Source organism: Mesorhizobium sp. M0848 (genome assembly GCF_040319805.1).
In the GTDB taxonomy this organism is placed as follows: Bacteria; Pseudomonadota; Alphaproteobacteria; order Rhizobiales; family Rhizobiaceae; genus Mesorhizobium.
The window spans coordinates 167,053-221,964 of record NZ_JAMYOM010000008.1 but is presented as its reverse complement, the minus strand read 5'-3'; the positions used below and the strand labels follow the sequence as shown (position 1 = coordinate 221,964).

Sequence of the window (54,912 nt, the reverse complement as noted above, 5' to 3'; positions counted from 1 at the left end):
CGCCGCTGGTGGTGCCGGCGCAGATCATGTTGCCGGTCAGCGGGTCGGTCATGTCGGCGGCGATCGCATTGGCGGCCGCGTCGATGCCTTTTTCCGAATAGCGCATACGGCGCGACAGATCGCCAAGTGCTGCCTTCAGATCACGCGCATAGATGGCCTTGATGCCGCTGTTGCAGGCCTGGTTCGGCTGCAGGTCGAGATCGGCGACCATCAGCGTGGTCGGAAAGGTGCCGTCCTGCATCTTGCCCCAGCCGGTGACGGTCGTCTTGCCGGTGTCGGGCGTTGCCTCATGGGCGACCTTGATGGTCGGCGCGTCGGCCGGTTCGGCAAGCCGAAGCAGCCCGAGGTCGTTGTCGAGGGTCTGCTCGCTGTAGCCTTCGTTGACGATGACCTCCACCACCTTGTGGCGCTTGCCTTCGCTGAGATCGGTTGCACCGGTCAGCACGGTGACGCTCTCGGGCGAAACCGGCTGGCCCTTGTCGTTGAGGCAGTGTGCTGCCGTCAGCACCCATTGCGGCGCGATCAGGCTGCCGCCGCAGAATTGGGCGTTGGCCTGCGATGCCGGATTCTCGTCCAGCCTGTCGGTGGTGAGCAGCGCGACCTGGAACGGGTAGACTCCCTTTTCGGCCTGGTTGCCGCCATAGACGCGGTCGGCCGCGTCGGGGTTCTCCGCCGCTGCAATCGCCCTGGCTTCCGTCACGCGCTTCATTGGCGAGACCGCTGCCTCCGGTCGGGCGACCGCTTCGTCGGCCTGGGTGAAATTGGCTGCCGCAAGGACGGCCGCGATGCCGAGCAGCGATGCGGCGGCGATCGGCCTGAACCGATGGATGATGTTCACCTGAAGCCCTCCTGAGACATGTACCCGAGCGGACCAGCCCCGGCACATGATCAACGAAACAAGCCTCAGCCTGGGGATCAGACCGCGCAGCACAGTTGTTGCGGCACGGCAGGAACACCAAGTCGGGCACCGCTTCGCGGATCGCGTTCCTGTGCAGACCTCGCTCAAAATCCTATAGCCCCCCACGGGCTATGTGGAAGCGATTTGTCATTCCAATGTTGTATTAATTTAGGCAATATATCCGCGCGAGTGCCTCTGGCGGGACCTCGACAGACTGTAGGGGTAATGATCAGGTCAGGCACCGGTAATCAAAAACTCCTTTTTTGGCCTCACCACGATCTCGACAATATTTCTGTATCTTGATCCAGTCCTTGCTGACTTTTGGGAGAGTCTCACCATGACAAAACTGACAAACGCACTTGTTGCGTCCACATTGCTTTCCACCGCAATGTGGGCGGTTCCAGCTTTCGCCGCCGATCCTGGCTCCGCCAGTGCCGGCAATGGCGAAAGCGCGCGCGACGCGACTTCAGGCGACTACAAGCCCGGGCGGGCAAAGCCAATCGCGCCACCGAAGCTGACCGACGAAGACAGCCGCGCCGCGCCGCTTGCCGACGAGGCAACGGCTGTCAAATCCTACGGCATCGTCGGACGGTCCGCCGATGGCAAGGAGATCAAGATCGAGCCGAGCGAAGCGCTGCGGGAGCTTATCATCAAGGAACTGAACGCTCCGGCCACTGGAAAAGACGGGGCTGAGCGCAAGACCGAGGATCCGGACCTCGGCGAAGGCGAAGCCGGCCGCCAGGTTTTCGGCACCGACGATCGCGAGCAGGTCAAGAACACCAAGACCTATCCGTTCTCGGCAATAGGCTATCTCGAAGCCAAATCGCCGAAGACGGGCAGCTTCGGCAGCTGTTCGGCAACGCTGATCGGTCCGCGAACCGTACTCACCGCCGCGCACTGCCTCTACAGTCATGAGGACAAGGATTGGCTCTCCGACTACCTGTTCGTGCCGGGCCTTAACGGCAGCACGGCCGACGACGCACCGTTCGGCGCCTTCGCCTTCGAAAGCGCCTATGTGCTGCAAGGCTTCATCGACAACTACCAGGGCTATTACGGGTCGGTCCTGCTGTGGGATCTCGGCATCGTCACGCTGAAGCAGGATGTCGGCACCAATCTCGGCTGGCTGGGCTATGCCAACTATGAGGATCTCGGCGATTTCACCGCCAATCTCGTCGGCTATCCCGGCGACAAGCCGATGGGCACGATGTGGAAGGCAAACTGCGAAGTGCACGCCGAAAACATCGCGCCGGAATATTTCCAGTATGACTGCGATACGTTCCCAGGGTCGAGCGGGAGCTCGGTCTATGCTTACGACAACAAGGCCAAGCAGCGCATCGTCACCGGTGTCAACGTGGCGGAAAGCCCCGACGCGAACACCGCCGTGCGCCTGAACGCTGCCAACGTCCAGTGGATCAACAGCCTGTATAAGTAATCGCTGCGCATTCGCGATGGAGACAAAGGCGGCGGCGCAATCCCGCCGCCTTTTTCGCCGCTATTTGGCTGCGGATGCAGGCGGGCCGTTGCGCACATAGTTCTCGATTGCCGAAGCGAAAGTGGGAGAACCCGCCTTGCGCTGCTTGTCTATGTAGCCGGCAAAATAGCTCCAGAAAGAGACGGCATAGTCACGGAAATAAGCATCGGTCACTTTGCGCGAACACAAATCGCCGTCGATGCAGAAGGACAGCCGGTTGAGGAAATAGACGATGCGATCGAAATTCTCGCTGAAATCGGCGAGCGGCATGTCGCCGCCGGAGGCAGTCATCGCCTCGATGCCGATGCGTTGCCGGAACACCTGCTCCTCGGTCGGCGATGGGTTGGCGCTGAGCAGATTGTCATATTTGGCGTTGAGCGCCGTCAGACGATCTTTCAGCGCACGCTGCGCCTGCTGGTAGTCCTTGTTTTCCCAGAGCTCGACAAGCGACATGGTCTGCTCGACGCGCTTCTGCTCCTGGTTGGCCAGGAACTGGTAGACCGAGAACATCAGGGTGAAGATGATGGCGAGGCGCACGGCCATGCCCGACCAGGCATAAACCAGCATGCGCCAGTCGCGGTCGGTGAACGGGTTGCCCTCCTTCTTGATCTCGTGGCTGCTCGGCCACGGAAAGCCTTCCGTGGTTTCCGGCAAGGTCTGTTTCGCCGTTGGCGCCTTTGCAGGCGCGGCAGCCGCTGTTTGCCTGGTGTTGCCCGCCGGCTTCTTCATCCGCAGGTGTCCAGTTCGATGGTGGCGGAGGGATCCAATACGATGCCTGGCGCCTCCAGCTTCTTTTTCAGGCATTCCAGCTGCAGGCGCGAAATCATGAACTGGACATCAGGGTCCGCCGCACCCTTGTTTGGTGACGGCAAGGCTTCGACGACGCCGCGCGAGGCGCAGTTGCTGAGATCGACGACAACCGCGTCGCTGCCGCTTTTGGCGAACTGGTCGTACTGATCGAGAAAACACGTCGCCAGTTCCGAGTTGGTGACGATCTGCTTGACGCACAGGCCGCAGGCATCGTCCGCCGAAGCGTTGGCGATCAGCAGCAGGCCGCCGGCAAGGCCGGCTACCGTTCCACGCCAGGAAAACACAGAATTCTTCACAATCGATCCTATCCGTTTCATCCGGCCGTCATGCGTCAGCGGCCGGGAATGTTCTCATATCGCGCCGATCGCGCAAGAGCCGGCAGAGCCATGCGGCGCCGGCATCCGCTCAGGCGCGCGGCACCGTCTCCATCGGGAAGATCATCACCGCGCCTTTCGGGCCACTCTTGTCGGCAAGCCGCATCACCGAGCGGGTTGCCGGCGCCATGCCGAGATCGGTCAGCATGTCGGAGAAGCCGGCGGAGCCCATTCCGCGTGTCGCCGAGGCGACGCCGTCCTGCGCCAGGAAGCTCAGATCCTGCTTCTCGCTCTCCGGCGGCGCCTCGGTCAAAACCGCGATCATCCGCTCCATGCCGAAACTGGTGTCGGTGAAAGCCAGCAGCCCCTCTTCTAGCATGGCTTGCGGGGCGAGGCGTTCGGCAACGATGTGGGTGATCGAGTAGTCGCTGCCGACATAGAGCACATTGATGTCGACCAGCAGATCCGAGCCGTTCTTGGCCAGCACATGCACTTCGTCGCCCGGCGACACGCGGGGCACAACCGAAGCCTGCAGCGGTTCGAGGCCGTCCTTGTCGCGACGTTTGACCTGAAACTGGACGTCGACGTCCTCGGGCTTGTAGTCCGAGGCCGCCGCCAGCCGCGAAAGCCCGGTGGCGCGGAAGATGGTGCGCAGGTTCCTGGCCATTGCATCGGCCAGTTTCTGGCGGTCGTGAATGATGATCAGCGGCGGTTTGCCGCCCTCCTTCAGGCTCACGTCGCCCGATGCCGGCAGGAACCACAGCGCCGGCTTGTCTGTCGCATCCTTGGGGGCACCGGGAACAGCATTCTCGCGCATCATCGCGAGGCGGAGGTCGGCGCTCTTGCCGGGCTCGACCAGCTCGATGTTGAAGCCGGTCTCCCTGGCTGTGGCCAGTTCGTCGAGAACCGAATTGACCAGACCGGTTTCCTTCTCAAGTCCCTTGGCTATGGCCGGCCGCGCCAACACGAGCTTGTAGTCGACGGCGATCTCCGCCACCCGCGCATAGGCGTTGGCCGGAATGTCGGCGACTTTGAGCGCCGGCTTCTTGTCGAACTCGACCGACTTGACGCGGCTTTCCAGGTTTTTTGCCGACTGCACTTCCAAAAATCCGACAGCGTCGGACAGCGGCGATAGCGCTGAAGGCAGGATGGCAAGCTTGCTGCCCGGAGTGAGGCGATGCAGCAGCCCGGCGCCGATCGTCGCTTCGCCGTCCTTGATGACGACAGGCCATTGCATGACCGCGTCGGTCTTGTCGGTGCCGAACACCCGTGCGTCCAACTCGCCCTCGAACAGCGGCGTCGGCCGGGTGCGGCTGTCGGCCGAATATTGCTGCAGCACGGCCTGACCGAGCTGGCGATAGGTGACGTTGGGGTTTTCGGCCAGTTTCGACAGGATGGTGAAGGTGAACAGGCCGAACCGGGGCGCATCCGGCGTGCCCTTCGGCAGCGGCATTTCCGGTGTCGTCTCCACCGTCTGCGCGGCATAGAAGGCGACCAGCTTGCCCTTGGCGATCGGTTCGCCGCCGGTAGGGCTCAGGCTGAAGGCAGGCTTGCGCGTGCCATTGTCGTCGATGCCGCGCGAGCCGGCGGACGAAATCACCTCGTCATAGGCCTTGATCGCGGCAGCCCGTTCGGCCTCGTTGCCGCCGACCAGGTCGGCGAACTCGACCTTGCGCTCCAGCTCGTCATTGACCTCGACGGCGCGTGTCGCGGTGCCGGAATGGCAGCAGTCGAACACGACCCAGACGAAAGCGCCCTTGTCGCGAATGGCGTCGAGTGCCGCGCCGATCTCGTTGTCGATCAGCGCATTGGGCACGCCGGCATCGCGGTTGATCCATTTGCCGATATCGACGGGCAGGAAGATCTCGTCGAGCCCGTCGGTTTCGTCGCCCTTGACCATCTGCGGCTGCTGGGCGCCATGCCCAGACAGATGCAGATAGACGAAGTCGTCGCGCTGAACCTTGGCGGCAAGGTCGGCCAATGCGGTTTTGATGGCCGCATGGGTCGGCAGGCCACTGGCGCTGGGGACATCCTTGGCGAGCAGCGTGACGTTCTCCGGCGCGAAGCGCACCGGGTCGGGCACATTCTTCAGGAGATAGTCGCGGATGAGGGCTGCATCGTTCTTCGGCCCGACCAGCCAGTTCCTCTGCGGCAGGTTGGGATATTCGGTGCAGGCGACCAGCAGCGCATGATAGGTGCGCGATGCGGCCATGGTCGGGAACGACACCATGCCGGCCATGGTCAAAGCGGACGTGCCGACCAGCAGCGTCCGCCGCGTCAATTTGATCATGATTGCTTCCCCAAGCCCGACCGAAATTCCAAGCGCGGCAATCCTCGCTGAAGATATTGTCAGTATTTTGAACGTTACATCGCAGAGCAACCTGCCTGTTGCCCCGCTCCGATCGATGTTCTCGACCGCCTTGCGGGCAGAATGCTGGAAACAGTAGCAAAAATGCCTGTTCGTCGCTATCTGGATGGGTACATGGATAGTTTGTGCGCGGCGCAAGCGACGGAAGGCGAGTTGGAAACAGGATCATGGCGGCAAGGGATGTGCTGACGAAGAACCAGCTGTGCGTGCTCGAGAAACTCGAGACCGCCAGCGGACCGCTCAGTGCCTATACCTTGCTCGACCAACTGCGCGAGCGCGGTTTTCGCGCGCCTCTGCAGGTCTATCGAGCGCTCGACACGCTGGTGAAGTCAGGTTTCGTGCACCGGCTCGAAAGCATCAATTCTTTCGTCGCCTGCGCCGAGCCGCACGACCACAGCCATTCGATGACCGCCTTCGCGATATGCGACACATGTGGGCAGGTGACCGAAATGTCCGACCACGATGTCGGCCACAGCTTGGACGAATGGGTGCGCTCGACAGGCTTCGCCGCCAAGAAGGCGGTGATCGAGTTTCGCGGGACGTGTGCCAAGTGTCTGGCCGAAGCGGCTTAGGATCAGGCCAGCCAATCTATTGATGTTGGAGGGGCAGCACCCCCCTCTGTCCTGCCGGACATCTCCCCCGCAAGGGGGGAGATTGGCAGCTTCGGCGCTCCGCTCATTTCTGCAACGTTGGCGATTGGCGAAACCAGAAGTGACATCCGATCTCCCCCTTGCGGGGGAGATGCCCGGCAGGGCAGAGGGGGGTGTGAAGGAACGCGATCTAGCCGGCCTGGGCGCACCCCACATCAGCCGCTAGTGCGCCTCGTCCCAATTGTTCGCCGCCCGCGCATCGACATGCAGCGGCACCGACATCGATACCGCTGGCATCGCCGCGTTTTCCATGACGTGACGCACGACCGGGATCGTCGCCTCGACTTCCGCCTCGACCGTCTCGAAAATCAGTTCGTCATGCACCTGCAGCAGCATGCGTGCCGAAAGGCCTGCATTTTCCAGCGCCTCCTCCATGCGGATCATGGCACGGCGGATGATGTCGGCGGCGGTGCCTTGCAGGCGGGCGTTGATCGAGGCGCGTTCGTTGAAGGCGCGGAGCGAGGGGTTGGACGATCTTATGTCGGGGTAATGGATGCGGCGGCCGAAGATCGTTTCGACAAAGCCATGCTCGCGGGCATAGGCCTTGGTCTCCTCGATATAGTCTCGGATGCCGGGGAAGCGCTCGAAATATTTCTTGATGTAGTTGCCGGCCTCCTCGCGCGGGATCGACAGCTGGTTGGCGAGGCCGAAGGCCGAGATGCCGTAGATAATGCCGAAATTGATCGCCTTGGCGCGGCGACGGACTTCCGAAGGCATGCCCTCGACCGGCACGTTGAACATCTCAGACGCGGTGATGGCGTGGATATCGGCGCCGTCGGCGAAAGCCTGCCGCAATTGCGGAATCTCGGCGACATGGGCGAGCACCCGCAATTCGATCTGGCTGTAGTCGGCCGAGACCAGCCGATGGCTCTTGTCGGTGATGAAGGCGGTCCTGATCTTGCGGCCTTCGGCGGTGCGCACCGGGATGTTCTGCAGGTTCGGATCGGAGGACGACAGGCGTCCCGTCGTCGTCGCGGCCAGCGCGTAGGACGTGTGGACGCGCTTGGTGTCGGGGTGGATGAAGCCGGGCAGCGCATCGGTATAGGTCGATTTCAGCTTGGTCAGCTGCCGCCAGTCGACGATCTTGCGCGGCAGTTCGTGACCTTCGGCGGCGAGATCTTCGAGAAGCTGCGCCGAGGTCGACCACTGGCCGGTCTTGGTCTTCGAACCGCCGGGCAGGCCCATGCGCCCGAACAATATGTCGCCGAGCTGCTTTGGCGAACCGATGTTGATGCGTTCGCCGATGAGCTGGTAGATTTCCTCTTCGAGGCGAGCGGCGCCCTGGGCCAGTTCGCCCGAGAGCCGCGACAGGATCTGCCGGTCGACCGAGATGCCGCGCTGTTCCATGCGCGCCAGCACCGGCACCAGCGGCCGCTCCAGCCGCTCATAGACCGACACTAGGCCTTTGGCGGCAAGCCGCGGTTTCAGCACCAGCCAGAGCCGCAGCGTCATATCGGCGTCTTCGGCGGCATGAGCGGTCGCCTTGTCGATGTCGACCTGATCGAAACCGACGGAGCTTTTGCCGGAGCCGGTGACGTCCTTGAGCAGGAGAGGGGTATGACCCAGCCATTTCTCGGCTAGCGAGTCCAGGCCGTGACCATGGGGCGTGCCGGCATCGAGCACGTAGGAGATCAGCATGGTGTCGTCGAACGGTGCGACATCGATGCCGTAGCGGCTCATGATGACAAGATCGTATTTCAGGTTCTGCGCGATCTTGAGAACCGATCTGTCTTCGAGCAGCGGTTTCAGCACAGCCAGCGCCTCGCGAAGCGGTATCTGGTTTTCGAGCGCGCCACCACCGAGCAGGTCGCCATTGCCGCTCATGTGGGCAAAGGGGATATAGGCGGCGCGGCCGGGCGCCGTGGCGATGGCCATGCCGATCAGTTCGGCCTGCATCGGATCAGCCGATGTTGCCCTGACATCGAAGGCGGCGATGCCCGCCTCCCGTGCCTCGGCCACCCAGGCTTTCAGGGTCGAGACATCGCGAATGCAATGATAGGCAGAAATATCGATCTTGCCGGTGGCCGCGCGCTCCAGCCGCAGTGCCGCGAGCAGGGAAGGGGTATCGCCTTGTTTTGACGTCTCCGCCGTCCCGCCGGCTTCGTCCGGTTCAGTGCCGGACGCGTTTCGGGCAACCGGCGGCAACCCGGCCCCGACATCTGGGCCATGAGCATGATCGGCGCGTTCGACGGTGACCGCGACGGCCTGGACATCGCCGGCCTCGGTGCTGGTCGCTTCCGCCACACGGCGGGTCAGTGACGTGAATTCCATGGTCTTCAAGAAACCGATCAGCTTCGGGCCGTCCGGCGCGTGCAGGACGAAATCGTCCAGTCCCTCGGCGACCGGCACATCGTTCATCAGCGTCACCAGCTGACGCGAAATGCGCGCCTTGTCGGCATTGGCGATGATCGATTCGCGCCTCTTGTCCTGCTTGATCTCGCCGGCCCGGGCCAGCAGCGTGTCGAGGTCACCGAACTGTTCGAGCAGTTGCGCCGCCGTCTTCGGCCCTATGCCGGGCACACCAGGCACATTGTCGACCGAATCGCCGGTCAGCGCCTGCAGATCGACCATCTTTTCCGGCGGCACGCCCCATTTCTCGATCACCTCCGGGATTCCGATCTGGCGGTCCTTCATCGGGTCGTACATGGCGACCGTGTCGCCGACCAGCTGCATCAGATCCTTGTCGGAGGAGATGATGGTGGTGTCGCCGCCAGCTTCGCAGGCCAGCCTCGCATAGGTGGCGATCAGATCGTCGGCCTCGTAGCCTTCGATCTCGACGCAGGGCAGGTTGAACGCCCTGGTCGCCTGGCGGATCAGGCCGAATTGCGGGATCAAATCTTCCGGCGGTGCCGAGCGGTTGGCCTTGTATTCGGGGTAGAGGTCGTTGCGGAAGGTTTTCGACGAATAGTCGAAAATGACGGCGAAATGCGTTGGCACAATGCCTACATCGGTGTTGCGGGCGTCGAGCATCAGCTTCCACAGCATGTTGCAGAAGCCGGAAACGGCGCCCACCGGCAGGCCGTCGGATTTGCGGGTCAGCGGCGGCAGCGCGTGATAGGCACGGAAGATGTAGCCGGAGCCGTCGACAAGGAAGAGATGATCGCCTTTTTTCATGTCGGCAGGGATAGCGCGGCGCGGCGGCTTGGTCCATGCCAAAGGCAGCCTCGACTATCGGTTCCGGCAACACCCTGACAGATCGCCGTCACCCCGCTCACGCCTATGTTACAAAACTGTAATTTTCGTGCCCTTGAATCGCCACGTTCAGAGACCCAAATACACGTCATCGGCAGTTTTCGCCGAGTCCGGAGCAAGGCCCGTCCCCCGCCTATCCCGGACACCTGCGGCAGCCTATCCCCCCTCTCCGGGCTGCCGCATCGTTTCGAGTAGAAGGCCGCCGTGGTTCCCCCTCCACCACGGCGGTCTTTTTTATCCCAGACAGACGTTTGCAGCCCGTGGTCCAATGATCGCGGGCTTTTCGTTTTGCTGTCCTGCCTTTACGGTTCGGGTTCTGAATCGAAAGGCTTCACATATGTCCGCAATTTCCCCCGTCCTCGACCGTCTCGACAACAATCTCGACCAGAGCCTCGAGCGCCTGTTCGGCTTGCTCAGGATCAAGTCGATCTCCACCGATCCGGCCTTTGCTGCCGATTGCCGCAAGGCGGCGGAATGGCTGGTGGCCGAACTCAAGCTGATCGGCTTCGACGCCAGCGTTCGCGACACATCAGGCCACCCGATGGTGGTTGCGCACCATGACGGCCCGGCCGGTTCGCAGCATGTGTTGTTTTACGGCCATTATGACGTTCAGCCGGTCGATCCGATCGAATTGTGGGAAAGCGATCCGTTCGCGCCTGCTGTCAAGGAGGTCGGGCCGGATCACAAGGTGATCACCGGACGCGGGTCGGCCGACGACAAGGGCCAGTTGATGACCTTCGTCGAGGCTTGCCGCGCCTGGAAACAGGTGCATGGCAATCTGCCTTGCCGCATCACCATCCTGTTCGAGGGCGAGGAGGAATCCGGCTCGCCCTCGTTGAAGCCGTTCCTCGAAGCCAATGCCGACGAACTCAAGGCCGATTTCGCGCTGGTCTGCGATACTGGCATGTGGGACCGCGACACGCCGTCGATCTGCGTCGGGCTGCGCGGGCTGGTCGGTGAGGAGATCACGGTGAAGGCGGCCGATCGCGACCTACATTCGGGCCTCTATGGGGGTGCCGCCGCCAACCCGATCCGCATCCTGGCCAAGGTGCTGGCCGATATCCACGACAAGGACGGTCACATCACCATTCCCGGCTTCTATGACGGCGTCGAGGAAACGCCGTCGCAGATCCTGAAATCTTGGGAGACGCTGGGCGAGACGGCCGAGACGTTCCTCGGGCCAGTCGGCCTGTCGATCCCGTCGGGCGAAGAGGGCCGCTCCGTGCTGGAGTTGACCTGGGCGCGGCCGACGGCCGAGTTCAACGGCATCATCGGCGGCTACACCGGCAAGGGCTTCAAGACGGTGATCGCGGCCGAAGCCTCGGCGAAGGTGTCGTTTCGCCTCGTACACAAGCAGGATCCCAAGAAAATCCGCGCGGCGTTCCAGAAATTCGTCAAGGAGCGGATTCCGGCCGACTGCTCGGTCGAATTCCATCCGCATGGCGGCTCGCCGGCAATCCAGCTTTCCTACGACTCGCCCTTCCTGGCCAAGGCCAAGGATGCGCTGTCCGACGAATGGCCGAAGCCGGCGGTGACGACGGGCAGCGGCGGGTCGATCCCGGTGGTCGGCGACTTCCAGACCTATCTCGGCATGGAATCGCTGCTGGTCGGGTTCGGCCTCGACGACGACCGCATCCACTCGCCCAACGAGAAATACGAGCTCAGCTCCTTCCACAAGGGCCAGCGCTCCTGGGCGCGGATTCTCGATGCGCTGACCCGCTGACGCGGCGTGAAAATCAACTTTCAGTTGATTTTTCAGCGGAACGCGGCGAGGACGGGCCACAAGACAAAGCGCTACAGCGTCCCTTGCGGGTCAAGGGACGCGCAAGGCTCGACCGGAGAAGACAATGGCCGATATCCGTTTCCACAAGCATGATCTGCCCGACCTCTCGCACTACAATGTCGGGGCAGTGGCCATCGACACCGAAACGCTGGGGCTCAATCCGCATCGCGACCGGCTGTGCGTGGTGCAGATTTCGCCTGGCGACGGCACGGCCGATGTGATCCAGATCGCGCCCGGCCAGAAGAAGGCGCCGAACCTCGTCAGCCTGCTGCGGAACCGCGGCGTAACCAAGCTGTTCCACTACGGACGCTTCGACCTCGCCGTGCTCTACAATGCGTTCGGCGTCATGCCCGAGCCGGTGTTCTGCACCAAGATCGCCTCGCGGCTGACCCGCACCTACACCGACCGCCACGGGCTGAAGGACATCTGCTTCGAGCTTCTTGGCGTCGGCCTCTCCAAGGCGCAGCAATCGTCGGACTGGGCGGCCGAGACGCTGTCGCCCGAACAGCTCGAATACGCAGCTTCCGATGTGCTCTATCTGCACCGGTTGCGCGATGTGCTTGCCGGACGGCTGGCGCGCGATGGGCGGATCAAGGAAGCCGATGCCTGCTTCCGCTTCCTGCCGACGCGTGCCAAGCTTGACCTGATGGGCTGGGACGAAGAGGATATCTTCGCCCATAGCTGACGGTCGTCGGCGCGCTCCGCGGCCGGTGAGCGTTTGGAACCGGATGCAGGCCGCCGCGTTCTGTCGGCTCAGTTTGTCGGTGCAATTGGGGGATGATGACATGGCGGACAGAAAGCCGATTGCGACCGCACCGACAGATGGCTCCAAGGTCTCCGTGACCTGGAAGGACAGCGACGGCGTCATCAACGAATCCATCGCGCAATATCGCGACGACGGCTGGTGGGTCTATATCGACAGTCACACGCAAAAGAAGGTCGAGCCGACCAGTTGGCGCCCTGCCGCAAGCGACGATGACGATCAATGATGGCGCCGCTGGTGAGGCCGGCCGCTTTCGAATAGCCTGAAGCTGTTGATATCGAGGCCGATTCGGAGCTTTCCGTTCCGCCGTCGTCCTCTTGCTCGGAGGAACTCTCTATGGGTGTCGAAAGCCTGCTCGTCTTCATCATCATCGGTGCCATCGCCGGCTGGCTCGCCGGTCTTATCGTTTCCGGCTTCGGCTTCGGTCTGATCGGCAACATCATTGTCGGTATCGTCGGCGCGTTCATCGCTGGCTGGCTGTTCCCGAGGATCGGATTTTCCATCGGCGGCGGCACTCTCGCCGCGATCATCCATGCCACAATCGGCGCCATCATCCTGCTGGTGCTGGTCAAGGTCCTGAAACGAGCCTGAGGCTCGACAACGCAAAGAGCGCGCCATGAAACAGAATACGCTCTATCTCGTCATTGGCGCGCTCGTCGTCGTGGTCATTGCGCTCGGCATCTACGTCTATCGCGAGCAGACCAAACCCAAAGGCGTCGAACTCAAGATCGACGACAAGGGCATTTCGATCCAGCAGAACTAAGCCATGCGGGAGCGCGACATGGTTGCTTCTGACGCCCCGGAAGGCGTCGATCAGCCTGGGTTTACCGTGGCGGAATGGGAGAGGCTGAACAGGCCGCCGAGGCGTGAGGCGCTGCTGCGCTATCATTGGCGGGTGTTTCGCTTTCTGAGGACATCCGCGCCGGTCAGCGAATTGCAGGGGCAAGAGCAGGTATTCCGTGATGCGGTCGTCGCCACCGTGGCCTTCAACCGGCCCGACGTGATCGAATGGCAGATCCACCTGGTGCGCCGATACCTTGCCGAGCACGAGAGCTACATCGTCTTCGACAACAGCAAGAAGGACGAGGCGAGGAAAGCGATCCGCGATCTCTGCCGTCGCCAGCATGTCCCCTATGTCGCATTGCCGAAGAACAGGCTGGTCGTCAGCAGATCGCACGGTCAAGCGCTCAACTGGATCGTGCGGAATTTCTTGCCTGGGTTCGGGCCGAAGCTTTTCGGCTTCATCGATCATGACATCTTTCCAACTGAACCATTTTCGATCCGCGACCGGATGAAGGGCAAGAGCCTCTACGGCAGCGTGCGGCGCGATACGCCGACACCAGGCGGCTGGTTCTTGTGGCCCGGCTTCTGTTTTTTCGATGGAAGCCTGTTGCGGCGGCGGCTGGATTTCGCCCCGAGCTACAAGTTCCATATGGATTCCGGCGGCGGCAACTGGCCGGTGCTCTACAGGTCGATCGACCCGGCGATGGTTCGGTTCGCTGAAAACAAATCGCTTCGCTTCGGCGCTGGACATGATCAATCCGAGGATTTTTTCATGGTGGTCGATGGCTGGCTGCACGTGACGAACGCCTCGAACTGGAGGCGACAGCCGGCTGACAGGGGCGAACACATTCTCGCGCTGTTGCGGCAAGCCGGCGGTCCCGACCAGCCGGATGTGAAGTTCGAGCCTATCTGAACGAGACATCGAACAGCGTGGTGGCAGTGGCCTGCAAAGAGCAGACGCTGGCCTTTTCGCTGCCCAACGCCAAGGCCGGCATTCGAACACGACTTAACCCGCCTTTAAACCGCCGCATCTACTCTTCAACCCGAACGCCATAGGCATCGGGGATATCAAGCACAGCGCATGGCGAACCGCAGGGACAGTCGCATCGAACCCAGTTTCGAGGGGCCGCCGCAGGCGCGGTCCTCGGCGGGTCTTTCGGTGAACGAGGAGGATCGCGTCGTGCCGAGCAATCGCAAAGCTTCCGCAAAACGCAAGCCGGCCAAAGGGAAATCGTCGCGGGTCAAGCGCGGCAGAAGCCGGCGCGGCCTGTTCGGCGTGCTCGGCCGGCTGTTCTACTGGTGCTTTGTGTTCGCCATCTGGGGCGGCATCGCGGTGGCCGGCATCGTCGTTTACTATGGCGCCAAGATGCCGGCGGCGACGACATGGTCGATTCCCGACCGCGCCCCCAACATCAAGATCGTCTCTGCTGACGGCCAATTGCTCGCCAATCGCGGCATGAGCGGCGGCGAGGCCGTCGGCCTGCATGAAATGTCGCCCTATATCCCGGAAGCCGTCATCGCCATCGAAGATCGGCGCTTCTACTCGCATTTCGGCATCGACCCGATCGGGCTTTCTCGCGCCATGGTCACCAATGTGCTTGGCGGGCATTTCTCGCAGGGTGGCTCGACGCTGACCCAGCAATTGGCCAAGAACCTGTTCCTGACGCCGGACCGCACGCTGGAGCGCAAGGTGCAGGAGGTGCTGCTGGCGCTGTGGCTGGAGCACAAGCACACCAAGGACCAGATTCTCGAAATGTACCTCAACCGGGTCTATTTCGGTTCCGGCGCCTATGGCGTCGAGGCCGCCTCGCGCCGCTATTTCGGCAAGAGCGCGCGTGACGTCACCCTGTCGGAAGCCGCATTGCTTGCCGGCCTGTTGAAGGCGCCGTCGCGGCTGTCGCCGGCACGCGATCCGAAGGCCGCCGAGGAACGCTCGCAACTGGTGCTTGCCGCCATGCGCGACGAGGGAAAGATCAGCGCCAAGGAACTGACCTCGGCAATGAGCGCGCCGGCAACGCGTGCGCCGTCCTACTGGACCGGCTCGGAGAATTACGTCGCCGACACCATCATGGAAGAATTGCCCGACCTGATCGGCGACGTGCGCGGCGACATCGTCATCGACAGCACCGTCGACCTGAACCTGCAAAAGCTCGCCGAACAGTCGATCCGCAGGCTGATCGACGACAGCGGCAAGAAGCTCAACGTCAGCCAGGGCGCCCTGGTGTCGATCGACGATTCCGGCGCGGTGCGCGCCATGGTCGGCGGCTACGACTATTCGACGAGCCAGTTCGACCGTGCTTCGGAGGCACGTCGCCAGCCGGGCTCGGCGTTCAAGCCGTTCGTCTATATGGCCGCGCTCGAAGCCGGTCGCACGCCCGACAGCATCCGCAACGATGCGCCGATCAAGATCGGCAATTGGACACCCGACAATTACGGCGGCAAGTATTTCGGCAAGGTGACGCTGGCCACCGCGCTGGCCAAGTCTCTGAACTCGGTGGCCGCGCAGCTGACCATGGAGGTCGGGCCGAACGCGGTAGTCGAGGCGGCCCACCGCATGGGCATCCAGTCCGACCTGATAGCCAACACCTCGATCGCGCTCGGCACTTCGGAAGTGACGCCGCTGGAGCTGACCTCGGCCTATGTCCCATTCGCCAATGGCGGCTACAAGCCCGACATCCACTTCATCCGGCGCGTGACGACCACCGAGGGCAAAGTGCTTTACGACAGCGGCGGCGGCAGCGCGCCGCGCGTCGTCAAGCCTGAGATCGTGGGCATGATGAACTCGATGATGACGGGCACGGTTGAGATCGGCACTGCCCGGAAAGCGGCTTTCGCCTGGCCATCGGCCGGCAAGACCGGCACCAGTCAGAATTCGCGCGACGCCTGGTTCGTCGGCTACACCGCCAACCTCACCACCGGTGTGTGGTTCGGCAATGATGATGGCAGCCCGATGAAGAAGGTCACCGGCGGCGCACTGCCGGCGCAGGCCTGGCACGAGTTCATGGTTGCGGCCCACGAGGGTGTGCCGGTGCGGCCGCTGCCCGGCACCTGGAAATCGACGCCGGCCGACACAATCGTCCCCGACGAGATCCCCTCGGCGAACAACACGGCGCCGGTTCCGTCAACGTCGGTCGGCCAGCAGGTTCCGGCGCGGCCAGCAGCGCCGGTTGCCCAAGCTCCGTCCCGCGCAGCCCGTCCCGCCCAAACCGTCGATGCCGATGGCCTTTCCATGCCAGAGGATGACGGCGCCACCGCATCGATCAAGCACCCGGTGCCGCCAGGCGACGTCGGCGGTCCGCGCAAAAAGCGGCAGACCTCGATCCTCGACCTCCTTGGCGGCTGATCCGATCCGCTAATTCCGTGGCTTGGCGCTGCCCAATTTCTTGCTGTCAAAGGTCAGTTTGTCGCTGTGAATCTTGCCATCGCGGACGGTGAGGTGCTTGGCGCAGGAAAGCGCGCCGGACGACTTTGTCATCAAGTCATACATCAGCAGCGCCTGGTGATCGTCGCCGAAAGCAGCGATCATGCGCACACCGGTCACATCCTGTGAAAGTTTGGTCAGGCCCTTCAGGTAGGGGGCCTTGCCGGTCGATTGCTGCATCGGCCCATCAAAAACGACGTCGTCGGCGACATAGGATGCTGCCTTTTCGAGGTCGTGGCCTGTCCACGCCTTGGTGAAGGCGGTGGCGATGTCGAGGGGTGCTGTCTGTGTCATGGCTCTGTCCGATTGATTTGATGTGAAACCCCGCACCCTTGTCCTGCACTCCCCGAACCAACGGCGAGTTGGCTTCCCGGTTCCTCCTTTGACGTGAATGGTGACATTTCGGCCTCTCGCCACCTCGGCGGCGTTCGGCTACATCTGCCGGCTGGAGACCCTGAGATGACTGAACTCGACACCAGAAAGACCATCGTGCTGACCGGCGCCAGCCGCGGCATTGGCCACGCCACCGTCAAGCGTTTTTCGCGCGAGGGCTGGCGCGTCATCACCTGCTCCAGGCAGGCTTTCGCCGAGGACTGCCCGTGGCCGGCCGGGCCGGAAGACCACATCAAGGTCGATCTCGCCGATCAGGAGGATGTCGGCATCGCCGTCTCCGAAATCCGCCACCGGCTGGAAGCGCATGGCGGCCAGCTGCATGCGCTGGTCAACAATGCCGGCATTTCGCCGAAGCTCAAGGACGGCAACAGCCGCATGGATTCGATCGACACGCCGATGCATGTCTGGCGCGACGTGTTCCAGGTCAATTTCTTCGCGCCGATCATGCTGGCGCGCGGCCTGTTCAAGGAACTGGCGGCGGCCAAGGGCTCGATCGTCAACGTAACCTCGATCGCCGGAACCCGCGTGCATCCCTTCGCCGGCACGGCCTACGCGACATCGAAGGCGGCACTTGGCTCGCTGACGCGCGAGATGGCACATGATTTCGGCCCGCACGGCATCCGCGTCAACGCCATTGCGCCCGGCGAGATCGACACCGCGATCCTGTCACCGGGCACCGACAAGATCGTCGAGACGATCCCCTTGAGAAGGCTCGGCACCACGGCCGAAGTCGCCGACATCATCTTCTTCCTGTGCTCGCAGCAGGCGTCCTACGTGACCGGCTCGGAAATTCACATCAATGGCGGCCAGCACGTGTGACAAAACAGGATGCTCATCCTGTTATGGTGAGAACGGCCTTGCCGCTGAAGCTGCGCTGTCGCAGTGCGTTCAGCGCTTGGGCGATGTCTGTCCACGGCACGGTCAAGGCCACGCGCGTTTCGAGCCGGCCGGCTGCGACCAGAGCGAGCAGCGAGGCGATGTCCTCGCCAATGCCTGGACCAGACGTGTAGTACGCGAAAGTCTGAAGCCTCGCTCCTTCATGATCCGGAACGAACTGGCGGAATCCGACGGGCGTCAGTTCGCCGCTGCTCGAGCCGAACATGACGATGGTCCCGCCAGGGGCGACGCGTTCGATCGCGCATGCGAGGCTTTGACCGCCAACCGACTCGGTAATCAGCGAGAACGGCCCCTCGGTCAGGTCTATCGCTTCGACAACCTGCCTGGCTCCCAGGTTGCGGAGATCCTCGGCGTGCCGGGCGGCGGCGACAGCGGTCACGAATCCGCCCTGATGGCGGGCGAGCTGGATCTGGAAACGACCGACCGCACCGCTTGCGCCGGTGATCAAGACCTGCTGGCCGGCGAGGTCCCCGCCATGGCGTAGAGTCCTCAGCGCCGTCGTACCGGCGACCGGAAGCGTAGCTGCGGAAACGAAGCTGACGTCATCCGGCAGGACGGCGAGACGGTCGGTTGGGACTGCGATGCGTTCGGTCCAACCAGCCTCGTCGACCAACGCGACAACCCGGGCGCCGACGGTTGGCCCGGAACCATCGGCTGCTCTTCGTTCGACAATCCCCGCAATGTCCTGGCCGGGTATCCAACCCTTGGGGCGTATGGCAAGCAGGCGCAGTTCGCCGCGATTCAACGAAGTCGCGTGGACCGAGACAAGTGCTTCATTCGAGGCCGGTTGAGGCTCGGCGACGTCGGCGAGCCTCAACCCGGTCGCGTTTTCTGGAGAGATGACCAGGGCAAGCATGGGCGTACCTTGTTGCTGGCTTGTCGGTGCCAGCTTGCGTTGGAAAGCACTGCAAGCTGAGTACCCACGTAGGTAGCGGGCCATACCGCCGGGGGCGCGCAGCGTCACGAGATCAACCCTGCGCGAACCGAAGCCTATCGACTTTCGCGGTTAAAGAATTTAGCTATCGTGGCGTTTCATCGCTAATAACAGTCAATCATGAGACAGCCCCTCAGCTACCCCTGGCTCGATCTCGATGTGGATGACCCAGCCGCGCTGGCGATTGCCGTGCGCGTCGACATCCCCGACACCCGAGCGGAAGTCCCCGCCCATCGGCACCGCAAAGGCCAGCTCGTCTTCGCGCTCGGCGGCGGCGTCACATGCCGCGTTCCAAGCGGTCTATGGATGGTGCCGCCGCATTGCGGGGTGTGGATCCCCGGCGGCATGGAGCACAGCAATGTCGCAACCGCCAACGCCCGGATTTTTTTCGTCTACATAGAGCCGGGCGCCGCCGACCTGCCGGAGCGGTGCTGCACACTTTCGATCTCGCCACTGCTGCGCGAATTGATCATCGAGCTTTCCGATCGGCTGCAGGACGACGAGGCGAGGGGCGAGCTCTTGACCAAGATACTGCTCACCGAGTTGCCACGCATGGCTGTCCAGCAATTGCACCTGCCGATCTCGTCCGAGCCGCGCTTGAACAGGATCGCCGAAGCGTTGGCGCAGGACCCCGCCGACCGCAGCACACTGGCGGAATGGGCCAATCGCGTCGCGCTCAGCGAAAGCAGCCTCGCCCGCCTTGTGGCAAAGGAGACAGGGCTGAGTTTCGGGCGCTGGCGCCAGCAATTGCACTTGATCGTTGCAATTCGGGAACTGGCTTCCGGCAAGAGTGTCCAGCAGGTCTCGGGCGATCTCGGCTATGGTTCCGTTACGGCCTTCATCACCATGTTCAAGAAGGCGCTTGGGAAGCCGCCGGCCAAATACCTCAGTGGTATCGCGCAAAATGGCGGCTCTGCATTCGTGGCGTGATGCTCGCTTGAAAGGGTGGTCGAGCCGATCACGATGCCAGCGTGCGAGAGTGCAGCCTGGGCTTTGGAACTCAGGCCACCGATGGCTCGGCGGTTTCGCGCCTCAACTCCGGTTTGGGACCGAGAACTTCTTCCACAATCCCGCGCGCAATCTCGCGTTCACCCATGATCACCGTATCGGCGCCCAAACCCTTGAGATGTTCGACCTCGGCGTCGGAATGGGCACGAGCGATGACGTTGATGCCAGGGTTGGCGGTGCGGGCTCGGAGCACGATCTGGCCGGCTTCGAAGGCATTGGGGATGGCAAGGATCAGCCGGCTGGCGCCTTCGGGATTGGCGGCGGCGAACACTTCGGCATTGGCCGCATTGCCGGCGACGGTCTCGATGCTGTCCGCTTTCAATTTCGCCAGCGTCTTGTCGGCGTCCTCGATGACCAGGAAGGGCATTGCCGCGTCTTTCAGCGCCGAGCCGACCAGGCCACCGACACGGCCGTAGCCGATCAGGATAGCATGGCCGGTGAGTGCCGTCTTTGGAGGCGGGCCGTCCTCCTTTTTCGTCGTTGCCGCGACAGAGGCTACCTGGCCCGGCTCCGTCGCCGGACCAACCGGTTTTGCCTCGACCGGTGGTGCCGTCCTGGCGGCGCGCCGTTCCAGCCACGGCTTCATCCAGTCGATGGCCAGGAACATCAGCGGGTTGAGGACAATCGACAGGATCGCACCGGCCAGAATGAGGTCGCGGCCCTGTTCCGGCAGCAGCTTCAGCCCGACGCCGAGTTCAGCCAGAATGAAGGAGAATTCGCCGATCTGGGCAAGGCTTGCCGAAATTATCAGCGCCGTGGCGATGGGATAGCCGAAGGCGACAACGATGGCGAATGCGGCCAGTGATTTGCCAATGACGATGATGGCCAGCGTCGCCAGGATCGGCCAGCCATTGCTGATCAGGCTGAACGGGTCGAACAGCATGCCGACCGAGACGAAGAACAGCACGGAGAAGGCATCGCGCAGCGGCAGCGATTCCTCGGCGGCGCGGTGGCTGAGCTCGGACTCGCTCATGATCATGCCGGCGAAGAAGGCGCCCAGCGCCAGCGAGACACCGAATAGTTTTGCCGCACCGAAGGCGACGCCGAGCGCGATGGCCAAAACCGCCAGCCGGAACAGTTCGCGCGAGCCGGTATGGGCGACGTAATGCAGGATCCAGGGAATGACCCGGCGGCCGACCACCAGCATGACGATCACGAAAGCGGCGACCTTGGCCAGCGTGATGCCGACGACGCCCCAGATGCCGTAGCTGGCCGGCAGCGACAGCAGGCCGCTCGCATGGGCGTCAGCCTGCTCCTGACCGCCGAGCACGCCGGCCAGCGCCGGCAGCAGCACCAGCGCCAGCACCATGGCCAGATCCTCGACGATCAGCCAGCCGACGGCGATGCGGCCGCGCTCGGTCTCGATCATCCGCCGTTCCTGCAGGGCACGCAGCAGCACCACGGTCGAGGCCACCGACAGCGCCAGGCCGAACACCAGCCCCGCGCCCATCGACCAGCCAAGCATCCAGGCAAGACCGGCGCCAAGTGCGGTGGCAAAGCCGATCTGGACGATGGCGCCCGGCACGGCGATGGCACGCACCGACAGCAGATCCTTGAGCGAGAAGTGCAGCCCGACGCCGAACATCAGGAGGATGACGCCGATTTCGGCCAGTTCGTTGGCAAGGCCGGCATCGGCGACGAAGCCAGGCGTGTTCGGCCCGACCAGCACGCCGGCTACGAGATAGCCGACCAGCGGCGGAATGCGGAAGCGATTGGCGAGAGCCCCGAAGACGAAAGCCAGCCCCAGACCGGCGACGATGGTGGCGATAAGGGGCGTGTCATGCGGCATTGTCTATGGAGCGCCTTTCAAAAACAGCGATGTTGGATGAGCGCCGCCCAAAGCCGCCGCCTGTTTGCAATATGGTGGATGGTATGTCGGCGATGCAACCCGCAAAGCCATGAAATCGACGGCGCTGCCGCAAATATTTGACCGGCAGCCGAGAAAGCTGCCGGTCAAATCGGAATTTGTGCGGTGCTATTCGTCTCGATCGGTCAGGGCCGATCGACAATGATCAGGCTGCCTGCAGCAAGGCCTCGATTTCCGGTATGGCATGGTTGGTCAATGTCTTGGGAATTTCGGCGGTCACCTTGTCCCCGACCTCCTTATGCAGCTTTTTGCGCATTGTCCCAAGCACCACCGGCGGTGCGACGAGCACGATCTCGCTGAATTCGCCGTCATGCGCGAGCTTGTAGAGCCGGGCGGCGATTTCATCGGCGAAACGCTCCTTGCCGATGCGGTGCCAGTCCGTATCCTCGACTGCGCTGCGGTGTACGGAGGGACCATCATTGTATCGGCCCGGGCTGTCACTGCCTTGCTCGCGGGTGGGCGGGTTGTCCTGCTGCATTTCCTGCACCACCTCGAGATTCGGATATTTGTTGTCGCCGGCGTTTCGGAGGAAAAGCGCCTTCTCGCCATCGGCCACCATGACCCAGATACCGTGCTTGAGTATGATTGTGTTCATGATGACAGGCTCCTTTTCAGCCGCGTGGTGGCCTTTCGTGGCGTTCCGCAGCCGGGGTTTCGATCCGATATGACAGGCCTTTTGAGAACGCGCCCCGAGCCACTAATGTTCCAGTCGGCAGCCGCGTCGGCGTTGGACATTCTGGCTATCCAGAGTTCGCGGCTTTAATCTACTAATTTGGTAGAATTTAGAAAAAACGGTTTTGCGGCTTTTCTCCCCGGGCGCTAAAAGACCCGGAAAACAAGGCCTGCGACAGCAGCTTGAATCCGCTCCATCTGTAAACGAGAAATATTTTTCTCTTGGCCGGGATGCTTTCAGAAAAGCAATTGCATCCCGATAAGGGATGCGCGAGTGCGTTCCTTCTGGTTTCTCGCGCCCGCGCGTAGAACTGCAAGCTCATTCAGGATTCCGCTCGCGTCCATGTCGCACACTGCTCCCAAGCTCAATGCCTTCCCCGTGTTCATGCGGGTCGAGGGCGAAGCTGTGGCCATCGTTGGCGGCGGCGAAGAGGCGCTGGCCAAGGCGCGGCTGATCGGACAGTCGAGTGCGGTCCTGCGGATTATCGCGGAACACGCCGAGCCTGACCTGCTCGCCTTCGTCGCCCAGGCCGGCGCGAGCCATTTTGCCGCCGCTTACGACGCATCGCAGCTCGAAGGCGCGATCATGGTGTTTGCCGCCAGCGGCGACGAGGAACTCGACCGTCGGGTGGCTGCGGATGCGCGCCGCCTAAGCATTCCGGTCAATGCCGTCGATCGGCCTGAGCTTTGCGATTTCTTCACCCCGGCGCTGGTCAACCGCGCGCCAGTCGCCATCGCCATCGGCACCGAAGGCGCCGGGCCGGTGCTTGCGCAGATGCTGCGCGGCCGCATCGACCGTATGCTGTCGCCGTCGCTCGGGCCGCTGGCAACGCTTGCCGCTTCGTTTCGCGGGGCTGCCGAGAAGCTGCTGCCGAGAGGCAATGCCCGGCGCCGCTTCTGGAATGATTTCTTCACTGGTGCTCCTGCACGCGCGGCTGAAATCGGTCAGCTTTCGCAGGCGCATGATGCTGCCGTCGATCTCCTGCTTTCGAATGCGCCGGCTCGCGGCCACATCGCGCTGGTCGGTGCCGGTCCGGGCGCCGAGGATCTTCTGACCTTGCGCGCACACCGCCTGCTGATGGAAGCCGATGTCATCGTCCATGACGCGCTGGTGCCGGAGGCGGTGGTTGCCATGGGTCGCCGCGATGCCGAGCGTCTGCCGGTCGGAAAGCGCAAGGGCTGTCACACCAAGAGCCAGGCTGAGATCAATGCGCTGCTGGTCGAGCTTGGCCGTGAAGGCAAGCGTGTCGTGCGGCTGAAGTCAGGCGATCCGCTGGTGTTCGGCCGGGCCGGCGAAGAGATGGCGGCACTTCGCGATGCCGGCATCGCCTATGAGGTGGTTCCGGGCGTCACCGCGGCCTTTGCCGCCGCCGCCGATTTCGAACTGCCGCTGACCTTGCGCGGTGTCTCCTCGTCGATGGTGTTCACCACCGGCCACGACCTCAAGGGCAATTCGCTGCCCGACTGGGCCAAGCTCGCCATTTCCGGCGCCACCGTCGCCGTTTATATGGGCCGCTCGGTGGCCGCCGAGGTTGCCGGACGGCTGATCGAGGCGGGTCTGTCGCCAGATACGGCGGTGGCCGTGGTCGAGAATGCCAGCCTCGCCAACCGGCGTCGCTTCCACGGCACGCTTGCCGACCTGCCGTCGCTGGAAACGCGCGCCGATCTTTCCGGCCCGGTCATGACCATCATCGGCGATGCGGTCGCCGGCGCCAACTTTGAACGGTCCGAGCCGCTGGCGGCACACAGGCATGAAGGCGCGTCCAGTTCGGTCGCCGAAGGAGTTCAGCAATGAAGATACTGACCGCCAACCGCCTCACCGACGGTATTGCCGTCTGGTACGCCGATGGCGGCTGGGCCGAGACGGTGGACCATGCCGACCTCGCCCATGACAAGGCAGCCGAGGACAGGCTCGAGGCGACCGGCGCCAAGGCCTATGCCGCCAACGAAGTGGTCGACGTCAATTTGATCGACGCTGAAGTCGTCAACGGCGTCGTCCAACCGGTGCGGCTGCGCGAGAAGATCCGCGCCGCCGGCCCGACCATTCGCAACGATCTCGGCAAGCAGGCTCCGCGGGCAGCATAACCAAGACACCAGGCATGGGCGGACGCGCCCTGAAAGACCAAGCATGTACCGTTACGATGAGTTCGACCACGATTTTGTCCAGGCCCGCGTTGCCGAGTTCAGCGACCAGGTGCAGCGTCGTCTTGCCGGCGAGATCACCGAGGACCAGTTCCGGCCATTGAGGCTGATGAACGGCGTCTATCTTCAACTGCATGCTTACATGCTGCGCATCGCGGTGCCGTACGGCACGCTGAACGGCAAGCAGTTGCGCATGCTTGGCCACATCGCCCGCAAATACGACAAGGGCTACGGCCATTTCACCACGCGCCAGAACATCCAGTTCAACTGGCCGGCGCTGTCTGACATTCCGGCGATCCTGGCGGATCTCGCGAGCGTTGAGATGCATGCCATCCAGACCAGCGGCAATTGCATCCGCAACGTCACCGCAGACCACTTCGCCGGCGCTGCCGCCGACGAAGTCGCCGATCCGCGTCCCTACGCGGAAATCCTGCGCCAGTGGTCGTCGGTGCATCCGGAATTCTCGTTCCTGCCGCGCAAGTTCAAGATCGCGGTGACGGGCGCCGAGCGCGACCGCGCCGCCATTCAGACCCACGACATCGGCCTGCACCTGAAGAAGAACGCCGCCGGCGAACTCGGTTTTGCCGTCTATATCGGCGGCGGCCAGGGCCGCACGCCGATGGTTGCCCGGAAAATCCGCGACTTCCTGCCGGAAGCCGATCTTTTGTCTTACTGCACGGCGATCCTGCGCGTTTACAACCTCTATGGCCGCCGGGACAACAAGTACAAGGCGCGCATCAAGATCCTCGTCCATGAGACCGGCGTCGAGGAGATCACCCGTCAGGTCGAGGCCGAGTGGCTGGAGTTGAAGGACGCCGAGCTGAAGCTGCCGGAAGCCGACATCCGCGCGATCGAGGCCTATTTCGCGCCACCGGTGCTCGCTGGGCGGCCGGAAGGCGACCAGGCGGTCAAGCTGGCGCGGCTCGATTCCAAGGGGTTTTCGGAGTGGCTCGACCAGAACGTCGTGACGCACCGCCATCCCGACTATGCGGCGGTGACGATCTCGCTGAAGGGCATCGGCGAGGTGCCCGGCGACGCTTCGGACAGCCAGATGGAAGCGATCGCCGACATCGCCGAGAAATATGGCTTTGACGAGCTGCGTGTCAGCCATGAGCAGAACCTGATCCTGCCGCATGTGGCCCGCGCCGACCTCAAGGCGGTCTATGATGCGCTGGTCGGCATCGGTCTGGCGACAGCCAACTCCAACCTGATATCGGACATCATCGCTTGCCCGGGCCTCGATTATTGCGCGCTGGCCACGGCGCGCTCGATCCCGATCGCGCAGGAAATCTCGCAACGCTTCGCCTCGCTGGAACGGCAGCGCGAGATCGGCGAACTGAAGCTGAAGATCTCCGGCTGCATCAACGCCTGCGGTCATCACCATGTCGGCCACATCGGCATCCTCGGCGTCGAGAAGAAGGGCTCCGAACTCTATCAGGTGACGCTGGGCGGCTCGGCAGACGAGAACACCTCGGTCGGCGAGATCATCGGCCGCGGCTTCTCGTCGGAAGAGATCACCGACGCCATCGAACAGATCGTCGAGACCTATCTCGGCCTTCGGCTCGACCCACAAGAGAAATTCATCGACGCCTACCGCCGAGTCGGTCCCGCGCCGTTCAAGGAGGCGCTCTATGCTGGCGAAGCCAAGGCCGCTTGACCGTATTGGAGACGTCGATGACGGCATCGCCGCCAAAGCGGCGGGGCTCGATGCGCTCTACGGTCATCTGAAGCCGCTCGAGATCATCGAACGCTCGGCCCGCGAACTGTTCCTTGACGAGATCGCTGCGGTGTCGTCGTTCGGCGCGGATTCGGCTGTGCTGCTGCACATGATCGCCAAGATCGACCGGACACTGCCGGTCATCTTCCTCGACACCGGCAAGCATTTCGAGGAGACGCTCGGCTATCGCGACGCGCTCGCCGCCGATTTCGGGCTGACCAACATAAGGGTGATCAAACCCGAGGAAGCAGCACTCGAACGGATCGATCCGACGGGCAATCTGCATCAGAGCAACACCGACGCCTGCTGCGACGTGCGCAAGGTGGAGCCGCTGGCGCGCGGTGTCGCGCCATTTCGAGCCTGGCTCACCGGCCGCAAGCGTTTCCAGGCCGCGACGCGGGCAGCGCTGCCGGTGTTCGAGGCGGTCGGTCCACGCATCCGCATCAATCCGCTGGCGCATTGGACGACATCGGACCAGGCCGACTATATGCGCGCGCATGCGCTGCGCGAAAATCCACTGGTCGCCTATGGCTATCTGTCGATCGGCTGCTTCCCGTGCACGCAGCCGGTGCAGCCGGGCGAGGACGCGCGCAGCGGCCGCTGGGCCGGTCATGCCAAGACCGAGTGCGGCATTCACCTGTCGGGGCTGGAGAAGTCGCTGACCGACGCATCACTATAGGGTATGCTGAAATTCAGCCGGCCTGCAAACGGCGACCTTCGTCCGGAGACCGCCGGCTTTGCGTGGGATGGACTTTCAGCGGACCTGGATCTTGGGGCTTTAGGAATCTTTATGACTGGACCGACGACACCGGAGACCCGACTCTGGACCACTGCGGGTTTTCACGAGGATGAGTGGACGCATGCCGAAAGCGCCGATGCGCTGTCCGGCAACGGCCGCTTCATCCTGCCGTTGCAAGCCTTCCTCGATCTCGATCCGGAGGTACGCCGCTCGGCCAAGGAACGGCTCGGCGTCGTGCTGCAGCCGGGTGATCAGCTCGAGAAGATTGCCGACCTGCTCGACCAGCTGTCGCTGGTGGCATTGGCCTTCCCGGCCTTCAGCGACGGCCGCTCGTTCTCCAAGGGAGAACTGCTGCGCGGCCGCTACCATTTCGAAGGTGCCGTTCGCGCCACGGGCCAGGTGCTGGTGGACCAGCTGCCGCATATGCTGCGGCTGGGCTTCGACGAGTTCGAGATTTCCAATCCGGTGCTGTTGAAGCGCCTGGAGGAGGACCGTACCGGCGGATTGGGGCTCTACTACCAGCCAGCCGCCGTGCCGGAACCAAAAGGCCCGAAATACTCCTGGCGGCGCGTTCGCAGCAGCTGACGTTGCGGTAATTCCGCGCGTCTTTACATCAGTCGTGTTCAGGCCTTTTCTTGATCATCCGGATGGAAATCCGTGGACGATCGGGGAGGGGTCTTCATGCGTTACGACTATGTCATAGCCGGCGGTGGGTCCGCCGGCTGTGCGCTTGCCGCGCGGCTTTCGGAAGATCCATCGAAAACGGTCTGCCTGATCGAAGCTGGCGGCGAGGGCAGGGATATGCTGATCCGCGCTCCTGCTGGCATTATCAGCATGCTTTCCGGCCGGCCCAGAATCAACAACTGGGCCTTCGAGACCGTGCCGCAGCAAGGTCTTGGCGGCCGCAAGGGCTACCAGCCGCGCGGCAAGGCGCTGGGCGGCTCCAGCGCAATCAATGCAATGCTCTATGTCAGGGGCCATCGCAGCGACTATGACGAATGGGCAAATCTAGGCTGCGAGGGCTGGTCGTGGGATGAGGTGCTGCCCTATTTCCGGCGCGCCGAGGGCAATGAGCGCGGCACTGATGCGTTGCATGGCGGGGACGGCCCGCTGAAAGTGTCGAACCAGCGCTCGCCGAGGCCGATCGCCAAGGCCTTCATAGAGGCTTGTGGCGAAAACCAGATTCGCGCCTCGGACGATTTCAACGGACCGGAACAAGAGGGCGCCGGCTATTTCCAGGTGACCCAGTTTGCCGGTGGCGCCCGTAATGGCGAGCGCTGTTCGACTGCCGCCGCCTATCTCCATCCGGTGATGCAGCGGACCAATCTGACCGTGGTCACGCGGGCGCACGCCACAGGCATCGTCCTTGACGGCAAGCGCGCCACCGGCATCCGCTACCGGACACGCAAAGGCGAGACAGTGGCACAGGCGTCGCGCGAGGTGATCCTCTGTGGCGGTGCCTTCGGTTCGCCGCAGCTTCTGTTGCTATCGGGTATCGGCCCGGCGGCCGAACTTGCCGTGCATGGCATTCCCGTCGTCCACGAATTGCCGGGCGTCGGCAAGAACCTGCAGGATCACCTCGATTTCATCGTCGGCTGGAGATCGAAGGACACCGATATGCTTGGCATGAGCCCGCGCGGCGCGTTGGGTTTCCTCAGGCACATCGCGCAGTGGCGCCGGGATGGAACCGGGCTGATCGCCTCGCCGGCGGCCGAGAGCGGCGCTTTCGTCAAATCCGACCCGGCGCTTGAACGCCCTGACCTGCAGCTGCAATTCGTCATCGGCCTGGTCGAAAACCATGCGCGCACGCTGCACTACGGCTTCGGTTTTTCCTGTCATGTCTGCATATTGCGGCCGCACTCACGTGGCGAGGTTGGGCTGGCCAGCGCCGATCCATTTGCCGCGCCACGCATCGATCCGCGCTTTCTCGGCGACCAGCGCGATGCGGAACTGCTGCTGAAAGGCGTGAGGATCACCCGGCAGGTGCTGGCTTCGCCGGCGCTGACGCGCTACCGGCACAAGGAAATGCACATCGCCGGCGAGCCGAGCGATGCCGATCTGATGACCCATATCCGTACCCGCGCCGACACGGTCTATCACCCGGTCGGCTCCTGTCGGATGGGGGTCGACGAGATGGCGGTGGTCGATCCGCAACTCAAGGTGCGCGGGCTTGAAGCCTTGCGTGTCGTGGACGCCTCGGTGATGCCGACACTGATTGGTGGCAACACCAATGCCCCAACCATCATGATCGCCGAAAAGGCCGCCGACATGATCAGGGCTGCCTGATCGGAGCTCCAGGCCGCGGCGCCCATAGCGCGGCGGTCCTTTTGTTATGACGCAATTGCCCAGGGAAAACGTTACGCGCTTTCCCTGGGAAACCGTTCAAACTTCTCCTGGAATTGCTTAAGCCGCCGCCCGTGCCTCGCGGAACGACACCAGCTTGCGGCGGTTTTCGTCCCACAATGCCAATTTGACGCAGCGCAAGCTTTCGAGCAGCGTGACACGGCCGATGTCGCGCAACTCGGGATAATCCCGCAGCACTTCCTGCAACCGGTAGCACGGCACCTTGGCGGAGAGATGATGGACGTGATGGACACCGATGTTCCCGGTGAGCCAGTTCAGCACCGGCGGTAGATCGTAATAGGACGATCCGTGCAGGGCAGCGTGCTGGAATTCCCAGTCGGCATCCTTCGCCCATTCCGTTTCCTCGAACTGGTGCTGGACGTAGAACAGCCAGATGCCGGCCGAACCGGCGAGGATGACGATCGGCAGGTGGACCACCAGGAAAGCGCCTGGGCCGACGAACCAGATGAGGATGGCTGCCGCGACCGCGATGCCAAGATTGGTGGTCATCGACGACACCCAAGGGGTCAGGCCGCCGCGCATCATGCCGACGGGGAGCCTTTGCTCGAAGATGAACAGCCAGATCGGACCGAGCCCGAACATCACCAGCGGGTGGCGATAGAGACGGTAGGCGAGGCGGCCTCGCCACGACATCTGCCGGTATTCTGCAACGGTCAGCGTCCGGATGTCGCCCATGCCGCGTTCGTCAAGATTGCCGGCGCTGGCGTGGTGCGTCGCGTGGGCACGCCGCCAGCAATCGTAGGGCGTCAGCGTCAGGATGCCGAGCGCGCGGCCAATCCAGTCGTCGGCGTAGCGATTGGCGAAGAAGGAGCCGTGGCCGCAGTCGTGCTGGATCATGAAGATGCGCACCAGAAACCCGGCCGCGGGAAGGATGAGGACCAGTCCCCACCAATGGCCATAGGCATAGGCCGCCGAGGACAGTCCCCAGAGTATGGCGAATGGAATGAGGGTGATGGCGAGTTCGACGGCGCTGCGCCGCCTGTCGGGCTTCTTGTAGCGGGCGAGAATCTTCAGCCAGGCGCGCTTGCTGTTGGCCACCGCCTCAGGGGAAATCATGTTCATCAGGAAGCATAGGCGCGGTGCCTCGCCGCCGCAAGGCAACATCACGCAAAATTACTGTGCGTAATTGTCGCGTGGCTTGGCGGTCGAGCCAGCCAACCGCCAGCTCAACCTGCTGATGACGTCGACCGCTATTCGCGATCGAGGATAGGACAGCCGCGCTCGGTGCCAAAAGTCACGCGCACGCGGTCGCCACCCTGTCTGCCGCGGACCGTGATCTCCCGGCGGCCGATGGACTCAATTCTTGCGCGGCGGATGCCCATTCGCTCTGCCTTGTCGAGAGCCCGGTCTTCCGTGCAGCCTCGTTGACGCCGGTCGCGCCGATCGTCGCGACGGGGACCTTCGCAATCGTCGTAGGCGGGGTCGCAATCTTCCATGAGCTTCAGCCGCGGGCCATGTTTGCCCAATTGCAGCTGCAGATTGTCTGCTTGTGCAGGAAAGGCCGCCAAAGTTATGGCGCCGAGGCCGACAAGCGCCATCAGCGATGAGGTAATCGAAACCTTGCGCATTACGTCCTCCATTTGAACCAACCCATCTATCCTTAGATGGTTCGGCTCTCCCCGGCTATTGCCGATAGGAGGTTTGCTGCCAAGATCGATTGTTGCGTTACGGCCGGCGCCAGCCGATGTCACCGCGCTCCGCCCCATCGAGGCGGTCGAGCAGTTCTCTGAGCCGGTCGGGGATGTCGGCTTCGGTGCGGAAGGCCGGCAAGGTGCGCAGAAAGCGGGTCACCGCCTCGGCGCCGAACTGGCGCCTGATCTCGATGGCCAGCCCCTCTGCCTTTTCGCCCATGTTGCGGGTCATCATCTCAAAATCCTGTCTCGGCTTCGAAACTCCTGCAGCAAGAGAATGGTTCCCCCATCATGCCTGTGTGGCAAGCAAAGCCGGCGGTTAAGGTAAAATTTGAATTAAAGTCGAAATGTCTTGCCTGTCATTGTCCCGCCTTGGCCGGCGGCTTCCATAGTCGCTTACCCCTTGATTTTTGGCCGCCAAACATCGATATCGGGCACAAAATCCACATCATTCGAGATTGACGGGAAACGGCGATGAGCGACCAGGCAAAAGACGAACGCGCGCCCGATGAAGTCGAGGCGACCGAGCCCACAGCCGAGCGCACGGAAGGCAGCACCGACGGTGATTATGAAGCCCTTGTGCGGCTGCTGAAGGAAAATGAAGAGCTGAAGGACCGCGCGCTGCGCGTGGCGGCCGAGATGGAAAACCTGCGGCGCCGCACGGCGCGCGATGTGCACGATGCGCGCACCTACGCGGTCGCGAATTTCGCCCGCGACATGTTGTCGGTGTCGGACAATCTGCGCCGCGCGCTGGATGCGATTCCCGCCGAGGCCAAAGCATCGGGTGACGCCGGCTTCAAGGCGCTGATCGAAGGCGTCGACCTCACCGAGCGCGCCATGCTGTCGGCGCTGGAACGGCATGGGGTCAAGAAGCTCGCGCCTGAAGGCGAGAAGTTCGATCCCAATTTCCACCAGGCGATGTTCGAAGTGCCCAATCCGGATGTCCCGGCCAACACCGTGGTCCAGATCGTGCAGCCGGGCTATTCGATCGGCGACCGCGTGCTGCGCCCGGCCATGGTGGGCGTCGCCAAGGGCGGGCCAAAGTTCGTCGCCGCTGAAGCACCGGTTGAGCCGGGGCCGGTGAACGAACAGGCTGAGAAAGATGCGTGAGGCAGGGGATAGGCAGTAGGCAGTAGGAAACTAGGGCAGTCGTATCAATCGCGCGGCTTCGTGCTATTCATACTGCCTAATCCCTAATCCCTACTGCCTTGGCCTCATGAACCCTATCGCGCTTCTTGACTATGCCGGTGTCGCCGTCTTCGCGGCGACCGGGGCGCTGGCGGCTTCGCGTAAGCAACTCGACATTATCGGCTTCCTGTTCCTGGCCAGCGTCACCGGGATAGGCGGTGGCACGCTTCGCGACGTTATCCTCAACCTGCCGGTTTTCTGGGTCGCCAACTCCGGCTATGTGCTGGTCTGCGCCGCGGTTGCGGTGCTGGTCTTCTTCAGCGCGCATCGTGTCGAATCGCGCTGGAAATGGCTGCTCTGGCTCGACGCCGTCGGGCTCGCCGCTTTTTCGGTGATGGGCGCGGCCAAGGGGCTTGCGATTACCGGTTCGCCGGTCGTCTCCGTCATCACCGGCGTGCTCACCGCCACTTTCGGCGGCATTCTGCGTGATCTCCTCGCCGGCGAGCCATCGGTGCTGCTCAGGCCCGAAATCTACGTTACGGCGGCCCTTGCGGGTGCCGGCCTTTACACGCTTGGCGAACTTGCCGGACTGCCGCCGCTCGCCTCGGACCTCGCCGGTTTTGCGGCGGCGTTCCTCGTGCGCGGTGGTGCGCTCAAATTCGGCTGGTCGTTTCCGTCCTACAAGAGCCGACCCGGCAGGCGGCCGGAAGATATTCCGTGAAGAGAGGGAATAGGGAATGGGGAATAGGGAATAGGGAATAGGGAATAGGGAATAGGGAATAATCAGTAGTCACAGGAGCTTAATCGTGGCGTCATCACTACTGCCTACTGCCTACTGCCTACTCAATCTCACGCCGCGAAGCGCTGGGCTTCGCCGCCATAATAGTTGACGTAGCGTGCGCCGATCTCCTTGACCGGCATCACGACGAACACATCGACCGTCGAGAATTCGCGATCGATGACGCAACCATCGCCGATGCGGGCACCGACGCGCAGATAGCCCTTGACCAAAGGCGGCATCGCGGCGATCGCCGCCTTGGCATTGACGGCCTCGATCGGCATCAGATCCATCGAGCAATAGCGCCCGGACACCGCGCGCACGTCCCAGGCCGAGTTCGTCCGGCAGTGGTGGGCTAGGTAGGTGAGCGCCTCGGCATGCGCCGCCGGCACGGTGCCGTGAAAGGACGCGCAGCCGGTCATCACACCGATTTCGTAATGGTTGATGTAAGCCCAGATGCCTTGCCACAACGCCTCGATGGTGCGCTTCGAGCGGTATTCCGGCAACACGCAGGAGCGGCCGAGTTCAAGGAAGCGCTGGCCGGGGTGGCGGGCGATGAGCTTGGTCAGCTCGAATTCACCTTCGGAATAGAAGCCACCGGCCGTGGCCGCGATTTCTTGCCGCAGCAGCCGATATGTGCCGACGATGCGGCGATGTTCGGGACCGGAAAGCGTGGTGTCCAAAACCAGCAGATGGTCGCAGAGCGGATCGAACCGATCGGCGTCCCGGCGGTCATGGGCCTGGAACAGGTCCTTCCTGGCGCCAAGTTCGTCGTAGAACACCCGGTAGCGCACTTCCTGCGCGGCCGCGATCTCGGCCTCGTTGCGAGCGAGCCGCACTTCAAGATTGCCTATACGGCCCAGCGCAGCGCCCTTTATGACGGAATCGACGTTACGTCCGGCAAGCAAGGCGCTGCTGGCGTTCGGCCGAGTGTCACATTCCGGCATAACTGTATGCACGAGTGATTCTCCTTCGAGCCATCCCTCTTGGCACGGGGATACGGTGTAGGTGCAACAGGATTGTGACAGTACCGTGATACGACGTCATGGGCAATACTTCGTCGGCTGGCGAATACGATCAACCGGCTACGTTTAAGTGATCGCCCGTGCCGAATGGCGGTGGAAAGCTCAGGCCGCGACGACCTGCCCCTCGACGGCATTGACCAGCGCCTCGGGGTCGAGCGGCTTGGTGACAAAGCCGCTGGCGCCATGGGCCAACACCGCGTGACGGGTCTTTTCCTGGCTGTCGGCCGACAGCACCATGATCGGCACCGGCCGCACTGCACTTTCTTCCTCATGGCGGCGGATGGCGGCAATCGCGTCCAGCCCGTCCATGACCGGCATGTGGAGATCCATCAAGACCACGTCGAAGCGGTCCTTGTGCGCGGCGCCGGTGACAGCCTCGACGGCGGCCTTGCCGTTGCCGACCACCTTGACGCGATGCCCGGCCTTCAGCAGCGTGGCGCGGGCCAGCATGGCGTTGATGTCATTGTCCTCGGCGATCAGCACCGACAGGCCGCGCTGGCGGTTGCCGATGGCGCGCAGCGTCGGCGCGCCGCGCCTTTCCGGCTGCGGCGGGCCGAGGCTCGGAGCATGGCTGCTCAACAGCACACGCAGAAGTGTTCCGCCACGCACCGGTCTGGCCAGGAAGGTTGCGTAGCCGCTGGCTCGGAACTCGCCAAGCATGCCGCGATCGGTCGGCGCGATCAGCGTGATCGCCTCACAGTCGGAGAAACCGCTTTGGCGCAGGCGCTTGAGCAGCCTTCCGTCGCCTTCTTCCATCGCTGCATCGACCAGGATCGCATCGCAGCCGGCGGCGAAACGCGCGGCCTGTGCGGCAGTGGTGGCGATGTCGACCGCGCCGCCATTGGCGCGGATGGTGCGGGCGATGGCGTCGGCCTCGACGGCGTTCTTCGACAGGATCACCGCGCGTCTGCCCGAGAGAGCATTCTGGTGGCCCTGCGGCGCTTCGGTGGCCGCTATCGCAGGGATTTCGAAGACGAACTCGGATCCCTGGCCGAGCCGGCTGGATACCGAGATCGTGCCGCCCATGGCGGCCACCAGGCGTCTGGAGATGGCAAGGCCGAGGCCGGCCCCGCCATGTGTGCGTGTCGACGTGCCGTCGGCCTGCTCGAACTCCTCGAAAATGCGCTCCAGGTCGGCATCACGCAGGCCCGGACCGGTATCGGCGATGGTGAAGCATATGCGGTCGCTGGTTTCGGTGCGTGCGCGTGCTATGCTCACCAGCACGCCGCCGCTGTCGGTGAACTTGATGGCGTTGCCGATGAGGTTGAGAAGCACCTGCCTCACCTTGCCCGGATCGGCGGTGATCAATTGCGGCACGTCGGGTTCGACATGGCAACCCAGCCCGATATCCTTGGCGAAAGCCCGCGCTGCCAGCAATTCGATGATGTTGTCGGCGATCTCGCGCACCGACATCGGCTGCGGCTCGGGGTCGAAACGCCCGGCTTCGATCTTGGAATAGTCGAGAAGATCCTCGATCAGGGCAAGCAATGCGCTGGCCGAGGTCGAGACGGCGCCGACATAGGTTTGCTGCTCCGGCGACAGGCTGGTGTCGGCCAGCAACCTGGCCATCCCCATGATGCCGTTCATCGGGGTGCGGATTTCATGGCTGACGGTGGCGAGGAAGCGCGATTTGGCCTGGCTGGCATATTCGGCCCGTTCGCGTGCGGTGATCAGCGAGGATTCGGCGCGTTTGCGGGCGGTGATGTCGCGGGCGATGGCGCGGTGCGAAACCGCGCCGCTGTCCTTGTCGCGCACCGACAGTTCGATCCAGGAGAACCAGCGCTGCCCGCTCGGCGTGCTGATAGAGACATCGGTGGAACTCAGGCACTCATGGTCGGAAAAGGCGGCATCGGGAACCATGCCGACCTCGATGCCCAGTTCTGCCAGGGTCTTGCCGGCAAGGTCGCGCTGGTCGATCTCGACGAGATCGGCGAAGACCTTGTTGGCATAGACGATGTAGCCATCGCGGTCGCGATGGATGACGAGATCGCCAAGCGCGTCGATCAGGCCGCGAAAGCGCTCATCGCTCTCCTGCATCTCCCACATGCGGTCGGCCAGCGTCTCGATCTCGGCGCGGCTGCGGGCAGTGGTTTCGTCAAGAAGGGCAGAGGTGCGATGTTCGCTCCGCCTGGCGCGCAGATGCAGGGCAAGACCGGCAAGACCGGTTGCCAGCAATGCGACGCTAATGAAGATTGGTGCCCCGGTCAGATGCGCCAGCCCGGCCACCACCACGATGGCGACGAATGTCAGAAAGGGCAGGCTTTCGCGCCTGGAGAATTCCGGCTCGGGCACCAGCGGCGGGAGCACCGCATCGACGTCGTCGCCAGTGTCCGCCTGTTGGCTGCCGGATTCCGCGATCATGCGAAATCCTTGCCAGACAGAGATTATGGAAAATTGCGGCGGATCGTTCGAATTTTAGCGGATGAGCGCTTTTTGCCGAGGCGCGGCGGGTTTGCCGCAGATCTGGCGATTCCATCCTTCCGGCAGTTGGGCGGAGTCACATACCCACGACGACGCGGCCGCGGATCTTGCCGTCGACGATGTCGCGCGCGGCATCGACGATGCCGTCGAACCCGATGGTGCTGGACAGGCTGGCGAGCTTCTGAAGATCGAGGTCGGTGCCGATGCGGCGCCATGCCTCGAGGCGGACTGCTTTCGGCGCCATCACTGAATCGATGCCGAGCAATGAGACGCCGCGCAGGATGAAGGGCGCGACGCTGGTCGGCAGGTCCATGCCGCCGGCCAGGCCGCAGGCGGCGACCGCGCCGCCATAGGAGGTCATCGAGAGCACATTGGCCAGCGTGTGGCTGCCAACTGCGTCGATGCCGCCGGCCCAGCGCTCCTTGGCCAGCGGCTTGGCCGGCTGGGCAAGCTCGTCGCGCGATATCACTTCGGCGGCGCCAAGGTCGATCAGATAGGGGCTTTCGGCATTGCGGCCGGTGGAAGCAATGACATGGTAGCCGAGGCTGGACAGGATCGAGACCGCGACCGAGCCGACACCGCCGGCCGCCCCCGTCACCACCACCGGGCCGCGATCGGGCAGGATGCCGTGCCGCTCCAGGGCCATGACGCAGAGCATGGCGGTATAGCCTGCGGTGCCGACGGCCATCGCGTCATGCGGGCTGATGCCTTGCGGCAGCGGCACCAGCCAGTCGCCTTTGACACGGGCGCGGCCAGCATAGGCGCCGAAATGGGTTTCGCCGACGCCCCAGCCGTTCAGGATGGCTTTGTCACCGGCGCGCCAGTCGGGATGGGAAGACGAGATGACGGTGCCGGCGAAATCGATGCCCGGCACCAGCGGCCAGCGGCGGATCACCGGCGCCTTGCCTGTGATCGCCAGGCCATCCTTGTAGTTCACCGTCGTTGCCTCGACCGCGATGGTGACATCGCCTTCCATCAGGTCGGCGTCGGTGAGATCGGTCACGGTTACCGACTGCTTTTTCTCGGCGTCACGCGAAACGAGGATGGCTTTGAAGGTTTCGGACATGTCTTTCTCCGCGATCGTGTTTGGCGACATGAACTGTGCGGCGATGGCGGCACGGGGTCAATCCTTCGAAGACTTGGCCTTCGAAGACTTGGCCTTGGAAGGCATGGCTTTGGAAGGCTTGGCGTTGGACGGCCCGGGCTCGCGCCGCCAGCCGAACAGCTCGTCGAAGACGACCAGTGCCGCGCCCACCGAGATGAAGGCGTCGGCAAGGTTGAAGACGGCGAACGACCAGACCGTCGTGTGGAACAGGATGTAGTCGATGACGTGGCCGTAGACGGCGCGGTCGATCAGGTTGCCGAGCGCGCCGCCGACGATCAGCGCAAAGCCGGTGCGGGCAAGGATCTGGGACGGCGCGATCCGCGTCGCCAGGAACAGCACGAAGGCAACGACGGCGAGCGAAATGACGATCAGCCCGGTGTCGCCGAAGGATGAGAACATCGAGAAGGCGATGCCGGTATTGTAGGTGCGAAACAGCGCCAGGAAGGGCAACAGATCAACCTTTTCCTGAAAAGGCAGACCGGCCTCGACCAGGTACTTTATCCACTGGTCGAGCGCGATGGCCGCGACGACGAGCAGTGCGTAGGGAGACCATGATCTCACGGGCAGGCAACCTTCATTGCTGGTCCAGGATTGGCTCGAGCTTCAGCGCGCCGCGCCGGATCTCGAACAGCATGATGCCGGTGGCGACGGCCAGATTGAGCGAATCGGCACGGCCCGCTTGCGGAATCCTGAGCAGCCTGTCGCAGCTCGCAGCCAGGCTTTCGGGCAGCCCCTGCTGCTCGTTGCCCATCATCAGCAGCACGGGCCCGCGGGAAAAATCGACCGAGCGGTAGTCGACGGCGCCTTTCAGGTGGGTTCCGGCGACGAGGCCTGAGAAGCCGCCCCGCCAGGCAAGGAAAGCCTCGGTTGTCGCCTTGGCTACCGGCACGGCAAAGATCGAACCCATGGTGGCGCGCACCGTCTCCACGGAGAATGGATCAGTGGTATCGCCGACCAGAATGACGCCTTTGGCGCCGACGGCATCGACGGTGCGGATGACGGTGCCGAGATTGCCGGGATCGCGTACCCGATCGAGTGCCACCCAGACGTCGCCATTGTCGGCGCGCACATCCTTCAAGGCGAGGAATTTCTGCGAAAAGACGCCCACCACCATTTGCGGATTGTCGCGGCGGGTGATGGCGACCAGCACCTTTTCCGACACTTCTAGCACCATGCCGCCTGCGGCAACGGTGCGTGCGGCCACCTTCTCCACCGCCGCATTGCCGCGCCCGGCTTTGGCGAAAACCAATGTCCTGATCTGCCAGCCGAGATCGAGCGCATCGATGACCAGCTTCAGCCCCTCGGCCATGAAGGCGTTCTGCTGGTCGCGGAACTTCTTCTGAGCGAGCGCCTTGATGTCCTTGACCAGCGGATTGGCGAGGCTGGTGACCTCCTTCACCTGGCCAGGTGCGCCTGCATGCCGCTCGTTCATTCAGCCACCCAACGCGAAAACAATGAGGTCGAGAGCGCCCGGCCGGCGGACTTTTCACGGATGATCAGCTCACCCGATTCAATCTTGCCGCCCATGCCGGCAAACGTATCGCGCATCAAGGCGTGGATGGCGAAGAAGGAGGCGCGGATGGAATAGGCGGTCAGCACCACGGCAAGCGGCTTCGGCGTCAGGATCGCCCGGCAAAGTTCGGTCAAATCAGGCAGGTCCTCGAACAATTGCCAGACCTCGCCCTTGGGGCCACGGCCATAGGCCGGCGGGTCGAACAGGATGATGTCGTAGCGGCTGCCGCGACGCTCCTCGCGCTCGGCGAATTTGACCGCGTCGTCGACGATCCAGCGGATCGGCTTGCTGCCGAGGCCGGCCATCTCCTGGTTTTCACGGGCCCAGCCAATTGCCTTCTTCGAGGCATCGACATGGGTGACCTCGGCGCCGGCGCGAGCCGCCACCAATGAGGCGAGACCGGTATAGCCGAACAGGTTCAGCACCTTGACCGGCCGCTTCGCCGCCGCGATCAGCCCGGCCATGTGATCCCAATGGGAGGCCTGCTCGGGAAAGACGCCGACATGACGAAACGAGGTGAAACGGCCGAGATAGTCGATGCCGTCATGCTTCATCGGCCAGGTCTCGCCGAGTGGCAGCTTGGGAAAACGCCAGCGGCCGATACCCTCCTCGTCGGTGTCGCCGGTGAAGACGGCGTCGGCGCGCTCCCATTCCTTTGCCGGCAAGGCCTTTTGCCAGATCGCCTGGCCCTCGGGCCGTACGATACGGTAGGGGCCATATTGTTCGAGCTTTTGGCCGGTGCCGCTGTCGAGGAGCGCATAATCGGCATTGGGCGCCACTTCCAGGATCACGGGAAGATGTTCGGCGGGCAGAGCGCCTTCGCGGCGGGCCAGGATGCGCGGCGCCGAGTTCGGTTCGGAACGACTTTCCGTCTTCGCCTCATGGCGCTCGCGCGGTGGCGCTTCCGGTCTGGCGGGAGCCTGGCCGGGACGCGGACGTGACACGTCCGCCGCACCCTTCGCGGATGGATGTGGACGGTTGTCGCGGCGTTTGTCGCGAAAAGACTTCAAGCGGGGGCAACTCCGAACGGGGTGGCCGCTTTTGACATAGGGCAACCGGCTTCGCAACCAAGTCCGACAGGTCGGCCTCTCCGGTTCAGGTTGGCCGCGATGGACCAATGTCAAAGAAACAGGCAAATCTACCGGATGTCCCGCTCCGAACGCCTGCTCGACCTGATCCAGTGCCTGCGCCGGCATCGCCGGCCGGTGAGCGGGCAAGCGCTGGCCGATGAACTCGGGATTTCGATCCGCACGCTCTACCGCGATATCGCCACGCTGCAGGGCCAGGGCGCGCCGATCGAGGGCGAGGCGGGTGTCGGTTATGTGCTCAAGCCCGGCTTCATGCTGCCGCCGCTGATGTTCAGCGACGAGGAGATCGAAGCCATCGTGCTCGGCTCGCGCTGGGTCGCCAAGCAGCCGGACCAGCGTCTTTCGGCCGCCGCTGCCAACGCGTTGGCCAAGATCGCGGCTGTCCTGCCGGACGATCTGCGCGAGGATCTCGACGCGAGCACACTGCTGGTCGGCCCTCCCGCCATGGCCATCGAGACCATCGACCTTGGCCTCGTACGGCAGGCCATCCGCAACGAGCGCAAGCTCGGCTTTCTTTACCGCGACGCGGGCGGCGCTGCGTCCGAGCGTGTCGTCTGGCCATTTGCGCTGGGCTTCTTCGACAAGGTGCGGGTGGTGGTGGCGTGGTGCGAGATGCGGCACGATTTCCGGCATTTTCGCACCGATCGCATCACCGAACTCCATGCAACAGACACGCGCTATCCGCGTCGTCGCCAGGCGCTGCTCAAGGAATGGCGGGCAACGCTCGACACGCCGCGTGGTTCGAGATGACTGCTGCCATAATCTGACAGTAGACCATCTTATGGTCGCCAAGTCGAAGCACCGAACCTTGGAGAGCAGTTATGGCCACCCCGAATTTCGTCATCCTCTATGTCGACCAGCCGCAGCAGAGCGGCGCCTTCTACAGCGGGCTGCTCGGCCGTGAGCCGGTCGAAAGTTCGCCGACCTTCGTGCTGTTCGTGCTCGATGCCGGCTTCAAGTTCGGCCTGTGGTCGCGCCACACGGCGGAGCCGGCAGCCGCCACGTCAGGCGGTGGCGCCGAAATCGTGTTTGCGCTGGATACGCCCGATGCGGTCGATGCCGCCCATGCCGACTGGTCCGGGCGCGGGCTGACAATCCTGCAGACGCCGACCGACATGGATTTCGGCCGTACTTTTGTCGCGCTCGATCCCGACAATCATCGCCTGCGCGTCTACTGGCTGTCCGATGGCGAACAGGCCAATGGTAACCATAAATGAGCGCGTATTGGATCGCCGTGGCGTCGGCCGAACATGTCCGGCGGGGCCGCGCAGCCGGCTTCATGCAGGTCAACCACGGCAAGGCGGCACCGCTGCGTCGCGTCAAGCCAGGCGATGGCATCGTCTACTATTCGCCGAACACTGTTTTGGGCGAGAAAGATGGCCTGCAGGCCTTCACGGCGATCGGCACGGTGCGGGAAGGCGAGCCCTATCAGGGCGATATGGGCGCTGGCTTCACGCCGTTCCGTCGCGATGTGGCGTGGGCCAAGGCCGAGGAAGCGCGGATCAAGCCGCTGCTCAACAAGCTCGAATTCACCGTCGGCAAGTCGAACTGGGGTTATCAGCTTCGCTTTGGCCTTTTCGAAATCGGGGATCAAGATTTTCGTGTTATAGCCGAGGCGATGGGCGCCGAGATGGGCGCAACGGCAACTAGGCCGTGAGCGCCTTGTAGACGGCAATGCCGGCGGCAAGATCCTCGAGCGCCGCGCCGACCGACTTGAACAGCGTGATCTCACCGGCGCTCTCGCGACCCTTCTTCTGCCCGCGCGCCAATTCGTGCAGATCGGCGACAATGGTTTCCGGCTTCAGCACGCCGGAGGCCAGCGGCTGGACGATGTCGCCGGCTTCCTTGGTGGCGCCGGCGCGGGTGTCGACATAGACGCGGGCAAGCCTGATCGCGTCGTCATCGCTCTCGCGCATCGTCGGCGTAAAGCCTCCGACCAGGTCGACATGGGTTCCCGGCTGCAACAGCGCACCCTTGATCAACGGCGTGGTGGTGATCGTCGCCGAGGAGACGATGTCGGCCTGCCCAAGCTCGGCATCGAGATCGCTCGCCGCGCTGGCTGCAAAACCCTCGGCGCGCAGGTCGGCGGCGACTTTCTCGGCATTGGCCGGAGTGCGGTTCCAGATGCGGATGGTCTTGATCGGCCGTACGGCCGAGTGCGCCTTGGCGAGGAAGGGCGACAGCGCGCCGGCGCCGACCACCAGCAGCCGCGAGGCATCGTCGCGGGCGAGATAGGAGGCCGCGAGCGCCGAAGCGCAGGCGGTGCGCCACTGTGTCAGCCGCTGGCCGTCGATCAAGGCCTCGGGTTCGCCGGTGGCGCCATTGAGCAGGAGATAGAGCCCCATCACCGCCGGCTTGCCGATGGCATTGTTGTCGGGGGACACGGTGACGATCTTGACGCCGACGTGACTGCCGGCCGATGTGCCCGCCCCGTTGAGATCGGTCCAGGCCGGCATCAAAAGCAGTGTGGAGGCGGCACCATCTGGCCGCTCGATCGTATGATGGTGCCTGACCGGCTGCACCGCACCGTCGCGAAACGCCGTGCGCAGCGTCTCGACCAATCCGGGAAAGGTCAGCGCATGGTCGACCTCTGCGGCCGAAATGGTCAGCATGAAAAACTCCGTAGGGACAAAGCCGCCTGCGGGCGGTTCAAGCGGTCGGCTTCGGCAATGCCGATCCTTGGGCGGACCCTTGGGCCGATCCCTGGGCCGGGCTTTGCGGTACCGCCGGCGCACGGCTGACCGCCTGGCGCAGGTTCTCGGCCTCGACGCCGCGCTGGCGCGCCAGCTTGCGATAGCGGCCCTGCTTGACCCAGGTTGCCAGGCTGCCGACGATCATGCCGATGGCGAGTGCCAGGAACAGGAAGATGAACAGCGGCAAAGTCAGGGTCAGCTTCGGATTGCCGGGGTTGAACGGATCCAGCGTGAAGGCGACCAGTTCGCGGTTGGCAACGGCGAGTGCGATCAGGATGATCGCCAGGGGCACGAAGATCGCGATGAGCATGAAGCGATTGAACATGATGTTTTCCGTCGGAAGCTGGCCTGTCCGAAAGGCCGTCAGGCGCTGACGTCGCGCCTACTTGCCGCCGTTCAGCCTTTCACGCAGTTCCTTACCAGTCTTGAAGAACGGCACCCATTTCTCCTCGACCTCGACGGATTCGCCGGTGCGCGGATTGCGGCCGGTGCGGGCGGGACGATTTTTCACCGAAAAAGCGCCGAAGCCACGCAACTCGACCCGGTTGCCTTCGGCAAGGGCATCGGTGATTTCATCGAAGATGGCGCCGACGATGTTTTCGACGTCGCGCAGGAAAAGATGCGGATTGCGCGTGGCAATAATCTGCACAAGTTCGGACTTGATCATGAGACGGGTCCCCGTGAAAGCAGTGCGGTCAAAATTATGAGGATGATTTTATTTGCTTTTTTCACTTGCCCCAAACGGCGTATCAAGGGTGCCAGACGGAAACGAGACCGTCAAGAAACAAGCGGTCGGCTCCGAGTTCATGGATGACGTCGCCGCTGTAGGCGGGCAGGCCGAGCGCACTGCTGATGGTTTGCGCCATCGCTTTCGAGAACAGGAAGCCGCCGCGCCGTTCGGTATCCTTCCATTCGACGACCTTGAGCTTGGCATCGACGCCCTTGGTGGCCAGCCAGTCGACCGCTACGGCCTCGCCGCCGACAGCGTCGATCAGCCCGTTGGCAACGCCTTGGCGCCCGGTGAATATCGAGCCGTCGGCAAGCATCAGCGCTTGTTCGCGGGTCATCTTGCGGCGTTCGGCGACGATGTCGACGAACCAGTTGTAACTGTCGAGGATGAGTTTGCGAACCATGGCGCGCTCGTCGTCATTGGTAGGCTTGAAGGGAGAGGGCGCGGCTTTCAGCGGCGAGGATTTCACCTCCTCCAGCTTGACGCCGAGCTTGTCCATCAGGCCGCTGACGTCGGGATACTGGATCAGCACGCCGATCGAGCCGACGATCGAGGTCTTGCGGGCAACGATGTGATCGGCGGCACTGGCGATCATATAGCCCGCCGATGCGGCGAGCGTGCCGACTTCCGCCACCACCGGCTTGTCGGCGGCCAGCTTGCGCACTTCTTCATAGATCGATTCACCGCCAACGGTGGTGCCGCCAGGCGAATCGATCGACAGGATCACCCCTTTCACCTTCGATGAAAGACGGATGGTTTCCAGGCGCTTGATCAGTTCCTCGTCCTCGGTGATCGTGCCTTCGATCTTGACCTTGGCAATATGGTCGACCGTCGAGCCGCCGAAATCGTCGCCATAGAACCAGGTTGAAAGCGCAATCACGCCAAGGGCCACGATGCCTATGGCGACAACGCGCCAGAATGTCAGCTTGCGCCGCAAACGGCGGCGGTCGATCAGGTCGTCGGCTCTCAGTGCCATGGTCAGCCTTTCAGTCGGCGGAAGGGGACGCTTTTAGACCATGATCCTCTCATCGGGAAGCAGTTCTCTTTCCGGCATTGTCTCAGTCTGAAGTTTGCGCAAACGGCTAATCCTTTGGCCGAGTTGCGCAAACGCCCTATATACAGGCAAAAGGCATAGGAGATTTCATGATCGCCAAACACACAACCGCCGAAGATATGGCTCGAACTGTAGGCGTCGACCCGAACACATTCCGCCAAGCGTTGCGTAATGTGAAGCACCCTCGGAAACGCAACACTGATTGGGAAGTGAAAATTGGCAGCCCATCGTATTCGGGAATGCGCACCGTTCTTGTTGGTCTCATACAGCGGAAGGCGGCCTGACGCCGACCGGATCTAAAGCCAAAAGCGTCCCGCCGACGTGATCGGCAACGCCGCATACACGATCGACCAGGCTGGCTAGGCGGGGCATCCGACATCTCCCCTCACGTTTTTGGGCAATCACCGCGAGGTCGGGCGGCGAGACAGGCGCTGATAAATTTTACGCCGCGTGTCTGTTTCTGCTATGGAGAACACGCAGTTGTGCGGACTTCGTTTTCGTCTGTACAAAGGCGGTTGTCACACTTTTGCAGTTTTCGTGGGCTTGTGCTTGCTTGAAAGCGCCGGCGTCCCACCTATAGGCGGTGCTCAAGGGCGGGCAGGGTTAGAAGAAAGCAGTGAATGTTAGCGCGACCTATTGAACCAACCAACGCCGAGGCGGTGTTGGCTCCCCCGGCGGGCGGTCGGACGCGCGGCGATGCTTTCGACCGTGCACAGCGTCATTCGCGCCGCGTGCGCGTTCTCAAATTTGCCGTGCCAGTGGCCGCGGCACTGATAGCGGTCGCTTTCCCGGTCTATTCCTATCTCGCCGCACCCGTCGCCGTGAAGGTTCAGGCGGAAGGCACTGCCTTTTCCAACGGCAAGCTGGTGATGGCCAATCCCAAGCTCAACGGTTTCACCAAGCAGAAGCAGCCTTATTCGATGACGGCGCTGCGTGCCATTCAGGATGTCAGCACGCAAGGTATCATCGAGTTGGAAGGCATCGACGCCAAGGTGCCGATCGCGCCCGACAATGTGGCGGCGGTCAAGGCCTCGCACGGCACCTACGATCGCGACGGCAATACGATGAACCTGACCAGCGACGTGACGATCACCACGACCGACGGCATGCAGGCCAAGTTCAAATCGGTCTTCCTCGACATGGGCAAAGGCACTATGAAGACGGGAGATCCCGTCGATGTCAGCCGTGGCGGGTCGCGGATCACGGCGGATACGATGTCGGTCCAGGACAATGGCAAGGTTCTGGTTTTCGAGAACAAAGTGCGCGTCAACATCGATTCCGCCGCCTTGAAGGCGGCACAGGGAAACAGCGGAGAAACCAATGCGGCTCAGTAGTTCGACGCGGCTCGCGGCTGCAACTTCAGCGTTGCTGCTGCTCGGACTCGTGCCGTCATGGGCGCAGACGACCAGTCAATCAGGCCTCAAACTGTCCGGCGACAAGCCGATCCAGATCGAGAGCGACAAGCTGGAAGTCCGCCAGGCCGACAGTGTCGCCATCTTCACGGGCAATGTCAGCGTCGTCCAGGGGCCGACATTGATGAAGGCCGGCAAGATGACGGTCTACTACGTCAAGGACCCCAACGCCGCTGCCAAGGGCACGGAGGCCGCGGGTGCGGCGATGACGGGCTCGGCCAACATCGATCACCTGGAGATCTCCGACAAGGTTTACATCAAGTCGGATGCGCAGGTCGCGACCGGCGATCAAGGCAGCTTCGATATGAAGAGCCAGGTGCTGGTGCTTTCGGGCAAAAAGGTCGTTCTGTCGCAAAACGACAATGTTCTGGTGGGCTGCAAGCTTACGGTGCAGATGAAAAGCGGACTGGCTCAGGTGGATCCATGTGCTGGGCAACGCGTCCAGATGTCGATCACGCCGCCGCCGAAATCGGGAGCGACGAACCCCTGATGGCCAGCCTGTCGTCGTTGACGGCGCGTCTTCCGGGACGGGCCGCCGGCAAGCTTTCGGCGCCGGCCACGGGGACCGTCGATGCGGGAAAGTTCAAGGGAACCCTGATCGCCAAGGGGCTGACCAAGAGCTACAAGGGCCGCAAGGTCGTCAGCGGCGTCACCATCGGCGTGCGCGCCGGCGAGGCCGTTGGACTGCTCGGCCCCAACGGCGCCGGCAAGACGACCTGTTTCTACATGGTTACCGGCCTCGTGCCGGTGGATGAAGGCACGATCGAGATCGACGGCTTCGACGTCACGTCGATGCCGATGTACCGTCGCGCACGCCTCGGCATCGGCTATCTGCCGCAGGAAGCGTCGATTTTCCGTGGGCTCAATGTCGAGCAGAATATCCGCGCGGTGCTGGAAGTGGTCGAAAAGGACCGCAAGGTGCGCGAGCGCAATCTCGACGAACTGCTCGAGGAATTCCACATCAGCCATCTGCGCAAGGCGCCATCCATGTCGCTTTCGGGCGGCGAGCGGCGACGCCTGGAAATCGCGCGAGCGCTGGCGACGCGTCCGGCCTACATGCTGCTCGACGAGCCTTTCGCCGGCATCGATCCGATCGCTGTCGCCGATATCCAGCAACTGGTGCGCCACCTGACAGCGCGCGGCATCGGCGTCCTCATCACAGATCATAATGTGCGCGAAACGCTCGGCCTGATCGACCGCGCCTACATCATCCATGCCGGCCAGGTGCTGACCCATGGCAGGGCCGACGAAGTGGTGGCAAACCCGGATGTGCGGCGACTTTACCTCGGCGAGGGTTTTACGCTCTGAACGGTTCGTCGTTTCACGGAAAACGCCAATCCGCTCCGTCTTTTCGTCTTGACGCAATTCCCAAGGGAAAGCGCTATGCGCTTTTCCGGGAAAACCGTTTCACACTTTTCCTGGAATTGCTCTGAGCGTGAAATTTGTTTCCTGACACGTGCGGTTCGCGCGGCGCTTTTTTCTCGATTTTGCTCCGGGATAACGCTCCGGTAAGCGCGTTTTGCTACCAATTGCCTTGACAAGCAAAAGCCGGGCCAGTTTTTATGGCCGGCTGCAAAATTCTTGCCCGGAAGTCGGGATGCGTAGACGAGGCGTTTGAAACCGAACCATGGCGTTGGCGGCCAAACTACAGCTACGACAATCGCAGTCGCTGGTGATGACGCCGCAGCTGATGCAGTCGATTCGGCTGCTGCAGTTCACCCATGTCGAGCTTGAGCATTTCATCGACGAGGAAATCGAGCGCAATCCGCTGCTGGAACGCGCCGAGCCGCAGGACGATGCCGCCAGCGACCAGGCGCAGAAGATCGAGGCGGAGCCGCAAGCCACCGCCGAAGGCGACTGGTTCGAAAACGAGACGCAGTGGAGCGCCGAGGCGATCTCGGACAAGCTCGACACGTCGCTGGAAAACCTGTTTCCCGACGACCCGGGCACCAGCGAGCGGCTCGGTCCCGACCTGACGGCACAATGGAAGTCGGCTTCGGGCAATGGCGCGGGTTCCTCATCCGAGTGGTTTGATGCGGGCGATATGGCGGCCGCGACGATCACGCTGCGCGACCATGTCGGTGAACAGGTGGCGCTAGCCTTCGCCGATCCGGCTGCACGGCTGATCGCCGCCGAACTCGCCGACGGCCTTGACGAGAGCGGCTATCTGCGTGCCGACCTGGCCGAGATCGCCGTTCGTCTCGGTGCGGATGCCGCCGCCGTCGCGAAGGTGCTGGCGGTGTGTCAGACCTTCGAGCCGGCCGGCCTGTTTGCCCGCGACCTAGCCGAATGCCTGTCGCTGCAACTTGCGGTGCGCAACCGGCTCGATCCGGCGATGAAGGCGCTGGTCGCCAATCTCGAACTCCTGGCACGGCGTGATTTTCACGCATTGAAACGGATCTGCGGTGTCGACGAGGAGGATCTCCTCGACATGCTGGCGGAGATCCGGGCGCTCGATCCCCGGCCGGGCATGGCGTTTTCGGGCGGCGCCAGCGACGCGATCGTCGCCGATGTCGAGGTGCGCGCGGCCAATGACGGCAGCTGGACGGTCGAGCTCAATGCCGAAACGCTGCCGCGGGTTTTGGTCGACCATATCTATTTCGCCCAGGTCTCACCGCAGGCCAAGAACCAGGCGGAAAAGGATTTTCTGGCCGAATGCCTGCAGAATGCAAACTGGCTGACGCGCAGCCTCGACCAGCGGGCAAAGACCATCCTCAAGGTCGCCTCGGAAATCGTTCGCCAGCAGGATGCCTTCCTCGTCCATGGCGTGCGGCAGCTGAAGCCGCTCAATCTGCGCACGGTGGCCGACGCCATCGGCATGCACGAATCGACGGTCAGCCGGGTCACAGCCAACAAATACATGCTGACGCCGCGCGGCGTGTTCGAGCTCCGGTATTTCTTCACCGCCTCGATCGCCGCCTCGGGCGGCGGCGATGCGCATTCCTCGGAAGCCGTGCGTGACCGCATCAAGCAGTTGATCGACGAGGAAAAACCCGTCGACGTGCTTTCCGACGACGCAATCGTCGACATGTTGCGTGAAAGTGGCGTCGACATTGCAAGGCGTACGGTCGCCAAGTACCGGGAAGGCATGAATATCCCCTCTTCGGTGCAGCGCCGACGCGAGAAACGGGCGATGGCCAGCGCCGGGCGCTGAGCGGGTCGATTTTCCACAGGCCGGCACTTCATTGACAAGCCGCGGTGAAGTGGCTAGAAGCCCGCCCGCATGAGACGGGCTAGATGCCCGCATGCGGATGGTCCGTCACGACGTTGGCCTCGGGACGGTCAAAGGGCGGCTTGTGATCAACCGGAAAGTTTGGATTTAAAATCGGCGCAAGTGACGCCGCAAAGCTTGTGCGCACGGATCACGAGTATAAACTCGGGCCAGTTTGAAGCCTGAGCAGGAAGGTCAGTTTTCAGATGAATCTGCGCATATCGGGAAAACACATGGACATCGGCGATGCGTTTCGGACACGCATCAATGATCGCGTCGGCGAAGCGATCGGCAAATATTTCGATCGCGGCTTTGCCGGACATGTCACGGTCATCAAATCGGGCTCGCGCTATTCGGCGGACTGCATGATCCGGCTGGATTCCGGCGCTTCGCTGCAGGCCACCGGCGATGCCCAGGATCCGACATTGGCCTTCGAGGCCGCGGCGGATCGTCTGGAAACCCGCCTGAGGCGCTACAAGCGCCGGCTGAAATCGCACAATTCGGGCGCCGCCAACGGCCAGCCGACCGACATAGCCTACACGGTGATGGCGCCGCTTGCCGATGACGACGAGGACATTCCGGAGAATTTCGCGCCGGCCATCGTCGCCGAATCAACCATGACGCTGAAGACCATGTCGGTGGCGTCGGCGGTCATCGAGCTCGACACCAAGGACAGCCCGGTCTTTGTCTTCCGCAATGCGGGAACCGACCATCTCAACATCGTCTATCGCCGACCCGATGGAAATATCGGCTGGATCGACCCGTCGACGACCAAGGTCGCGCAAGCGTGACGACAAAGGTCGCACGGACGTGACGACCACGGTCGCACTGGGATAAGAGCCGGCCGCACGAGGGGTGGGGACTGGTGACGGCAGGCGAACAAGGGATTTTCAAGCATGGATCTGAGCGATCTTATCAACGTTCCGGCGATACTGCCGGCGTTGAAGGCGAATTCCAAGAAGCAGCTGCTGCAATTGCTGTCCGAACGGGCAGCGGCGATTTCCGGCATTCCGGAGCGGGAGGTGTTCGACACCATCCTGCAGCGTGAGCGGCTGGGTTCGACCGGCGTCGGCAACGGCATCGCCATTCCGCACGGCAAGCTGGCCGGCGTGAAGCGCATCGCAGGTGTTTTCGCCCGGCTGGAGACGCCTGTCGATTTCGAATCGCTGGATGATCAGCCCGTCGATCTGGTGTTTCTGCTATTGGCGCCGGAAGGGGCGGGCGCCGACCACCTCAAGGCACTGTCGCGCATCGCGCGGGTCCTGCGCGATGCCGACACGGTGGCCAAGATCAGGGGTACGCGCGACGCCACGGCTATCCACGCGCTTTTATCGGACACCCAGGCTTCGCACGCGGCCTGAATTTCGAGAATGATATCGCCACAGGGCCGCCATGGGCGGCCCTTTTCCGTTTCAGCGGGAATCGCTGTCAGTGAATGGCGACGGTGGTCAGGTCGTTTTCCATGGCGCCGGCCAGAGCGCGGTCACGCGCATCGGAAAGCAGGATCGGCTGACCATTGGCGGCAAACAAGGCCCACAGTTCCATGCCGGGGGCGATTTCGCCGAGATTGGGGAAACGGCCGAGCAGTTCGTCGCTCGAGACCTTTCTGAGATAAGCGACCGAGCCTTCGCCGAGATGAGCGAATTCGCCATTGGTCATGGTGATGTTTTCAGTTCTGGTCATTTCAAAGCCTCCTTGGCGCGAGGACGCCGCTCAAGGCCATCCCGCATGAGAGCCATTCAATTTGCTGCATCGTGCTTTCGAAAAATCGGTGCCGATTTTCCGGCCGATGCAGTGGTAAAGATCAGTCTTTCACCGATATGTTTATTTTCCGTACCAGCCGTTCGGACTCCGGCCGATCGAGGTCGATCGACAAAAGACCGTTCTTCAACTCCGCCGCGATCACCCGCATGCCGTCGGCCAGCACGAAACAGCGCTGGAACTGGCGCGCGGCGATGCCGCGATGAAGAAATTCGCGCTCGGTGTCGTCGGTCTGACGGCCGCGCACGACCAGCTGGTTTTCCTCCGTGGTGACATCGAGATCGCTTTCGGCGAAACCGGCGACCGCCAATGTAATGCGCAACCTTTCGGTCTTGCCGTCGGCGCCGCTGAGGCGTTCGATGTTGTAGGGAGGGTAGCTGTCGCCGGATTTCGCCAAGCGTTCCAGGGTCTTTTCCATGGCGTCGAAACCAAGGAGAAGCGGGCTGGAAAAGGGCGTCATTCGGCTCATGTTACACTGTCCTCTCAAGAGCGACATAAAGCGGAAAAACCCAGATGGCATTTTTCCCGATGGCCTTGATATGGTCCGCCCCGCGACCAAGTTCAAGCCGTCAACAGACCCGCCCAAAAAGACCAGGCGTGGACTCACAGGAATGACCGACATGGCGCTTGAAATGGCGAGCAGATGCAAGGAGAAGCGCGCAGGTCGGGGATTGTCTTCCCCGGTCGAGCGGTTCGGCGTGGCAGCTCGCGGCCGCTTCGGCGTCATTTGGACGTTTCGATCGGATCGATGCAGGCCCACGACCTCGCCAAACAAGGAATTGAAATGCCCCAGTCACGCAAGATCATCATCGACACGGATCCCGGCCAGGATGATGCCGTCGCCATATTGCTGGCGCTCGGCAGCTCCGAACTGGAGATCGTCGGCATATCAGCCGTTGCCGGCAACGTGCCGCTGAAGCTTACCGAGAAGAATGCCCGCAAGATCTGCGAACTGGCCGGCCGCCCGGACATCAAGGTCTATGCCGGCGCCATCCGGCCCCTGATGCGCGAATTGGTCACCGCCGAGGAAGTGCATGGCAAGACCGGTCTCAACGGACCGCAACTGCCCGAACCGACGATGAAGCTGCAGGACCAGTACGCGGTCGATTTCATCGTCCAGACGCTGATGAGCGAAGAAAGCGGCACGATCACGCTTTGCGCGCTCGGCCCGCTCACCAACATTGCGCTGGCGCTGATCCGCGAGCCGCGCATCGCACCACGCATCAAGGAAATCGTGCTGATGGGCGGCGGCTTCTTCGAAGGCGGCAATGTCACCCCGACCGCCGAATTCAACATCTACGTCGATCCGCAGGCCGCCGACGTCGTGCTCAAATCGGGCATTCCGATCGTGATGATGCCCCTCGATGTCACCCATAAGGCGCTGACCACTGCCAAGCGCACGCAAACCTTCCGCGCGCTCGGCACCAAGGTCGGCACCGCCACCGCCGAGATGCTGGAATTCTTCGAGCGCTTCGACGAGGAGAAATACGGCACCGACGGCGGCCCGCTGCACGACCCTTGCGTCATCGCCTATCTGTTGAAGCCGGACCTGTTCAAGGGCCGCAATTGCAACGTCAGCGTGGAAACCGCCTCGGAACTGACCATGGGGATGACCGTGATCGACTGGTGGGGCGTCACCAAGCGGCCGAAGAACGCCATGGTGATGCGCGACATCGACCATGATGGGTTTTTCGCGTTGCTGGTGGAGAGGCTGGGGCGGCTTTAAAAGCTTCCCTTCTCCCCGTTTAAGGGGAGAAGGTCCCGGCAGGGGGATGAGGGGCGGCACAAACGTTAATATTTTGTCTGCAGACCCGGCGTTGCCCCTCACCCGATCGCTTCGCGACCACGCTCTCCCCGTAAACGGGGCGAGGGAAGAGGCGCACCTTACTTCGCCTTTGAAAACGCCAACCACAGGCCGCCGCCGACCATGAAGCTGCCGCTGATCCTCGACAAAAGTTTTATGCGGCCGGCCGACAACAGGCGCCCGGCGCGGCCGGCGGCCAGCGCATAGGTCGAATCCGAGAAGGCGGCGAAGATCATGGCGGTCAGGCCCATGATGGCGATCTGCAGCGAGTAGTTGCCTTGCGGCGAAATGAACTGCGGAAAGAAGGCGCCGAAAAAAATCAGCGTCTTGGGATTGCTGAGCGCCACCAGCAAGCCCTGCAGGAAGAAGCCGCCGCGTGGCTTTCTCGCTGTTCCATCGGCATTCAGCGTGCCTTTGGAACGGAACATCTGCACACCCATCCAGATCAGATAGGCGGCGCCGATCAGCCTGACCCACTCGAACCAGTGGCCCATGCCTGCGATCAGCGTGTTGAGGCCGATGCCGACGATGGCGATCATCACGGCAAGCCCGGCCTGCGTGCCGGCGACATTGGCGAGGCCGGCGCGCGAGCCATGGCGAATGCTGTTGGCGATGATCAGCGTGACCGTCGGACCGGGCACCAGGATGATAACGATGCAAGCGAGGACATAGGCAGCGTAGAGTTCGAACGACATGATTTTTCCCCAGGAATACCGCCGAGGCGGCGCGGTTGAGGGTAATCAATGCATAGCAGCGCAGCCGGTGCAAGCCGCTACCTAGCGCCCTGCGACACGCCAGTCCGCCCGGTTCAGGCGCCGGCCTGCCAGGGCAGTGTAGCCTCATAGGCCGCCGCCGCCTTGAGTACGGCGAGGTCGCCGCGCGGCCGCCCGATCAGCTGCATGCCCATCGGCCGGCCCCGGTCGTCGAAGCCGACCGGCACGTTGACCGCCGGGCAGCCGCCTAGGGTCGCGAAGGCGGAAACCTGCATCCAGCGGTGGTAGCTGTCCATTGCGCGTCCGGCGACCTCACGGGGCCAATGCGTGCCTATGTCGAAGGGGAAGACCTGCGCCGTCGGCAGCGCAATCAGGTCATAGCGGTCGAAGAGCGACAGCAGCTTGCGATGCCAGGATGTACGGGTCACGGAGGCGGCGCGGATCTGCGGCGCCGTCAGCCGCATGGCGTTCTCCACTTCCCAGATGGCTTCCGGCTTGAGCAGCCGGCGCTTCGCGGGATCGTCATAGTGGGTTTTGAGCGCGCAGCCGCTGCTGGCCTGGCGCAGCGTCACGAAGGCCTGCCACAGCGCTTCGAAATCGAAATCCGGCAGCAGGGGCTCGGTCGCGAAGGACGCTTCCGTAAAGCGGCCAAGTGCCGCCTCGCACAGGCCGAGAATGCCTGTTTCAACCGGCAGATGACCGTGGAGGTCACCGAGCCAGGCGATGCGGCCACCAGTTGCCGGTATTCCAAGCCCTTCGAGGAACGAGCCGGGTTTCTCGTAGGACAATGGCGCGTGCGGGTGGTAACCGGCCTGCACATCGAGCAGCAGCGCCATGTCACGGACGTTGCGGCCCATCGGCCCGTCGACGCCCATCTGCGCATGGAAGACTTCGAAATCGGGTCCGCCGGGAACAAGTCCTTGCGACGGGCGGAAGCCAAAAACATTGTTCCAGGCGGCCGGGTTGCGCAGCGAGCCGCCGAAGTCGCTGCCATCGGCGACGGGCACCATGTCGAGCGCCAGGGCCACCGCCGCGCCGCCGCTCGAGCCGCCGGCGGTCAGGGCCGGATCGAAGGCGTTCAGCGTCGGCCCGAACACGGCATTATAGGTGTTGGAACCAAGCCCGAATTCGGGGACGTTGGTCTTGCCGATGATGATGGCGCCGGCATTGCGGATGCGCTCGACGAAGAAGTCGTCTTCCTGCGGCACGAAATCGGCGAAGATCGGCGAGCCGAACGAGGTCCTGAGGCCCGTGGTCGAGGCGAGGTCCTTGATGGCCATCGGCAGGCCGAAGAGCGGGCCGGCTTCGGCTCGCGCCGGACTGGCATCGGCCGCATCGGCTTCGCGCAGGATGTCGCCGCGATCGCGCAAGGAGACGATGGCGTTGACCAGCGGATTGACCGCCTCGATGCGATCGAGGAATGCCGCCACCACCTCACGCACGGAAAGCTCTCTCTCCCGGATCGCGCCGGCGAGTTCGACCGCGGAAAGGCGGCAGATGTCGCTTGCCGGCGGCACGGCATGCTTCGTTTGAGGACGCAGCATTTTAACGGGTTTCCTGCAGCGCCTGATCGACGTCTTTGGCGAGCGGGATCGCCGGTTGGGCGCCAGGCTTCAGGCAGGCCAGCGAGCCGGCTGCGCCGGCGCGCGCCAGCGCCTG

57 protein-coding genes (2 of these 57 cut by a window edge) are annotated in these 54,912 nt (G+C 63.0%); 30 read left to right on the top strand and 27 right to left on the bottom strand.

From position 1 onward, the window contains the following. A protein-coding gene (locus NKH95_RS11970) for a S1 family serine peptidase (RefSeq protein WP_023812498.1) crosses the window boundary here: on the bottom strand, positions 1 to 838 show its 5' portion. 260 nt of this gene lie to the left of the window's left edge; only the first 838 of its 1,098 coding nucleotides appear in the window; it begins with the start codon at positions 836 to 838; its stop codon lies beyond the left edge, outside the window. Positions 839 to 1,235: 397 nt separating this feature from the next. Here NKH95_RS11970 and NKH95_RS11965 point away from each other — a divergent pair, with 397 nt between their 5' ends. Continuing rightward, complete coding sequence (locus tag NKH95_RS11965; RefSeq protein ID WP_352761591.1) at positions 1,236 to 2,330, top strand: trypsin-like serine peptidase; 1,095 nt, start codon at positions 1,236 to 1,238, stop codon at positions 2,328 to 2,330. Positions 2,331 to 2,390: 60 nt separating this feature from the next. Here NKH95_RS11965 and NKH95_RS11960 read toward each other — a convergent pair whose 3' ends face one another. The 3 genes from NKH95_RS11960 to NKH95_RS11950 all read right to left on the bottom strand — a co-directional run bounded on the left by NKH95_RS11960 (position 2,391) and on the right by NKH95_RS11950 (position 5,783). Beyond that, positions 2,391 to 3,098, bottom strand: coding sequence for a DUF4760 domain-containing protein (locus tag NKH95_RS11960; RefSeq protein ID WP_023812500.1), 708 nt, complete (start codon positions 3,096 to 3,098; stop codon positions 2,391 to 2,393). Beyond that, positions 3,095 to 3,475, bottom strand: coding sequence for a hypothetical protein (locus tag NKH95_RS11955; protein WP_031213534.1), 381 nt, complete (start codon positions 3,473 to 3,475; stop codon positions 3,095 to 3,097). Before NKH95_RS11955 ends, NKH95_RS11960 begins: the two co-directional genes overlap by 4 nt. A gap of 109 nt (positions 3,476 to 3,584) precedes the next feature. Beyond that, entirely contained in the window at positions 3,585 to 5,783 is a 2,199-nt protein-coding gene (locus tag NKH95_RS11950) for a caspase family protein (RefSeq protein WP_352891613.1), read from the bottom strand. 245 nt (positions 5,784 to 6,028) lie between these two features. Between NKH95_RS11950 and NKH95_RS11945 the strand changes: the two genes are divergently transcribed. Next, positions 6,029 to 6,433, top strand: coding sequence for a Fur family transcriptional regulator (locus NKH95_RS11945; RefSeq protein ID WP_013529546.1), 405 nt, complete (start codon positions 6,029 to 6,031; stop codon positions 6,431 to 6,433). A gap of 240 nt (positions 6,434 to 6,673) precedes the next feature. Here NKH95_RS11945 and polA read toward each other — a convergent pair whose 3' ends face one another. After that, the gene (polA, locus tag NKH95_RS11940; RefSeq protein ID WP_352891622.1) at positions 6,674 to 9,625 is read right to left on the bottom strand and encodes a DNA polymerase I; all 2,952 of its coding nucleotides are present in this window, start codon (positions 9,623 to 9,625) and stop codon (positions 6,674 to 6,676) included. 415 nt (positions 9,626 to 10,040) lie between these two features. Here polA and NKH95_RS11935 point away from each other — a divergent pair, with 415 nt between their 5' ends. The 7 genes from NKH95_RS11935 (at position 10,041) to NKH95_RS11905 (ending at position 16,375) form a co-directional block, all read left to right on the top strand. Next, positions 10,041 to 11,426: a M20/M25/M40 family metallo-hydrolase gene (locus tag NKH95_RS11935; RefSeq protein WP_352891611.1), complete on the top strand. Its 1,386-nt coding sequence runs from the start codon at positions 10,041 to 10,043 to the stop codon at positions 11,424 to 11,426. 124 nt (positions 11,427 to 11,550) lie between these two features. Continuing rightward, a complete protein-coding gene (locus tag NKH95_RS11930; RefSeq protein ID WP_031213535.1) occupies positions 11,551 to 12,171 on the top strand; it encodes a ribonuclease D in 621 nt (206 codons plus the stop codon). A gap of 100 nt (positions 12,172 to 12,271) precedes the next feature. Continuing rightward, positions 12,272 to 12,475, top strand: coding sequence for a hypothetical protein (locus tag NKH95_RS11925; protein WP_013529550.1), 204 nt, complete (start codon positions 12,272 to 12,274; stop codon positions 12,473 to 12,475). A gap of 110 nt (positions 12,476 to 12,585) precedes the next feature. Beyond that, a complete protein-coding gene (locus tag NKH95_RS11920) occupies positions 12,586 to 12,840 on the top strand; it encodes a GlsB/YeaQ/YmgE family stress response membrane protein (protein WP_013529551.1) in 255 nt (84 codons plus the stop codon). Positions 12,841 to 12,865: 25 nt separating this feature from the next. After that, positions 12,866 to 13,012: a hypothetical protein gene (locus NKH95_RS11915; protein WP_013529552.1), complete on the top strand. Its 147-nt coding sequence runs from the start codon at positions 12,866 to 12,868 to the stop codon at positions 13,010 to 13,012. 18 nt (positions 13,013 to 13,030) lie between these two features. After that, a complete protein-coding gene (locus tag NKH95_RS11910) occupies positions 13,031 to 13,945 on the top strand; it encodes a hypothetical protein (RefSeq protein WP_352554977.1) in 915 nt (304 codons plus the stop codon). Positions 13,946 to 14,113: 168 nt separating this feature from the next. Next, the gene (locus tag NKH95_RS11905; protein ID WP_352554976.1) at positions 14,114 to 16,375 is read left to right on the top strand and encodes a transglycosylase domain-containing protein; all 2,262 of its coding nucleotides are present in this window, start codon (positions 14,114 to 14,116) and stop codon (positions 16,373 to 16,375) included. A gap of 9 nt (positions 16,376 to 16,384) precedes the next feature. On the opposite strand, the gene NKH95_RS11900 is transcribed toward NKH95_RS11905, so the two are convergent. Further along, positions 16,385 to 16,747 (bottom strand): nuclear transport factor 2 family protein, encoded by a 363-nt coding sequence (locus tag NKH95_RS11900; protein WP_128303226.1) that lies wholly within the window; start codon positions 16,745 to 16,747, stop codon positions 16,385 to 16,387. Positions 16,748 to 16,912: 165 nt separating this feature from the next. On the opposite strand from NKH95_RS11900, the gene NKH95_RS11895 reads away from it, so the two are divergent. Continuing rightward, a complete protein-coding gene (locus tag NKH95_RS11895; protein WP_023812510.1) occupies positions 16,913 to 17,665 on the top strand; it encodes an SDR family NAD(P)-dependent oxidoreductase in 753 nt (250 codons plus the stop codon). A gap of 13 nt (positions 17,666 to 17,678) precedes the next feature. Here the strand turns inward: NKH95_RS11895 and NKH95_RS11890 are convergent, their stop codons facing one another. Next, complete coding sequence (locus NKH95_RS11890) at positions 17,679 to 18,599, bottom strand: zinc-binding dehydrogenase (RefSeq protein WP_352554975.1); 921 nt, start codon at positions 18,597 to 18,599, stop codon at positions 17,679 to 17,681. Between the two features lie 198 nt (positions 18,600 to 18,797). On the opposite strand from NKH95_RS11890, the gene NKH95_RS11885 reads away from it, so the two are divergent. Then, positions 18,798 to 19,607, top strand: a complete 810-nt coding sequence (locus NKH95_RS11885; RefSeq protein WP_352891609.1) for an AraC family transcriptional regulator — start codon at positions 18,798 to 18,800, stop codon at positions 19,605 to 19,607. A gap of 70 nt (positions 19,608 to 19,677) precedes the next feature. Here NKH95_RS11885 and NKH95_RS11880 read toward each other — a convergent pair whose 3' ends face one another. Continuing rightward, positions 19,678 to 21,474 carry a cation:proton antiporter domain-containing protein gene (locus NKH95_RS11880; RefSeq protein ID WP_352610164.1) on the bottom strand — a complete coding sequence of 599 codons (1,797 nt, stop codon included), beginning with the start codon at positions 21,472 to 21,474 and terminating at the stop codon, positions 19,678 to 19,680. A 223-nt stretch (positions 21,475 to 21,697) separates the two neighbouring features. Beyond that, positions 21,698 to 22,147 carry a baeRF12 domain-containing protein gene (locus NKH95_RS11875; protein ID WP_023812513.1) on the bottom strand — a complete coding sequence of 150 codons (450 nt, stop codon included), beginning with the start codon at positions 22,145 to 22,147 and terminating at the stop codon, positions 21,698 to 21,700. Between the two features lie 420 nt (positions 22,148 to 22,567). Here NKH95_RS11875 and cysG point away from each other — a divergent pair, with 420 nt between their 5' ends. The 6 genes from cysG to NKH95_RS11845 all read left to right on the top strand — a co-directional run bounded on the left by cysG (position 22,568) and on the right by NKH95_RS11845 (position 29,108). Then, positions 22,568 to 24,019 carry a siroheme synthase CysG gene (gene cysG, locus NKH95_RS11870; RefSeq protein ID WP_023812515.1) on the top strand — a complete coding sequence of 484 codons (1,452 nt, stop codon included), beginning with the start codon at positions 22,568 to 22,570 and terminating at the stop codon, positions 24,017 to 24,019. Beyond that, positions 24,016 to 24,309 (top strand): DUF2849 domain-containing protein, encoded by a 294-nt coding sequence (locus NKH95_RS11865; RefSeq protein ID WP_352891607.1) that lies wholly within the window; start codon positions 24,016 to 24,018, stop codon positions 24,307 to 24,309. The genes cysG and NKH95_RS11865 overlap by 4 nt, the downstream gene beginning before the upstream one ends. 43 nt (positions 24,310 to 24,352) lie before the next feature. After that, complete coding sequence (locus tag NKH95_RS11860) at positions 24,353 to 26,023, top strand: nitrite/sulfite reductase (RefSeq protein WP_023812517.1); 1,671 nt, start codon at positions 24,353 to 24,355, stop codon at positions 26,021 to 26,023. Then, on the top strand, positions 25,998 to 26,762 hold the full coding sequence (locus tag NKH95_RS11855; RefSeq protein WP_023812518.1) for a phosphoadenylyl-sulfate reductase: 765 nt from the start codon (positions 25,998 to 26,000) through the stop codon (positions 26,760 to 26,762). Before NKH95_RS11860 ends, NKH95_RS11855 begins: the two co-directional genes overlap by 26 nt. Before the next feature lie 111 nt (positions 26,763 to 26,873). Next, positions 26,874 to 27,407, top strand: coding sequence for a DUF934 domain-containing protein (locus NKH95_RS11850; RefSeq protein ID WP_023812519.1), 534 nt, complete (start codon positions 26,874 to 26,876; stop codon positions 27,405 to 27,407). Between the two features lie 96 nt (positions 27,408 to 27,503). Further along, positions 27,504 to 29,108 carry a GMC family oxidoreductase gene (locus tag NKH95_RS11845; protein WP_023812520.1) on the top strand — a complete coding sequence of 535 codons (1,605 nt, stop codon included), beginning with the start codon at positions 27,504 to 27,506 and terminating at the stop codon, positions 29,106 to 29,108. A gap of 117 nt (positions 29,109 to 29,225) precedes the next feature. On the opposite strand, the gene NKH95_RS11840 is transcribed toward NKH95_RS11845, so the two are convergent. The 3 genes from NKH95_RS11840 to NKH95_RS11830 all read right to left on the bottom strand — a co-directional run bounded on the left by NKH95_RS11840 (position 29,226) and on the right by NKH95_RS11830 (position 31,052). Further along, positions 29,226 to 30,248: a fatty acid desaturase gene (locus NKH95_RS11840; RefSeq protein WP_023812521.1), complete on the bottom strand. Its 1,023-nt coding sequence runs from the start codon at positions 30,246 to 30,248 to the stop codon at positions 29,226 to 29,228. A gap of 128 nt (positions 30,249 to 30,376) precedes the next feature. After that, positions 30,377 to 30,754 (bottom strand): hypothetical protein, encoded by a 378-nt coding sequence (locus tag NKH95_RS11835; protein WP_023812522.1) that lies wholly within the window; start codon positions 30,752 to 30,754, stop codon positions 30,377 to 30,379. Positions 30,755 to 30,851: 97 nt separating this feature from the next. Then, complete coding sequence (locus NKH95_RS11830) at positions 30,852 to 31,052, bottom strand: hypothetical protein (protein ID WP_023812523.1); 201 nt, start codon at positions 31,050 to 31,052, stop codon at positions 30,852 to 30,854. Between the two features lie 239 nt (positions 31,053 to 31,291). Between NKH95_RS11830 and grpE the strand changes: the two genes are divergently transcribed. Beyond that, the gene (grpE, locus tag NKH95_RS11825) at positions 31,292 to 31,927 is read left to right on the top strand and encodes a nucleotide exchange factor GrpE (protein WP_352891604.1); all 636 of its coding nucleotides are present in this window, start codon (positions 31,292 to 31,294) and stop codon (positions 31,925 to 31,927) included. A gap of 106 nt (positions 31,928 to 32,033) precedes the next feature. Then, complete coding sequence (locus tag NKH95_RS11820) at positions 32,034 to 32,666, top strand: trimeric intracellular cation channel family protein (RefSeq protein WP_352440853.1); 633 nt, start codon at positions 32,034 to 32,036, stop codon at positions 32,664 to 32,666. A 128-nt stretch (positions 32,667 to 32,794) separates the two neighbouring features. Here the strand turns inward: NKH95_RS11820 and olsB are convergent, their stop codons facing one another. The 6 genes from olsB to NKH95_RS11790 form a co-directional block, all read right to left on the bottom strand. Continuing rightward, a complete protein-coding gene (gene olsB / locus NKH95_RS11815) occupies positions 32,795 to 33,670 on the bottom strand; it encodes a l-ornithine N(alpha)-acyltransferase (RefSeq protein ID WP_023812526.1) in 876 nt (291 codons plus the stop codon). A 180-nt stretch (positions 33,671 to 33,850) separates the two neighbouring features. Next, positions 33,851 to 36,109, bottom strand: a complete 2,259-nt coding sequence (locus NKH95_RS11810; protein ID WP_352891603.1) for a response regulator — start codon at positions 36,107 to 36,109, stop codon at positions 33,851 to 33,853. 136 nt (positions 36,110 to 36,245) lie between these two features. Then, positions 36,246 to 37,235 carry an acrylyl-CoA reductase (NADPH) gene (gene acuI, locus NKH95_RS11805; protein WP_352674949.1) on the bottom strand — a complete coding sequence of 330 codons (990 nt, stop codon included), beginning with the start codon at positions 37,233 to 37,235 and terminating at the stop codon, positions 36,246 to 36,248. Between the two features lie 57 nt (positions 37,236 to 37,292). After that, positions 37,293 to 37,835, bottom strand: a complete 543-nt coding sequence (gene lspA / locus NKH95_RS11800; RefSeq protein ID WP_023812529.1) for a signal peptidase II — start codon at positions 37,833 to 37,835, stop codon at positions 37,293 to 37,295. Positions 37,836 to 37,848: 13 nt separating this feature from the next. After that, complete coding sequence (locus tag NKH95_RS11795) at positions 37,849 to 38,706, bottom strand: TrmH family RNA methyltransferase (protein WP_013529576.1); 858 nt, start codon at positions 38,704 to 38,706, stop codon at positions 37,849 to 37,851. Then, positions 38,703 to 39,797: an RsmD family RNA methyltransferase gene (locus tag NKH95_RS11790; protein ID WP_352774386.1), complete on the bottom strand. Its 1,095-nt coding sequence runs from the start codon at positions 39,795 to 39,797 to the stop codon at positions 38,703 to 38,705. The genes NKH95_RS11795 and NKH95_RS11790 overlap by 4 nt, the downstream gene beginning before the upstream one ends. Before the next feature lie 135 nt (positions 39,798 to 39,932). Here NKH95_RS11790 and NKH95_RS11785 point away from each other — a divergent pair, with 135 nt between their 5' ends. The 3 genes from NKH95_RS11785 (at position 39,933) to NKH95_RS11775 (ending at position 41,532) form a co-directional block, all read left to right on the top strand. After that, positions 39,933 to 40,625 (top strand): helix-turn-helix transcriptional regulator, encoded by a 693-nt coding sequence (locus NKH95_RS11785; RefSeq protein WP_352440856.1) that lies wholly within the window; start codon positions 39,933 to 39,935, stop codon positions 40,623 to 40,625. A gap of 71 nt (positions 40,626 to 40,696) precedes the next feature. Then, positions 40,697 to 41,092 carry a VOC family protein gene (locus NKH95_RS11780; protein ID WP_352674940.1) on the top strand — a complete coding sequence of 132 codons (396 nt, stop codon included), beginning with the start codon at positions 40,697 to 40,699 and terminating at the stop codon, positions 41,090 to 41,092. Further along, positions 41,089 to 41,532 (top strand): EVE domain-containing protein, encoded by a 444-nt coding sequence (locus tag NKH95_RS11775; RefSeq protein WP_352440858.1) that lies wholly within the window; start codon positions 41,089 to 41,091, stop codon positions 41,530 to 41,532. Before NKH95_RS11780 ends, NKH95_RS11775 begins: the two co-directional genes overlap by 4 nt. Here NKH95_RS11775 and lhpI read toward each other — a convergent pair. The 4 genes from lhpI to sppA all read right to left on the bottom strand — a co-directional run bounded on the left by lhpI (position 41,522) and on the right by sppA (position 44,274). Next, a complete protein-coding gene (gene lhpI, locus NKH95_RS11770; protein WP_352891600.1) occupies positions 41,522 to 42,487 on the bottom strand; it encodes a bifunctional Delta(1)-pyrroline-2-carboxylate/Delta(1)-piperideine-2-carboxylate reductase in 966 nt (321 codons plus the stop codon). The genes NKH95_RS11775 and lhpI overlap by 11 nt on opposite strands. 37 nt (positions 42,488 to 42,524) lie before the next feature. Further along, a complete protein-coding gene (locus NKH95_RS11765) occupies positions 42,525 to 42,893 on the bottom strand; it encodes a DUF1049 domain-containing protein (RefSeq protein ID WP_352440860.1) in 369 nt (122 codons plus the stop codon). 57 nt (positions 42,894 to 42,950) lie between these two features. Next, entirely contained in the window at positions 42,951 to 43,235 is a 285-nt protein-coding gene (locus tag NKH95_RS11760; RefSeq protein ID WP_006200394.1) for an integration host factor subunit beta, read from the bottom strand. 82 nt (positions 43,236 to 43,317) lie between these two features. Continuing rightward, a complete protein-coding gene (gene sppA, locus NKH95_RS11755; protein ID WP_352440861.1) occupies positions 43,318 to 44,274 on the bottom strand; it encodes a signal peptide peptidase SppA in 957 nt (318 codons plus the stop codon). 167 nt (positions 44,275 to 44,441) lie between these two features. Here sppA and NKH95_RS11750 point away from each other — a divergent pair, with 167 nt between their 5' ends. The 7 genes from NKH95_RS11750 (at position 44,442) to ptsN (ending at position 50,336) form a co-directional block, all read left to right on the top strand. After that, positions 44,442 to 44,636: a hypothetical protein gene (locus tag NKH95_RS11750; protein WP_127296383.1), complete on the top strand. Its 195-nt coding sequence runs from the start codon at positions 44,442 to 44,444 to the stop codon at positions 44,634 to 44,636. 336 nt (positions 44,637 to 44,972) lie between these two features. Then, positions 44,973 to 45,686, top strand: a complete 714-nt coding sequence (gene lptC / locus NKH95_RS11745) for an LPS export ABC transporter periplasmic protein LptC (protein WP_352440862.1) — start codon at positions 44,973 to 44,975, stop codon at positions 45,684 to 45,686. Further along, a complete protein-coding gene (locus tag NKH95_RS11740) occupies positions 45,673 to 46,254 on the top strand; it encodes an LptA/OstA family protein (protein WP_023812537.1) in 582 nt (193 codons plus the stop codon). The genes lptC and NKH95_RS11740 overlap by 14 nt, the downstream gene beginning before the upstream one ends. Then, on the top strand, positions 46,254 to 47,072 hold the full coding sequence (lptB, locus tag NKH95_RS11735) for an LPS export ABC transporter ATP-binding protein (RefSeq protein ID WP_352891599.1): 819 nt from the start codon (positions 46,254 to 46,256) through the stop codon (positions 47,070 to 47,072). Before NKH95_RS11740 ends, lptB begins: the two co-directional genes overlap by 1 nt. A 319-nt stretch (positions 47,073 to 47,391) precedes the next feature. Further along, positions 47,392 to 48,918: an RNA polymerase factor sigma-54 gene (rpoN, locus tag NKH95_RS11730; protein WP_352674935.1), complete on the top strand. Its 1,527-nt coding sequence runs from the start codon at positions 47,392 to 47,394 to the stop codon at positions 48,916 to 48,918. A 263-nt stretch (positions 48,919 to 49,181) separates the two neighbouring features. Next, the gene (gene hpf, locus NKH95_RS11725) at positions 49,182 to 49,766 is read left to right on the top strand and encodes a ribosome hibernation-promoting factor, HPF/YfiA family (protein ID WP_013529588.1); all 585 of its coding nucleotides are present in this window, start codon (positions 49,182 to 49,184) and stop codon (positions 49,764 to 49,766) included. 105 nt (positions 49,767 to 49,871) lie between these two features. After that, on the top strand, positions 49,872 to 50,336 hold the full coding sequence (ptsN, locus tag NKH95_RS11720) for a PTS IIA-like nitrogen regulatory protein PtsN (protein WP_111548784.1): 465 nt from the start codon (positions 49,872 to 49,874) through the stop codon (positions 50,334 to 50,336). 67 nt (positions 50,337 to 50,403) lie between these two features. On the opposite strand, the gene NKH95_RS11715 is transcribed toward ptsN, so the two are convergent. Both NKH95_RS11715 and NKH95_RS11710 read right to left on the bottom strand, forming a co-directional pair. Beyond that, positions 50,404 to 50,658 carry a BQ00720 family protein gene (locus NKH95_RS11715; RefSeq protein WP_023760740.1) on the bottom strand — a complete coding sequence of 85 codons (255 nt, stop codon included), beginning with the start codon at positions 50,656 to 50,658 and terminating at the stop codon, positions 50,404 to 50,406. A gap of 121 nt (positions 50,659 to 50,779) precedes the next feature. Next, positions 50,780 to 51,205, bottom strand: coding sequence for an Hsp20 family protein (locus NKH95_RS11710; RefSeq protein WP_023760739.1), 426 nt, complete (start codon positions 51,203 to 51,205; stop codon positions 50,780 to 50,782). Positions 51,206 to 51,520: 315 nt separating this feature from the next. Between NKH95_RS11710 and NKH95_RS11705 the strand changes: the two genes are divergently transcribed. Continuing rightward, the gene (locus tag NKH95_RS11705) at positions 51,521 to 52,462 is read left to right on the top strand and encodes a nucleoside hydrolase (RefSeq protein WP_352554957.1); all 942 of its coding nucleotides are present in this window, start codon (positions 51,521 to 51,523) and stop codon (positions 52,460 to 52,462) included. Between the two features lie 158 nt (positions 52,463 to 52,620). On the opposite strand, the gene NKH95_RS11700 is transcribed toward NKH95_RS11705, so the two are convergent. From NKH95_RS11700 to NKH95_RS11690, 3 genes are all read right to left on the bottom strand, one after another. Further along, entirely contained in the window at positions 52,621 to 53,235 is a 615-nt protein-coding gene (locus tag NKH95_RS11700; protein ID WP_352554956.1) for a LysE family translocator, read from the bottom strand. A 113-nt stretch (positions 53,236 to 53,348) separates the two neighbouring features. Next, the gene (locus NKH95_RS11695; RefSeq protein ID WP_128303206.1) at positions 53,349 to 54,797 is read right to left on the bottom strand and encodes an amidase; all 1,449 of its coding nucleotides are present in this window, start codon (positions 54,795 to 54,797) and stop codon (positions 53,349 to 53,351) included. 1 nt (position 54,798) lies between these two features. Continuing rightward, a protein-coding gene (locus NKH95_RS11690) for a ribokinase (RefSeq protein WP_128303205.1) crosses the window boundary here: on the bottom strand, positions 54,799 to 54,912 show its end. The gene runs 792 nt beyond the window's last position; 114 of the gene's 906 nt are visible here — the last part of the coding sequence; the start codon falls outside the window, past its right edge; its stop codon occupies positions 54,799 to 54,801.

Bases quoted from the DNA above. Each gene is read 5' to 3' on its own strand.
- NKH95_RS11965 (WP_352761591.1), top strand. From the start codon at position 1,236: ATGACAAAACTGACAAACGCACTTGTTGCGTCCACATTGCTTTCCACC.
- NKH95_RS11960 (WP_023812500.1), bottom strand. From the start codon at position 3,098: ATGAAGAAGCCGGCGGGCAACACCAGGCAAACAGCGGCTGCCGCGCCT.
- NKH95_RS11950 (WP_352891613.1), bottom strand. From the start codon at position 5,783: ATGATCAAATTGACGCGGCGGACGCTGCTGGTCGGCACGTCCGCTTTG.
- NKH95_RS11945 (WP_013529546.1), top strand. From the start codon at position 6,029: ATGGCGGCAAGGGATGTGCTGACGAAGAACCAGCTGTGCGTGCTCGAG.
- polA (WP_352891622.1), bottom strand. From the start codon at position 9,625: ATGAAAAAAGGCGATCATCTCTTCCTTGTCGACGGCTCCGGCTACATC.
- NKH95_RS11935 (WP_352891611.1), top strand. From the start codon at position 10,041: ATGTCCGCAATTTCCCCCGTCCTCGACCGTCTCGACAACAATCTCGAC.
- NKH95_RS11930 (WP_031213535.1), top strand. From the start codon at position 11,551: ATGGCCGATATCCGTTTCCACAAGCATGATCTGCCCGACCTCTCGCAC.
- NKH95_RS11925 (WP_013529550.1), top strand. From the start codon at position 12,272: ATGGCGGACAGAAAGCCGATTGCGACCGCACCGACAGATGGCTCCAAG.
- NKH95_RS11920 (WP_013529551.1), top strand. From the start codon at position 12,586: ATGGGTGTCGAAAGCCTGCTCGTCTTCATCATCATCGGTGCCATCGCC.
- NKH95_RS11915 (WP_013529552.1), top strand. From the start codon at position 12,866: ATGAAACAGAATACGCTCTATCTCGTCATTGGCGCGCTCGTCGTCGTG.
- NKH95_RS11910 (WP_352554977.1), top strand. From the start codon at position 13,031: ATGGTTGCTTCTGACGCCCCGGAAGGCGTCGATCAGCCTGGGTTTACC.
- NKH95_RS11905 (WP_352554976.1), top strand. From the start codon at position 14,114: ATGGCGAACCGCAGGGACAGTCGCATCGAACCCAGTTTCGAGGGGCCG.
- NKH95_RS11900 (WP_128303226.1), bottom strand. From the start codon at position 16,747: ATGACACAGACAGCACCCCTCGACATCGCCACCGCCTTCACCAAGGCG.
- NKH95_RS11895 (WP_023812510.1), top strand. From the start codon at position 16,913: ATGACTGAACTCGACACCAGAAAGACCATCGTGCTGACCGGCGCCAGC.
- NKH95_RS11890 (WP_352554975.1), bottom strand. From the start codon at position 18,599: ATGCTTGCCCTGGTCATCTCTCCAGAAAACGCGACCGGGTTGAGGCTC.
- NKH95_RS11885 (WP_352891609.1), top strand. From the start codon at position 18,798: ATGAGACAGCCCCTCAGCTACCCCTGGCTCGATCTCGATGTGGATGAC.
- NKH95_RS11880 (WP_352610164.1), bottom strand. From the start codon at position 21,474: ATGCCGCATGACACGCCCCTTATCGCCACCATCGTCGCCGGTCTGGGG.
- NKH95_RS11875 (WP_023812513.1), bottom strand. From the start codon at position 22,147: ATGAACACAATCATACTCAAGCACGGTATCTGGGTCATGGTGGCCGAT.
- cysG (WP_023812515.1), top strand. From the start codon at position 22,568: ATGTCGCACACTGCTCCCAAGCTCAATGCCTTCCCCGTGTTCATGCGG.
- NKH95_RS11865 (WP_352891607.1), top strand. From the start codon at position 24,016: ATGAAGATACTGACCGCCAACCGCCTCACCGACGGTATTGCCGTCTGG.
- NKH95_RS11860 (WP_023812517.1), top strand. From the start codon at position 24,353: ATGTACCGTTACGATGAGTTCGACCACGATTTTGTCCAGGCCCGCGTT.
- NKH95_RS11855 (WP_023812518.1), top strand. From the start codon at position 25,998: ATGCTGGCGAAGCCAAGGCCGCTTGACCGTATTGGAGACGTCGATGAC.
- NKH95_RS11850 (WP_023812519.1), top strand. From the start codon at position 26,874: ATGACTGGACCGACGACACCGGAGACCCGACTCTGGACCACTGCGGGT.
- NKH95_RS11845 (WP_023812520.1), top strand. From the start codon at position 27,504: ATGCGTTACGACTATGTCATAGCCGGCGGTGGGTCCGCCGGCTGTGCG.
- NKH95_RS11840 (WP_023812521.1), bottom strand. From the start codon at position 30,248: ATGAACATGATTTCCCCTGAGGCGGTGGCCAACAGCAAGCGCGCCTGG.
- NKH95_RS11835 (WP_023812522.1), bottom strand. From the start codon at position 30,754: ATGCGCAAGGTTTCGATTACCTCATCGCTGATGGCGCTTGTCGGCCTC.
- NKH95_RS11830 (WP_023812523.1), bottom strand. From the start codon at position 31,052: ATGATGACCCGCAACATGGGCGAAAAGGCAGAGGGGCTGGCCATCGAG.
- grpE (WP_352891604.1), top strand. From the start codon at position 31,292: ATGAGCGACCAGGCAAAAGACGAACGCGCGCCCGATGAAGTCGAGGCG.
- NKH95_RS11820 (WP_352440853.1), top strand. From the start codon at position 32,034: ATGAACCCTATCGCGCTTCTTGACTATGCCGGTGTCGCCGTCTTCGCG.
- olsB (WP_023812526.1), bottom strand. From the start codon at position 33,670: ATGCCGGAATGTGACACTCGGCCGAACGCCAGCAGCGCCTTGCTTGCC.
- NKH95_RS11810 (WP_352891603.1), bottom strand. From the start codon at position 36,109: ATGATCGCGGAATCCGGCAGCCAACAGGCGGACACTGGCGACGACGTC.
- acuI (WP_352674949.1), bottom strand. From the start codon at position 37,235: ATGTCCGAAACCTTCAAAGCCATCCTCGTTTCGCGTGACGCCGAGAAA.
- NKH95_RS11795 (WP_013529576.1), bottom strand. From the start codon at position 38,706: ATGAACGAGCGGCATGCAGGCGCACCTGGCCAGGTGAAGGAGGTCACC.
- NKH95_RS11785 (WP_352440856.1), top strand. From the start codon at position 39,933: ATGTCCCGCTCCGAACGCCTGCTCGACCTGATCCAGTGCCTGCGCCGG.
- NKH95_RS11780 (WP_352674940.1), top strand. From the start codon at position 40,697: ATGGCCACCCCGAATTTCGTCATCCTCTATGTCGACCAGCCGCAGCAG.
- NKH95_RS11775 (WP_352440858.1), top strand. From the start codon at position 41,089: ATGAGCGCGTATTGGATCGCCGTGGCGTCGGCCGAACATGTCCGGCGG.
- lhpI (WP_352891600.1), bottom strand. From the start codon at position 42,487: ATGCTGACCATTTCGGCCGCAGAGGTCGACCATGCGCTGACCTTTCCC.
- NKH95_RS11765 (WP_352440860.1), bottom strand. From the start codon at position 42,893: ATGTTCAATCGCTTCATGCTCATCGCGATCTTCGTGCCCCTGGCGATC.
- NKH95_RS11760 (WP_006200394.1), bottom strand. From the start codon at position 43,235: ATGATCAAGTCCGAACTTGTGCAGATTATTGCCACGCGCAATCCGCAT.
- sppA (WP_352440861.1), bottom strand. From the start codon at position 44,274: ATGGCACTGAGAGCCGACGACCTGATCGACCGCCGCCGTTTGCGGCGC.
- NKH95_RS11750 (WP_127296383.1), top strand. From the start codon at position 44,442: ATGATCGCCAAACACACAACCGCCGAAGATATGGCTCGAACTGTAGGC.
- lptC (WP_352440862.1), top strand. From the start codon at position 44,973: ATGTTAGCGCGACCTATTGAACCAACCAACGCCGAGGCGGTGTTGGCT.
- NKH95_RS11740 (WP_023812537.1), top strand. From the start codon at position 45,673: ATGCGGCTCAGTAGTTCGACGCGGCTCGCGGCTGCAACTTCAGCGTTG.
- lptB (WP_352891599.1), top strand. From the start codon at position 46,254: ATGGCCAGCCTGTCGTCGTTGACGGCGCGTCTTCCGGGACGGGCCGCC.
- rpoN (WP_352674935.1), top strand. From the start codon at position 47,392: ATGGCGTTGGCGGCCAAACTACAGCTACGACAATCGCAGTCGCTGGTG.
- hpf (WP_013529588.1), top strand. From the start codon at position 49,182: ATGAATCTGCGCATATCGGGAAAACACATGGACATCGGCGATGCGTTT.
- ptsN (WP_111548784.1), top strand. From the start codon at position 49,872: ATGGATCTGAGCGATCTTATCAACGTTCCGGCGATACTGCCGGCGTTG.
- NKH95_RS11715 (WP_023760740.1), bottom strand. From the start codon at position 50,658: ATGACCAGAACTGAAAACATCACCATGACCAATGGCGAATTCGCTCAT.
- NKH95_RS11710 (WP_023760739.1), bottom strand. From the start codon at position 51,205: ATGAGCCGAATGACGCCCTTTTCCAGCCCGCTTCTCCTTGGTTTCGAC.
- NKH95_RS11705 (WP_352554957.1), top strand. From the start codon at position 51,521: ATGCCCCAGTCACGCAAGATCATCATCGACACGGATCCCGGCCAGGAT.
- NKH95_RS11700 (WP_352554956.1), bottom strand. From the start codon at position 53,235: ATGTCGTTCGAACTCTACGCTGCCTATGTCCTCGCTTGCATCGTTATC.
- NKH95_RS11695 (WP_128303206.1), bottom strand. From the start codon at position 54,797: ATGCTGCGTCCTCAAACGAAGCATGCCGTGCCGCCGGCAAGCGACATC.